Source organism: Sporomusa aerivorans (assembly GCF_041428895.1).
GTDB classification, from domain to species: domain Bacteria; phylum Bacillota; class Negativicutes; order Sporomusales; family Sporomusaceae; genus Sporomusa; species Sporomusa aerivorans.
This window is the reverse complement of sequence record NZ_CP156926.1, coordinates 5,450,240-5,507,910: the sequence shown is the minus strand read 5'-3', so window position 1 is coordinate 5,507,910 and position 57,671 is coordinate 5,450,240. Positions and strand designations below refer to the sequence as shown.

Below are 57,671 nucleotides of genomic sequence, written 5' to 3'. Positions count from 1 at the left end.
CAGCTGCCGGGAAAGCGGAAGATTTGGCCTATGTTATTTACACCTCGGGGTCGACGGGAGTTCCCAAGGGGGTTATGATCGACCACCGGGGGGCCGTCAACACCATCCAGGATATAAACAGGCGTTTTGCCGTGGGGCCGGAAGATAGGGTACTGGCGTTGTCCAATTTGAATTTCGATCTGTCTGTTTACGATATTTTCGGTATGCTGGCAGCCGGGGCAACCATCATCATGCCTGAGCCTGATAAAGCCAAAGATCCGGCCCATTGGCTGGAATTGATGCAGCAAGAGCGGGTCACGGTGTGGAACACAGTCCCGGCATTGATGCAGATGCTTTTGGAATACGCCGCCGGCAGGGGGGAAGCAATGCCGCAATCCTTGCGGCTGGTGTTGCTCAGCGGTGACTGGATACCTTTGGATTTGCCGGACAAAATTAAGTCTCATTTTCACGGTGTTCAGGTAGTCGGCCTGGGAGGGGCTACCGAGGCGTCGATTTGGTCTAACCTGTATCCCATCAGTGCAGTTGACCATGGCTGGAAAAGTATTCCCTATGGCCGGCCGATGGTCAATCAGCGCTATTATGTGCTTAACGAACTAATGGTGGATTGTCCTGTCTGGGTGCCGGGCCAGCTTTATATCGGCGGTATTGGTCTGGCCAGGGGCTACTGGCAGGATGCGGCCAGGACCGGCGAAAAGTTTATCCGTCATCCCCGTACCGGAGAACGTCTCTATTGCACTGGCGATTTAGGACGTTATTTGCCTGACGGCAATATAGAATTCCTGGGGCGGGAAGACTCCCAGGTAAAAATCAGGGGCCATCGCATTGAACTGGGCGAAATCGAAGCAGCACTGAAGCGGCATGACGGGATAAGAGATGCGTTAGTTGCCGTAACCGGTGAGGCGCGCGGGGAGAAGCACCTGGTCGGCTATGTGGTGCTTGACCGGGAAAAGGAAACAGAACTGCTCTCGACCGAACACGCAGATGCCGTCGGCAGTGCATCGCGCTGGCTGACAATCCGGACAGCGGGCCAACTGCAGGCGGCGCAGGTTCCGGCTGTCGCCGATATTGAGGCGACTGCGATTTTCCTGGATTATGCAGATCGTCTAAGCTGCGCTTTTATGGGCAATACATTAGCTGACCTGGGGATTTTTGCGGACGACGCCGAAGCCTATGCCATTGATGAACTGATGAGCCGGTTTAAGCTGCAGTCCCGTTATCAGTCGCTGCTGCTGCACTGGCTGAATGTACTTGTCGAGGAGGATGTGCTGCTAAGGAACGAAGCAGGTATTTACCGGCGCCGGCGTTCCCTTAAGACAAAATGGCCTGATCCCGCTCCTCAGGATGCTTTACCTGCGTTTGTCAATGCAGCGAAAGCGTCACAGGAACTTTGCCGCTTTTTTAAAGCAGGCAGTTCTGCCTGCCTGGAACTGCTGCAAGGCGCCCTTGATTCACGGGAACTTCTGCTCAGGGAAGATTCTTTTCCGGCACCTGCAATCTTAAGTCAGTTTAACTTTGCCCGGGAGTATTATCGCGGCCTGGCCCGCGAGGTATTCAGCACCCTTGTGGATTCTTATCCGCCGGATAAAGAAGTGCGGGTGCTGGAAATCGGCACGCGGGCGGGAAGTCTGACCGCCGACCTTCTGTCGCTTTTGCCTGCAGGGCGCGGCAAGTACCTTTATACCGACGAGTCCTCGTTCTTTACAGACCGGGTACGGCAGAAACTGGGAGCAGAGGCTCCCCTGGCATACGGTCTGCTCGATATGAATAAAACACCATTCCGGCAAGGCTACGAACGGCATTCTTTTGAGGTGATTGTTGCGGACAATACGCTGCACCGCAGCAGGAATCTGGAAGCGACAATGGCTTTCTTGCAGGAAATGCTGGTACCCGGCGGCTTGCTGCTCTTCGTCGAAGCAACCCGTAACCGGCGTTTGCTGCTGACTACCGTTGGTTTTTTCGAGGATGGCTTCAGCCACCTGGAAGATGAGCGGAAAACCGACCGGCTGCCCTTACTTACAGTGGAAAAATGGCGCAAGGCTTTAGTTAAGACAGGCTTCGCCAAGGTTATGGCTTTGCCGGAAAGCGGGCCTGGCGAAGCGGTATTCGGCCAGCACTTGCTGGTAGCGCAGGCGCCGCTTACGGTCAGGGTATTCCAGCCTGACAATCTGTCGGCGGCCCTGCGGCGGAAGCTGCCTGACTATATGGTGCCGGCAACCTATGTACTGCTGGATGAGCTGCCTCTTTCCGCCAATGGAAAAGTAGACCGGAAAGCGCTTGCCGGGCTCGGCGGGGAAAACGTGATCTTGCCGAAGAGGACACACGTTGCGCCGGCCACTGAGACGCAAATCAAACTAGCAAATGTCTGGAAAACAGTGCTTGGTTGTCAAGAGGTGGGAATTCACGACGGCTTCTTTGAATTGGGCGGAGATTCTTTGCGGGCCATACAGTGCATCAATATGCTGAAAGAGCGGTATCAGGTGGAATTATCCCTGCAGAATCTTTTCGAGACGCCCAGCATTGAACTGCTTGCGCCGGTAGTGGAGGCGCAAGCCTCGCAGGCGGAAGAAGAACTGGCGGAACTATATGAGGAGGGGCTGATATAGCTTTATGAATTCGGCTGAAAGAACCATCGGCATACTGGGAGCCACAGGCTATGTAGGCAGAGAAGCGGCCAGAACGCTTCTCGCCCTCCCTGGCCACAACATTATGCTGGGCGGACGTGAACCGGAGAAACTCCGTCAATTTTTTCCGGAGATAGAGTCAAAAGGCGAGTGTTTGCCGGTAGATATTTATAATGGGGAGTTGCTGGCCGACTTTTGCAGCAAATGCGATATTCTCGTAAATTGTGCGGGACCTGCCAAACAAATTAAAGACAGGGTTGCGTCGGCAGCCATCGACCAGTGTGTTCATTATGTCGATGTTTCCGGCGATGAATCGCTCTATAGGCAATTGCTGACAAGAAAGCCGGAAATAGAAGCGAAAAAACTGCGGATGATTGTCTCGGCAGGGGTATACCCCGGTTTGTCTGAGCTAGTCCCTGCCTATGTTGCAGAAACCTATTTTGATGAAATGGATTTGCTGGAAGTATTTTTTGCCGGCCAAGGCGGTTTCTCTCTGAATGCGGCCTACGACATTGTCTCTAGTATCGAAGAAGATACCGGCTTAGGAATGCACTTCTGCTTAAAGGGGGAAGCCCGCAAAATTGCGGGGGCATTCCATAGCAGCTATACACTGCCCGGTCCTGCCGGTAAAGTTGACACCTATCCGATTTTGCACCGGGAATTTAAGCAAATGGCAGAACGCTATAAAATCACAGCGGCTTACTTTTACAACACATACCCCAACAGGTCGGTACTGAACCAATTTATGATGATTAAGGCACTGGAGCAATATAAAACCGAAGAACAGAAACGAGCGTCGGCGAAGCTTTTAACCGAACAATACGCTGGCAATAAAGAGGCAGCGAACGATTTTACCATGCTTCACCTGCTGGCCGGTGGCTACAAAAACGGTAAATATTTGCGATTGGCTGCAAACCTCCTCACTAACCACGACTGGAATACCTTATCCGGTACTGTTGCAGCCAATGTTGCCAGAGTCCTTGCCGGGGACAACCGGGAAAGGCCCGGATGTTTCTTTGCGGCCGAAGGCATACGCGTTACTGAATTGATGAAGGTACTAGCCGAGCAGAATATTGGTCTTACCTATACATTTTTCCAGAAGTGACGGAAGAGGGTGAAATATGACCGGAAAAACTAGGCTGCGGACCGTGGTATGCGGTTCACGCTTTGGACAGTTCTACATGGAAGCCTTGCAAGCCCTGCCGGGACAGTTTGAGCTGGCAGGGTTGCTGGCAAACGGCAGTGAGCGCTCGGAAAAATGCGCAGAGCGCTACGGGGTAAAGCTATACACAACGCTCGACCAGCTTCCCGGGGACATCGACCTTGCCTGTGTGGTAGTGCGGTCGGGAGTTATGGGCGGCGACGGTACCGAGTTATCGCTAAAACTGTTGAACCGCGGAATTCATGTGATTGAGGAACAGCCGGTCCATCACCGGGATTTGGCCGCTTGTCTGCGAGCGGCCCGGCAAAACGACGTATTTTTCCGGACCGGGAACTTATATGTACATTTGCCTGCCGTACGACGGTTTATCGCCTGCGCCCGGGTTATGCTGGCACGGCAAAATGCGCTTTACCTTGATGCAGCCTGCGCAACACAGGTTTCTTTCCCGCTGATGCATATTCTGCTAGAGGCCTTGCCAGCCATTCGTCCCTGGAAGATCGGCCATGTAATTAAGGAGGAGGGGCCGTTTCAAGTCTTGTCCGGCAGGCTGGGGAATATCCCCATCACCCTGAGAGCCCACAATGAAGTCGACCCGGCGGATGCGGACAACCACCTGCATTTGCTGCACCGTATAACGATTGGTGTGGAGGGCGGCAGCTTATCCTTGACCGCTACGCATGGCCCTGTAATCTGGCAGCCCCGATTGCACATTCCGGACCAAAATGACATTCCCGGCGGACTTGCCACTGCGACGCCCGGATCGTTACTGGAAAACAGTGCACACATACTGGGGCCGGCAGTTAGCGCCAGCTATAAGGAAATTCTTATGCAGCAGTGGCCGGAAGCCATCGGGCGGGATCTGGCCGCAATGAGAGCAATGATTGAAAAAAAAGCGGCCAATGATACAAGAGCGCAACAGGAACTTTTATGTTCCCGCCAGTGGCAGGATTTGACCAATGCGCTGGGCTATCCGGTCTTGCGGCCAAACCGCAGCCATCAGCCATTGCCGGTCAATATTCTGCAGGCGGCTGCAAATAGTGTAGATGATCGTGCGGAGTATTCCAGCCCGGTATTGCCGCCAAAGCCGGAAAGTGACGTTTTTGCCTGCACGGAGTATGCCGAAGAGGAGCTTCAGGGCCTTGACGCCGGGCAAGTGAAGACATGTGTTAACCGGCTGGATGAGGCCGCTTTGTATTCCATGCTGTTTGCCTTGCAGCTGCAGGGAACGCTGACAGTAGCGGGACGCGAATACAGCGTGGCTGAAATTATAGCTGCCTTAGAGGCGGCGCCGCGTCATGAACACTTGATAGTACGCTGGCTGCAGACACTTGCAGAACGCGGGTATCTTAAAAAAAGCGGGAGCGGTTTTCTCGGCCCTGATTTGATAACAGAGGCCCGGGTACAGCAATACTGGGAGCTGGTAAAAGAAGCCTGGAACGGCAAGCTGGGTTCCCGGAAAATCATCGACTACCTTATAACCAACGCCGAACAGCTCCCGCAACTAATCAGCGACAAACAGCAGGCGGCCCTGCTCTTGTTTCCCGAAGGCCGTATGGATGTCGCCAATGCCCTCTACCGTGACACTGTAATGGCGCGGTATCTGAACAAGTCGGTGGGAGAAGCGGTCATTCGCATTGCCGCCGGGAAGCAGACTTCAGCAAATTCGCCGGCGGAAACCTGCCTGCGCATCCTGGAAATCGGCGCAGGTACCGGGGCAACTACCGAGGCGGTGGTGCACAGGTTAAAAGACACTATTTCCCAACGACTTAACCCGGAGTACTTGTTTACGGACATCTCCCATTTTTTTCTGGCGGAAGCCCGGGGACGTTTCCGGGAGTGCCCCTGGATGCGCTTTCAGGTTGTTGATATTGACAAAAAACTTGGCGGGCAGGGTGTAAAACCCGAAAGTATAGATATTGTGATTGCAGCAGGCATGCTTAACAATGCCCGGGACACGGATAAAGTAATACAAGATCTTATCGAGAGTCTCGTCCCGGGGGGCTGGCTGTTAATAACGGAGCCTACGCGGGAATTTACCGAAATGCTGATTTCACAGGCTTTTATGATGACCCGCCCTGAGGACGACAGGAAAAACACGCAAACCACCTTTCTGTCTGTGCAACAGTGGCGGGAGGTATTTAGACGGGCCGGCGCGGAGGCGGTTGCGGCGCTGCCTGCTGAAAGTCACCCGCTTGCTCCTCTTGGACAGAAACTATTTGTAGTGCGGAAGGGAGTGTAAATTATGTCACAAAATACTAAAGCCAATTCTGCCGAATTGCTGGCGCGCCTGCGCGGCGAGGGAATGTCCTTATGGGCCGAGCAGGGGCAACTGCGGTACCGGGCGCCTAAAGGAAGGATTAAAGACAGTGATTTACAATTCCTAAAGCAACATAAAACGCTGATTCTGGAGTTATTGCAGACGGAAGCCAAACCGGCGCCGGTTGCGTTAGCCCCGGAGTCCCGCTTTGCGCCTTTTCCGCTCACGGCTATCCAGTCCGCTTATGTGCTGGGGCGTCAGAATTTATTCGGTTATGGCGGCGTAGCCTGTCACATTTACCTGGAACTAAACTATCCGGAACTTGATCCTCAGCGGACAGAGCAAGTCTGGAACCGGCTCATATTGCGCCATGATATGCTCAGAGCCATAATCGAGCCAAACGGATACCAGCGCGTTCTGCAGAGCGTACCGCCGCTGCAAGTGACTTACACCGACACCCGCGGCTGGAAAGACCAGGAGGCGGATGCGAAGCTCGCCGAAATCCGGGAGGGAATGGGGCATTGCCTATATCAGATTGACCACTGGCCTTTATACGATATTGGCGTGACCCAGACGCGTGACCACGCTATTTTGCATTTCTCCATGGATTTTCTTATTGCCGACTGGGCGAGTATCTGGCTGTTGTTAACGGAATTTGAAGCACTGTATGAAGACCCGGAACGGCAATTGCCTGGACTTACTTTAAGTTTTCGCGACTATCTGCTCGCTGAAAACAGATTGCGGGAGACTGCGGCTTTTTTCCGGGATAAAGAGTATTGGCTCCGCCGGGTTGAAACCTTACCGCCGGCGCCGGAGCTGCCGCTGGCCAGACAACCGGGAAACGAGGCCGCGCCCCGTTTCCGGCGTCATTGCCTGCAAATGGACAATCAGGCCTGGGAGGGGCTCAAGCAACGCGCGCAAAAGCTGGGTTTGACCCCGACAACCGCAGTGATGACTGCTTATGCCGCTGTTATTGAGAGATGGAGCCGAAACAAAAACTTTTGCCTGAATCTGACGTTGCTGAACCGTCTGCCGCTGCATGCCCAGGTCAACAATATTGTCGGTGATTTCACAGCCGTCAATTTGCTGGCGGTAGACTGGCGCGCGGGAAACTCATTCAGTGAGCATGCCAGGATATTGCAAAAACAGCTGTTTAGCGATTTGGACCATCGCTTATTTTCCGGGGTGGAGGTTCTGCGGGAAGTAGCGCGCAGGCGGGGGCGGGATGCGGCCTTGATGCCGGTGGTGTTTACCAGTGCCATCGGCCTTGTCGAACCTGCTCAAGACAAGCAGCGTACAGGCAAAGTCAACGGACACGGAATCAGCCAGACGCCCCAGGTCGTGATCGATTGTCAGGCTATGGACAGCGCAACCGGTCTGCAGGTCAACTGGGATGTGCGCGAAGGCGTTTTCCCTGCCGGGCTGATTGACGATATGTTTGCCGCCTTTGCAGAGTTGCTGCGTTCGTTAGCCAGGACGGAGGAGGGCTGGGACGCCAGTGAAGCCATACCCTTGCCTGTCCGGCAGTTAACAGAACGACAGCAAATTAACGCTACGCAGGCACCCTTGCCGGAGCAGCAATTGCACCGGCAGGTACTGGCGCAGGCGGCGGCGACCCCGGATTCTCCCGCCGTCTTTGACAGCGAAGGGCAGGTTACGTACCGGGAACTGGTTCAACGGGCCGCAGCCGTGGCTGCACAATTAAAAGAGCTAGGTTGTGCAACCCAGGAACGGGTAGCCATCGTTATGGATAAAGGCGTGCATCAGGTTGCCGCCGTACTGGGGATTTTGTCAGCAGGAGCCGTCTATGTCCCGATTGACGGGAAACAGCCGGAATTGCGGCGCCTGGCAATGCTGGAGCAGGCCGGCGTCCGCCTGGCTTTAACTTGCTCGGCAACGCCGGTGCAGCTGCCGGACAAAATAAAAACTATTGCAGTGGATAACTTGCAGCCCTATCAGGGGAATATTCTTATAGCCGAGGGCAACCCGGACCTGCCCGCCTATGTCATTTATACCTCGGGTTCCACCGGCCGGCCGAAGGGAGTCGTTATCAGCCACCGGGCAGCCGCTAATACCATTGTGGATATGAATCGCCGTTTTGGCATCAACCGGGGCGACAGAGTACTGGGGCTTGCCCAACTAAGTTTTGACCTGTCTGTCTATGACATTTTCGGTCCCTTATCTGTGGGCGGCGCGGTAGTTTACCCCAGTACCGCAAGAATGACCGACCCGTCGCACTGGGCGGATTTGATAAACCGGTATGAAGTGACGGTATGGAATTCCGTACCGGCATTGATGCAAATGCTGGCCGCATATTTGCACTCTGAGCAAAAAATCAGCTTACCCACGTTGCGGCTGGCTTTGCTTTCCGGTGACTGGATTCCGCTGACCCTGCCCGACAGGCTTGTCAAACGCGTGCCCGCTGTAGAGGTAATTAGTCTGGGCGGCGCTACCGAAGCCGCCATCTGGTCTATTTACCACAGGTACAGAGGCCTTGAAGCCGATTGGTGCAGCATTCCCTACGGCCGGCCGCTGGCCAACCAGGGATTCCGCGTTTTGGATACACAACTCAGGGATTGCCCTGAGTGGGTTACCGGTGAGCTATATATTACCGGACACGGGTTAGCCAAAGGGTACCTGGGGGATGAAGAAACCACGCGCAAGCGGTTCTTTTCGCACCCCGCGGATGGCCAGCGGCTGTATCGGACAGGCGACCTTGGCCGCTATATGCCCGGTGGTGAAATTGAGTTTCTTGGCCGCGAGGATAATCAGGTAAAAATCAAGGGACACCGGATCGAACTGGAAGAAATTGAAGCGACGCTGTTAAAACACCCCGCCATTGCCGCCGCCGGGGTGGTGGTAGAGGGGACGGGCGATGAGAAGGCATTATTCGGCGTCGTGGCGGCAGCCCGGAAAAAAGAGCCGAATACAGCCGGGGAAAGGGCCGGGTTCGCCAGACTGGCTGCCGGGATTAGTAAACAGGCCGATGCCGAAGCGGCTAGGCTCAGCAAAGAGGAAATCGACCGGGCGGCGGCGACCCTCGATATAGCTGTGCTGCACTCAATGCTGCAGGCGCTGCTTACGCTGGGGCTGTTTGCCAATGATAAGCAGCATTCCCAGGAAGACATCCTGAAAAATGAAGGTATAGAACCTAAGTTTCGCTGGCTGGTTCGACGCTGGCTGGCAATGCTGACCGAAGCCGGCTTGCTGCTCGAATATCCGTCCCGGCATTATAGCTGCCCGCAAAAGCCGGCTGCGGCGCTGGTAAACGAGTATTGGAGGGCGGCCGAGGCGGCCTGGGCAGGAAAAATCAGTTCAACAGGGTTTACGGACTATGTGCGCAGCAATGCGGCAAAGCTGCCGGAACTGCTGAGCGGCAAGCAGGACCCGGTTTCCCTGCTCTTTCCCGAGGGGCGGGTCGACCATGTACGGTCCTTGTATTTCGATCATGTCATGGCCAATTATCTCAATCATTGTATTTGTGCACTCTTACAACGCATTGCCGGCAATCATGCAGGTAAAACGTTACGGATTTTAGAGATTGGCGCCGGTACGGGGGCCACCACGGAAAAAGTGCTGGCATCCCTCGCTGGCTTTAATGTGGATTATCTATTTACCGATGTTGCGGCATTTTTTATTCCCGGGGCAAAAGCCCGTTTTGGACAATACCCGGGAATGCGCTTTGGAATATTGGATGTGGACGGGGATTACCGCAAGCAGGGGCTGTCGCCTAATAGCTTTGATATTGTGCTGGCGGCCGGTGTACTGGAAAACGCACGTGACATACCGACAAGTCTGGACAGGTTAACAGAGTTAATTTGCCCTGGCGGCTGGCTGGTTTTTACCGAACCGACAACGGAGCATGCCTGGATACTGGCTTCGCAGGCCTTTATGATGACGGAACCTGGCGATGATTTGCGCACAGAATTTTCTTATCTGGACAGAAGCGGCTGGCTGCAACTCCTGAAAAAATATGGAGATGGACCGGTTATCGCGTTGCCCGAAGATGAACATAGATTATCCTCGCTTGGCGTGCAGCTGTTTGCCAAGCGTTTTAAAGAAGACAGGCTGGCGGTAAGTGAAAAGGAACTGGCAGAGTTTCTCGCACTGCGCCTGCCGCCGCATATGCTTCCCGCCTGCCTGCAGATTGCCGACGCACTGCCGCTGACCGGCAATGGCAAGCTGGACCGGCGCGAACTGGCAAAGTGGCGGCCCAGACCTGTCATGGAAAATTCTGCCATACAGACGCCTGAGAAAAGTGCCGACATACTGGAAGCGCAGCTGGCCCGGCTATGGGCTGGAGCATTGGGCATCCCCGGTATTGGCAGAGAGCAGAGCTTTTATGACTATGGGGCGGATTCACTAATTATGGCGCAAGTGGCCGGCAAGCTGCGTGACCGATGCGCTGAGGGACTGTCTCAGCGAGAAATTCCTTATGATGCCTTACTCCGGCAAATGCTCAACCAGCCAACTGTCGCTGAACTGGCGGACTTTATACGTTCTTATAGTCAGGAGGCGGGATCTGCCCAGGCTGCTCTTTTATCCGAGGAGCAAATCAGGTCAGGCAATGCCGTAGTTACTACTTACGGCGGGGGTGAGACCGAACCGCTTAGAGTTGTCTTCCATGCCGGCCTGGGGACAATGAATAGTTTTCATTTACTGCTGGAGCATTTTAAAGCGCAGAATATAGGACCCGTCATTGGCATTGCCGTAGCGGATGCCGAGAAATATTGCGCAGTTGAGCCAGCTGGACTTGTGGAGCAGCTGGCCGAGGAATACACCGGGTGCCTTATGGCGAGTGGTCATAAAAAAGTGCAGCTCATTGGCTACAGCCTGGGGGGCTTCGTTGCTGTTGAAGTGGCAAGGCGTCTGGTTGAGAAAGGCATTGAGCTGGCCGATCTGGTTTTGATTGACAGTCACCCGGTGCTTTTTGACATTGCTGATGAGCTGGTGCTGGAGTTATTGTTTATTCCCAATCTGCACATTACGCTGGCGCAGGCGGGCTTTGGCGGTGTAGACACCGGCGATGTGGTGCGGGGCTTACTGCAAATCTTCGAAACTAACAACAAAAGTATACCTCAGGGATCTACCTGCACAATCGGCGGCGATGAGGGCCTGGATAAGGTAGGCGAGCTGTTTAAAAGACTTGCGGCTTTCAGCAGGCGGGAACGCTTTACGGCTTATGCCGCTGCCGCTTCACAAGCCACCGGGGAGCCAGTACCGATCGAGATGGCGGAGGGACTGTATAAAGTCTATCGCCAAAGCTTTAAGGCCGCCCGGTTTGTACCGCCGCCCTATATGGGCAATATCCGTTTCCTGTTGGCGCTTGAGCCATTTAGCATTTTACCTGATACCAATGAAATGACGCTGGAGTTTTGGCGGGAAGCCTGCCTGGGCGAATTATCCGTGACGGAGATTAAAGGAAATCATTTAAGTTGTCTTGAAGAAGAACCTAATGCCGGCAACCTTGCCAAGCTGATAGCTGTGCCGCTTGGTGAGAATTGAACCACTCATAGCAAAGCTTATCATCTGTATAGAATAAGCCACGAACTACGATTGATTCGTATTTCGTGGCTTTCCTTTTGAAAAAGAAGTTGTTGTTTTAGCACATATTTGGTTCAATCGCTTTGAACAAAAACTAAGGCTGAGATGAAAAAATAATCCGTTATGTTAGCGTTAACGCATAAGTCTGTTCGACATGCTCTACGCCCCAAGTATGATTTTTTCGCTCTTTGGTTTTTATGAAACCAACTTTTTGATACATATGAATAGCCGTTTGCTGATCATCCGTAGTCTCCAGAAACAGGTGGCAGTAGCCTTTTTCCCTGCTGTAGCGGAGTACTTCGCTAAGCAGCTGGTTACCAAGGCCCAATCCCCGAAACCCGGGGTGCAGAATAAACCAGCGCAATTGAGCCCGTGTTGCTGTGTGACCGACAATGGCTATAGCGCCAATCATCTTACCGTTTGCTTCCGCAAACCAGAGTCTGTCCTTGTCCTGGCTGTAGTTTGCCAAAAACTCATAAAAGGTTTTACAGACATAGCCTTCAAATACATGGTTATAGCCGCATTCTGCGGCATATATCGAGCCGTGCAACTGTATCAGGCAGCCTATGTCGCCCGGTTTCAACTCACTGCGGATGGTAATCATTTCTTTGGCGGAGACAGGATTCTCTGCCAGCGCGTTTTCAATCAGCTCCATACCCAGCACAAGTTTTTCCTGCCGGTCTTCCTGTAGTTCAAGAAGCATTTTTTTAACTTGCTGATTTGACTGTTCTTCCAGTGCTGCAAGGGTAGCCTGGCCTTTAACTGTAAGATGGAGATAATACAATCGCCCATCCTCCGCAGATTGAGTCCGGTAAGCCAGGCCTTGTTTTTCAAAGCGCTTAATAATTCGGCTTAGATAGCCGGAATCAATGCTTATTTTTTCAATTAGTTTTTTAGAAGTGCAGTCATCCATATGTTCAAGCTCATAGAGAACACGGGCTTCCGATAGCGAGAATTCGCTGTCCAGCAGATGCTGGTCCAAAAGCCCAAGAATATTAGTATAAAAACGGTTAAATTTGCGAATAGCGTGGAGTAAAGCTGTTTGAGCCGTATCCATACAGGTACCTCCTCGAACTGTACTTTTAATATAGTATAAAAACAATATCTGACTAAGTCAAGTAAATTTATTGACTTAGTCAGATATTGTTTTGAACAGTAACTCTCTTGCTAATTCTCAAGCTATAACGATACCGCTAGTAAAATGCGGAGTCCCGGCCGGAAGTGGAAAATTGAACGCTGCCAGTTTATAATATATATGTAAATACTGGGAAAAACATAAGATGAGAAAAGGTGATCCAATGCAGGAATACGATAGTAAAGATGCGCTGCTGGCTGCTATCCAAACAGCGTATGAGCGTTTTGATAAAGAGTTTGACGATGTCCCGGAAGAAAAATTAAATTTACGTATTAAAGAAGTGGACAGGACACCGCAAGAAATGATTGCTTATCAGCTTGGCTGGTTAACTCTTATAATGGGCTGGGAGGACGATGAATTGAACGGCAAGACTGTGGTTACGCCGGCGCCCGGCTGCAAATGGAACCAGCTTGGGCTGCTTTACCAGCGCTTTTACGAGGAATACGGCGGATATTCGCTAAGCCAGTTAAGGTTGTTGTTCAAGCAGCGTACCGAAGCGTGGTGTGCTTGGATTTCCGGGTTAAGTGATGAAGAACTTTTTACGCCGAACGTGCGCCAGTGGACGGTAACCAGCGCCCACTGGCCGATGTGGAAGTGGCTGCATATAAATTCGGTTGCGCCGTTTAAAAATTTCAGAACTAAGCTTAGAAAGTGGAAAAAGCATGCTGGCAACGCAGGGTAATGCAATCTGCCGCCTAAAATGCTTGTGATATAATATAATGAACAATTCGCGCTAAGGGGTATCGGCATGAACTATTGGTACAGTTATTGGCAAAAATACTGGAAGCAGTTTTTGGTCGCAGCTTTGTTCGTGACGCTGGAAGCAGTGTGTGATTTGCTGCAACCGACCATTATGGCCAGTATTATTGATATTGGGGTAGCCGGCCGGGATATGGACTATGTACTGCAGATGGGTGGGATCATGTTGCTGGTAACAGCCGGAGGAGCCTTGGCGGCAACTGCCCGCAATATTATTTCCAGCACGGTCTCCCAGCAGGTCGGCACCGAGCTGAGAGGCCAGGTATATGGAAAAATACAGACGCTGCCTCTGGCGGCGGTGGACAAATTTGACAGGGCATCACTGGTAACCAGGCTTACCAATGATGTGACCCAGATTCAGTCGCTTGTAAACGGCATGATGCGGATTTCGCTCAAGGCGCCGATTCTTTGCATTGGCGGCCTGATTATGGCTGTCAGTTTAAACCCGCGGCTGAGCAGTGTGCTGGCCGTTGTTGTACCGGTAGTAGGGCTGCTGATTTTTATCAACATGCGGATAGGCTATCCTATGTTTCTGGCCGTTCAGGAAGCGCTTGACAAGTTAAACCAGGCGGTGAGGGAGATGGTTGCCGGCATCCGGGTTGTGAGGGCGTTTAACCGCTTTACTTATGAACAAACAAAGTTTCAGGCCGTCAATGTCGGCTTTCAGGAAAGGTCTGTTAAGGCATTGCGAAGGATGGCTGTTTTCGGACCAAGCATCGCCCTGACTATGAACCTGGGAATTGTCGCCGTCCTGTGGCTGGGCAATTATGGGGTCCAAAGCGGTCAGATGCAGGTTGGCCACATTATTGCCTTCATCAATTATATGACGCAGATTTTATTTGCCCTGGTCGTTATTTCCCTGGTATTCAATGTGTTTATCCGGGCCAGGGTTTCGGCCGGCCGCATTAGCGAAGTGCTGGCGGTGCAGGGGATGGCGGAGGACGTAGCCGAAGACGGGCAGGAATCTGTCTTTGGCCAGGGCAGAATTGATTTTGAAAAGGTTTATTTTGCTTACGAGGGGACAAAACCGGTTCTTGAAAACATTTCCTTGACCTGTCTTCCCGGTGAGACCGTCGGTATTATCGGCCCGACAGGTTCGGGGAAGAGCAGTCTGGTCCAGCTGATTCCCCGGCTGTATGAGCCGACTGCCGGAACAATTAAACTGGACGGACGGGATATCCGCTTGCTAAGCCCCCGGCTGCTCAGAGAAAAGATGGCGTTTGTTCCCCAGAGGGCCCTCTTGTTTTCCGGCAGTATCCTGGACAATATTCGCTGGGGCAAGGCGGGGGCCACCCCGGCGGAAATAGAAGCCGCGGCCCGCATAGCCCAGGCTCATGATTTCATTATGGGGTTTCCGGAAGGTTATGAAACCCGGATCGGACAAGGGGGCGTAAATTTGTCCGGCGGGCAGAAACAACGTTTGGCTATTGCCAGGGCGCTGGTGCGCAAACCGGATATTCTGATTTTAGACGACGCTACCAGCGCAGTAGACTCTGCCACCGAGGCTCATATCTGGCAAGCCTTGGAGAACTATACGGCAAAGTTGACCTGCTTTATCATAGCCCAGCGGATATCCTCTGTGATGACTGCAGATAAAATTGTCGTACTCGATGACGGCAAACTTGCTGGTACCGGCAGCCATAGGGAATTGCTGGCTAATTGTGCTGTATACCGGGAGATTTGCCACTCCCAGTTCGGCAAGGAGGAATGCTAATGGCAGAGCAAAACCGGCGGGACAATCCCCGGCCTGGTTCCTACCGGGGATTGTTACGCACCGGCAAAGGCTTAAACCGGCGTAACCAGGAAACTGACGTCAAGCCGCAGAACTTTTGGCAAACGCTTGGCCGTCTAGGGGCTTATCTCCGCGAGGAGAAAAGACAGCTGGCCGTAATATTCGTCCTGGTATTGCTGGAAGGGGCCTTAGCGCTGGCGGGGCCATATCTTGTCGGTGTGGCCGTTGACAGGGTGGCTGATTACGGGCAAGGGGATTATTCCGGGCAACTGGCAGAACTGCTCCTTGGGCTACTGGCGGTTTACCTTGGTTCGGCTGTGTTCGCAGCCGGGCAGGGCTGGCTGATTGTGGGGGTGTCCCAGCGGCTGGTGACTGTACTGCGCCGGGAACTGTTTATCAAGCTGCAGAAAATTCCGCTGGTACGCCTTGACACCCAGGGCCATGGCGAAGTTATGAGCCGTTTTACCAACGATATCGATATTGTCAGCATGACTGTTTCCCATTCTTCCAGCCAACTGATGGGCGGGTCTATCGCTATTGCCGGTTCACTGGTCATGATGCTGGGGCTTAGCCCGCTCTTGACCCTGGCAGCCCTGGTCACCGTACCGCTCTTATTTCTGTTGACCAGGGGGATTGCCCGGCAGACCGGACCGCTGTTTAAGGAACAGCAGGAGCAGTTGGGCCGGCTAAATGCTCATGCCGAGGAGACCATCACCGGGATCGAAGTGATTAAAGCCTATAATCATGAGGCGAAAGCCATTGACGAATTTAACAGGATCAATCAGCGGCTATGCCAGGTCGGGCTTAAGGCGCAGATTTGGTCGGGATTCCTAATGCCGATTATGAATGTCATCAACAATGTGGGGTTTGCCGCTATTGCCATTGTAGGGGGCGTCCTGGCCGTCCGGCAGGGAATTACCGTGGGGGTTATCGCCAGCTTTTTAGGGTACTCCCGCCAGTTTATCCGGCCGCTTAATGATTTGGGGAATACCTTTAATATGCTGCAGTCCGGGGTTGCCGGCGCAGAACGGGTACTGGAACTTTTGGACAGCGGCGAAGAGCCGCCGGACCGGCCGCAGGCAGTGGCGCTCAAAAGACCCCGGGGGCAGGTGATTTTTGACAAGGTATCCTTCGGCTACCGGCCAGACGTTCCCGTTTTGCACAATATCAGTTTTACCGCTGAGGCCGGCAGCAGTATTGCGCTCATTGGACCGACCGGCGCCGGCAAGACGACTATTGTCAACCTGTTGACCCGCTTTTATGACGCGACCGGCGGGGCGATCTACCTGGATGGCCGCGATATCCGCGATTATACCCGGGACAGTGTCCGCAGTTGTTTTGGTATTGTTTTGCAGGATACGTACCTATTTTCAGGGACCATACGGGATAATATCCGTTACGGACGGCCGGAGGCATCGGATGAGGAAGTGGCGGCGGCAGCCGTCAAGGCTAATGCGGCAGGATTTATTGAGCGGCTGCCTCAGGGATATGAAACGGAATTAATGGAAAACGGCAGTAATCTGAGCCAGGGACAGCGGCAGTTATTAGCCATTGCCAGGGTTATTATCGCCGAACCCTCTATTCTGGTTCTGGATGAAGCAACCAGCAGTATTGATACCCGGACCGAGGGGCATATTCAGGCCGCCTTGCGGGCTATTATGCAGGGACGGACCACATTTATTATCGCCCACCGGCTAAATACCATCCGGGATGTAGATATGGTGCTGGAAATTCAAAATGGCAGGATCGTAAAGTAGACTTAACTTCAGGTGAGGAGTTAATCCCATCTGAAGGTTAGTCGTCAGATAAAGCAAAAACTACGGTAACAAGCCTAAATTTAAAAAGCGGATTATAGCCCGGACCAGGCCTCTTGCAACCGGCGGATTGCCGGTTCAATATCCTCGGCCGCTATGGCTCCGAAGCCAAGGAGAACGCTGGCGATCTGCTGAGCTTCGGACGCTACCCACAAATTGTCGGTGTGGATATATACGCCTGCCTGAGCGGCCTTTGCCGCCAGGACATTGGGAGAGGCCATCCCTTTTAGCTGCAGCAGGACGTGCAGTCCCGCGTTCATACCGGAAACAGTAACTTTGTCGCCAAAGCTTTCCTGCAGGGCGCGGAGCAGGATATCGCGTTTTTTCTTGTAATGGCGGAGCATTTTTCTAAGATGACTCTCAAAGAGACCTTCCTGTAAGAAGCTTGCCAATGGTTTTTGGATAATAAAGGGCACCGGGCAGACAAGAGATGTGGCTTCCTGCTGCAGGCGCAGCGCTAAACTTGCCGGCAGTACCATATACGCCACTCGCAGGGAAGGGGAGAGTATTTTTGAAAAACTGCCCAGATAGATTACTTTGTCGGGAGCCAGCCCCTGCAGCGACGGCGCCGGCTTCACATCATACCGCAGGTGGCAGCTATAATCATCTTCGATAATAAAAGCATCCTGTTCATAAGCCCATTCTATGAGTCGCAGTCGTCTGGTTATTGACATAATGCGACCTGTGGGAAACTGATGGGAGGGTGTTACATAAACCGCTTTGGCAGGCGATGCCTGTAACGCTTTTACATTCAGTCCATGGTGATTTAACGGAATGAGCTGTACCTGAAAACCATTCTGTTGAAATGCCGAATAAGCGACGGCAAAGCCGGGGTCTTCCATGGCAATAGTTGTTGTCATAGGTCTGAGAAGCTGGCAGGCAAGCAGCAGACAGTGCATGGTTCCGGAGGTAATCACGATCTGATCGTCAGAGCATTTAACATCGCGATAGTCGCGCAGATATTTTATTAATTCCTGGCGTAGTTCGGGCTCGCCCATGAAGGAACTGTAGCTTAGCAACTGTTCCTTGTCCTGGCGCAGGCATTGGTTTGTTAACCTCTGCCAATGGGAGAACGGAAAGGTGCGCGGGCTCAGTTTGCCATACCGGAAATCATATTTTATTCTGTTGAATTGGGGATTGACTGGCAGCGCAGGCGGCTCTGCCTCCATAGGCTTTGGCAAAATTATGTTATGAAGGGTTTCCACATAATAACCGCTGCGGGTTTTCCCAACAATATAACCTTCGGATAAAAGCTGCTGGTAGGCTGTGTCCACGGTGTTGCGGCTGATTTGAAGCTCGTTGGAGAGCCGGCGGCTGGAAGGCAGTTTAGTCTGGGCGCTAAGGTCGCCGTTTAAAATTTTGGCGCGTAATTGTTGGTAAAGCTGCTGGTAGAGAGGCGTTTTACACTTGGCATCCAGTAAGTACATAATGGGCCTCCTTGCGGGCGGTAACCCGAAAAGCCTGCGTGATGGTGCACACAGGCTTTTCGGGTTACCGCCCTCTATTGATTTTACCAGACATCATGACCGCGCCGTGATTCCGGTGCAGCCAGTTTTATCAGCTTGGTGGCGAGATACCCGCCTAGGCCGATAACGCTCTCAATATGTAAGTAGTGCTCAATAGACGGATCAAAGAGAATAGTGGCATTTGCCGAGACTTCTTCGTCGCCCTCCCAGATAACGGCGCAGAGCGGAATCTGCGGGAAGGCCTGAAATACGGCCGAGGCATCGCCGAAACCGGCCTGCTGTCCGCCGATGCGTTTAGCGCATTCTAAGAGCAGTGACGATTGATGGCCGAAAGCTTTTATCAGACCGCAGATCGATTCTTTGTGGAAAGCCGGGTAAAAAAGCATACCACCGTTGGGTATTTCTTTCAGACTGACCCACTTATGGACAGGTTCCGCCCTGGTTTCAAAAAAGGTGAGGTAGTGGAGGATCAGTATCAAAGCGCCAATTCCGGGAACGGTGCCGTTTGCAGCGTGGCAGATGCTTTGGGTGTTGCAGTCGACAATGTAGTTTTCATTAAAAAACGGGACGATAAATTGCTGTTTGTCGCTTAGGTAGGTTACCTTCATGGCGCTGGCCACTTCAGTCGGATCCTTGAGTCTGAGATCCTCCCAGCCTTTGTTATAGGCAATACGATAATTCGTTTCCAGATAAATCCCTCCTTAGTAGTCGTCAAAGTGTTGGCTATGTGCTATTTGGATCAGTTAGCAGATTTACGTTCTTATTTTTTATTAAACAGCGCTATTTGGCAGTTTGAAAGGGCCAGTTTTGCTAAAGTCGATGAGGCCAGTTGGCGGATTGAAGCAGAATAATAGCGCTAATGTCTAATTGGAATATAAACCATCTGCCAATATTATGCAAGGGTTGGATAAAAGGAAAGTCCACGTCAAGGAGAGAATTATCTGGTCAGTTTGCTTAACGATTATTTTTTTATTGCCGGGTGCAATAAAATACAGGTAATTTCGTCTTAAGAGTATAGGCCGCAATAGCAGCGGAGCGGGGAGCACAGAGATGTTATGCATGACCGGGAGAAAGACCTGATCGAAACTGTTTTTGATGAACAGGACAATTTTATACGTTATGTTCGGCGGAAGATAACGGATATATCGGATATGGACGCCGAGGATATCGTGGCGGATGTTGTTTTCAACCTGTATAACAAAGTCAGTATTGAACATCAGGTGGAAAGTATTCTTGCATACGCATACCGCTCGATTCGTAACAAAATTACCGACTATCTCCGGCAGTCCAAGACCAGCATTCCGCTCGACAAAATCGATTCGGCTTCCGGCCTGATACTGGCGGAAGTTATTCCCGATCCCCAGGCTAATATTGAAATCGAGCTGCAAAATGAAGAAGTGAGGCAACAATTGTATGCGGCTCTCATGGAGCTGGATGCCAAACAGCGGGCCGTCTGGGTTGCCACTGAAATGGAAGGCTACACTTTTAAAGAGTTGGCGGAAAAATGGGGTGAACCAATCGGTACGCTGTTGTCCAGAAAGAGCCGGGCGACAAAAGCCTTAAAGGCGAAATTAAAAGCTGCGATCTGTGAGGGGGTTGAAGATGAAATTCCACAGTAATATGTGTGTAGCAAGAGGTAAACTAATTGTTATTCATGTTTTTGCAGGTATCTTGATGGCACTGTTCTTCGGTCTGATTTTTGGTTATCTTGTGCTTTTGCTTTGGAATAACCTGCTGCCGGATATCTTTGGCTGGAAGGAGATTACCTACTGGCAGGGCGTGGGCTTAGTTATTATGTTCCGGCTGCTATTCGGCTCCCATAGCTGTTATACGCACGAACCGAAATGGAGAAGCAATACGGTTCAGGAGGACGGCTATTCCTTTCCAGACCAAGCCAAACAGGACGAATATTATCAGGCTTGGTGGGAGCAGGAAGGCCAGGCGGCTTTTCGCAGGTATGCAGAGAAACAAGGCGGTAAAACAGAGTAATTACATAGTTAAGACATTATAATAGGAGGGCTAAACATGATTGACGACAAAATTATCGAGGCATTTCATCTGATGTGGGGCAATTTTCCTGAGCCGGTTATGCTGGTGCACAAAACCCGCGAAATCCTGGCGGTAAACGAGGCCTGCCGCCTCGTTGGCGGCACGGCCGGGATAAAGTGTTCTTCCATAGGTTCACCGGAGCGGCACAAACGCTGTCTTGCCAACCAGGCGCTGGCATCGCAGCAAGCCAGTTACTCGAAAGGAGAGTCAAACGGGAAAACCGTAATCGGTTACTGGATTCCGGTTACCGGCCAGCCGGACATTTATGTTCACTTGGGTGTGGGAACCACAATTGATTATGATCAATATAAAGTTTAGCCGGCAAGCTGGTCTTTTAGAAATTTCCAGCCTGTAAGGCGGCTTGCCAGCGAAAAATACCCGGGCTTTACTGAGATAGTAAAGCCCGGGTATTTGGTATTAACCTATCTTGATCAAAACCTACCATTCGGTCCGGATGCTTAGATCGGCCTTTCGCTGAGCCTCGCCTACTTTAAACAGGCGATAGAGAATATACAAAGCGGCATACCAGACCGGAGCTACATATAAAGCGACCAGGTTATCATGGTCGTAGCCCATGCCCAGTGTTACGGCAACCATAAATGCCCCGACAATATAATTGGCGTACGGATAGAACGGCATCGGATACTTAAGCTTGGCAATCTGATCAGGGGTAAGGCTTTTTCGCCATTTGAACTGAATGTACATAATCAGCGACCAGGTCCACATACAACCGGTTGTCGTGATGGCCGACATGTAATAAAATACATTATCCGGTGACACATAATTTAAATATACGCCAATCAGGCAAACCGCGCCGGAGAACAAAATACCATTTGCGGGGACCCTGCTGGCGGAAAGTTTGCCTAAGAAGGCCGGCGCCTCATTTCTCAGGGCCAGGCCATACAGCATCCGACCGCAGACATAGATGCAGCTATTCAGGCAGGACGCCGCCGAAGACAGAATGACCAGGTTTATGATCGAGGCGGCATAGGGAATACCGGCCTTCTCAAAGATCATGACGAAAGGGCTGACACCTTTGGGCAGCGTGTCATAGGGGAAGATGGCCAGGATAGCTACCATGGAACCGACATAGAAGATTAATACCCGCCAGAACACCTTATCGATCGCGGATTTGAGGGAACGTTCCGGATCGGCGGCTTCACCGGCGGTAATCCCGATTAGTTCCACGCCGGAATAGGCGAAGACGACCATAACAAAGGCCATAGCCACCCCCGTCCAGCCAAATGGCATAAAGCCGCCGTGCGACCACAGATTGGCAAAGCCGATAGCCACGCCGCCGTTGCCGAAGCCAAAGAGAATCATTGCAAACCCTACTACCAGCATGGCGATAATGGTTACAACCTTGATCAAAGCAAACCAGAATTCAAATTCACCATAGTACTTAACGGCAATTAGATTAACAATCATGATAATACCCAGGCAAAGAAGGGCGGGGACCCACTGCTCAAGATCGGCCGCCCAATATTTCATATACATACTGACTGCCGAAATTTCGCACATTGCCAGTACAACCCATTGATACCAATAGTTCCAGCCAGTGATAAAAGAAACCAGCGGACCGCAGAACACCCGGGCGTAACCGGCAAAGGATGAGGCAACCGGATTTTCCACAGCTACCTCGCCCAGGGCCCGCAAAACGAAGTACATGACAACACCGCCAAGGGCATAAGCCAGGGTAAGCGCCGGTCCGGCCAGCTTGCTTGCCTGGGCAGAGCCCATAAACAGGGCAACGCCAATGACGCCGCCGATAGCAATTAGCTGTATATGCCTGTCTTTGAGATCCTTTTTGAGATTTTCTTTTTCCAGGCTGAGCATTTTCTCATTCATTTGATTTCGCCTCCTCTTGTGTTTATATAAAAAGACGCTCATCAACAATCAGCCCGATTGTTGACAAGCGTCTTTGCTTGCAATAAAAGCTCTTATGAAAAAATTATCTGGATTCGGCAGCCGCGCGCAGAATACTTTGTTCCAGCACCGTTAGTCCCCGGTCCAACTGCTCGTCGGTAACTACCAGGGGGATCAGCAGACGAATTACATTACTGAAAATCCCGGCGCTAATCAGCATGACTCCTTGCTCCAGACAATACTTCACAATCCTGGCGGTCATTTCTTTGGCCGGCTCTTTGGTCTGGCGGTCTTTAACCAGTTCGATGCCAATCATGGCGCCAATGCCGCGCACATCGCCGATAGTCGGACATTTTTCCTGCAGGGCTTTCAATCTGGTCAACGTAGTGTCGCCGATTCTTGCAGCCTGGCGGCAAAGCTGTTGTTCCTCGATCAGCTTGATGGTCTCCAGACCAGCCACACAGGCCAGCGGATTGCCGCCGTAGGTGCCGCCGATGTTACCGGCGTCTGGGGCGTCCATGTACTCGGCTTTGCCTGTCACCGCGCTTAAAGGGACACCGGCCGCGATGGACTTGGCCGTGGTCATGATGTCCGGTTCAACCCCCCAGTTCTCGACCGCAAACATTTTGCCTGTCCGGCCAAAACCGGTTTGTACCTCATCGGCAATAAGCAGTATTCCTTTTTTCTCACAGATGGCTTTAAGGCCTGGCAGGAATTCACGCGGCGGCACTATGAAACCGCCTTCGCCCTGAATAGGTTCAATAATCATGGCGGCAATGTGTTCGGCATCAATTTCGGCGGTGAAAAACCGCTCAAAGTTTTCCAGACAGTGCAGGCCGCAGGCCGGATAGACAGAGCAATAATGACAGCGGTAACAGTAAGCCGAGGGGACTTTGTAGATCTCCGGCGCCAGCGGTCCGAACCCATATTTGTAAGGCTTAACCTTACTGGTAAGGCTCATGGTCATAAAGGTACGTCCGTGGAACGCCGCTTCGAAGGCGATGATGCCTGTTCGTTTGGTTGCATGACGCGCAATTTTTACTGCATTTTCCACCGCTTCGGCGCCGCTGTTGGCAAACATGGTTTTTTTCGGTGCAGAGCCGGGCATCAGGGAATTGAGCTTTTCCGCCAGCGCCACATAAGGTTCGTACATGGCAATGGCAAAGAAGGAATGAAGCAATTGGTCGGCCTGCTGTTTGATGGCTTTTACGACCGGTTCCGGGCAATGTCCAACATTTAAGACCCCTACGCCCGCATAGAAGTCCAGAAATTCCCGGCCGTCCACATCTGTTATTACAGCGCCGCTGGCTTTTTCTACAAAAACCCCGGTCGAGTTGGCAATTCCGCGGGGAACTGCACTGTTTTTCCGTTCAATCAGTGCATGCGCTTTTTTGGGTGAAGTATTCATCGTGTGCCCTCCCTAACATAATAATCAAAAAGCGCTGGTTATATATCCTAAAAGATATACATTCAGCGCCGTTGCTAAATGAATTATTCAACTGTAACTATAGTCAAATAGTACCAGATACAGGGAAGAGCGTCTATGTGAGCCTATCACAAACTATCCTGCCAGCCTTTGTGCATGGTTTATATGCCACTGTCCAATTGATGACCGACGATAACCCCCAGTTGCAAGGTTAGCCGGTCGTAGGGGTCTGTCAGATTTCTTCCGGAGATTTCCTCAATTTTCTTTAGCCGGTAATCCAAGGTATTGCGATGCACAAACAGCCGTTTTGCTGTTTTGACGGCGTTGCAGTTTTCTTCAAAATAAACAAACAGGGTGCTTACCAGTTCCATATGATGCCTGGTGTCATATTCCTGGAGCGGTTCAATGACCTCCCGATAATACGCAGCCAGCTTTTCAGGCTCCATTTCAAATAATAATTTATAAATACCCAGTTGTTCATAGACACAAACCGGTTTGGCGGCAGGCTGCTGTGCGGCAAAGCGCAGTGCCTTGGCAGCCTGCGCATAGCTCTGCCGGGCGCCCGGCAAACTTTCAAACCGGTCGCCCAGACCGGCCGATACGGTCAGACCCGGCAGCTTATCAGCCAGTTTTGCCAGTATTCCGGTTACGATTTCAACATTTTTAAGCGTGCCTGCAGTTTTATCCTCATGCGGCATGAGTACGATAACATCGTCAACCCGCAGCATAGCCAGAGTTTTTTTACCATGCACTGCGAGGACATCACGGACGATTTGTTCAAAACGTATTTTCAGGGCCACCAGATATTTTTCATCTTTGGCTTTTGGTTGCCGGGCGAATTCAAGTAAGCGGGAGGGGCTTATAATAGCAATCTGATGGGGTTGACTCAAATCATAGTCATAATAAGCCGCCCGCTGACCAATGACTTCGGGGTCTGGTGCGGGGTGGAACAGTAACTGCTCCAAAAAATCGGTTATGGACCGTTCCTCAGTCTGTTTTAAAATAATATGACGGCAGATATCGCCGGTGACTTCAACCAGTTTTACCTCCCAGGGGAGTTCAAAAACAGGGAAACCGGCCTGATCGGCCAGCGTTATAACCTCGGCGGGCACTTCCTTGATATACGGTCCTACATTGACAATAATGCCGGCCAGTTTCTTCCTGATAATGCCGCGCACAATTTCTTTCAGCTTATTAATATCGCCATTCAAGCCGATGCCGGTTATAATTAAGAGTTCGCCGCCCTGAACCCAGGGGAGGACGTCAGGCAAATCGATAAAGTGCACCCAGCGCACGCGGCGGTCCAGCCCCGTGCTTCCGGCTACAAGGGTAAGCTTCTTTAAAGAAGGCAATGTGCATATTTCCCGGCAACTGATCATAACTGGCACCTCCCGTGCGCTGTGCGTGCTTAGTCTTTAAAATTTGAATACAATCAGCTTTTCTTCCGTCATTTCTTTTACCGCATACTGGGGGCCTTCTTTGCCGATCCCGCTTTCCTTGATGCCGCCATAGGGCATATTATCCGTCCGGAAAGTAGCCCCGTCATTGATGATGACGCCGCCTGTTTCAATTCTGACGGCGCATAATCTGGCGATGTCCAACGATTGGGTAAATACGCCGGCCTGCAAGCCGTACACTGAGTTATTTACCTGGTCAATAGCCTCCTCAATGGTGTCGTAGGGGATAATGGAGAAAATCGGTGCGAATGCTTCCAGGCAGACTACGTTCATATCAGGGCGGACATCGGTCAGGATGGTAGGCTCAAACCAGGAGTCACGCCGTTTTCCCCCGGTCAGCACCCTGGCTCCCTGGGCAACAGCCGCCTGAATCCACTCTTCGGTTCTGGCCGCTTCTTCCATGCTAATCATGGGGCCCATATCAGTAGCCGGATCCAATGGATCACCGATAACCAGTTTTTGCGCATAAGCCACCGCCCGGTCGCAAAATTCCTGATATACACGGCGGTGGACATATACCCGCTGGCAGGAGATACATACCTGGCCGGCATTGGCGAAGGCATATTTAGCGCATAGTTCGGCCGTTGCCGGTATATCGGCGTCGTGATGAACAATATTGGCTGAATTAGAACCTAATTCCAACGCTACCCGGCGAAAGCCTGCATTGTTAAGTAAGGTTTTGCCGACTGACGGACTGCCGGTAAAGCTATAGAAACCAATCCGCTCGTCGGCGGTCAGCAGCTTGCCTACCTGGGACCCTGAGCCTGTAACGAGATTAAGGTAGCCGTCAGGCAAGCCGGCTTCAGCAAAAATCTCACATAAGAGAATGCCTGACAGAGGGGTTACTGTTGCCGGTTTGTATACAACCGCATTACCTGCCGCTATGGCTGGACCAATTTTGTGACAGGATAGATTGAGCGGGAAATTAAACGGAGTAATAGCGCAGACAATTCCTACAGGCAGCCGCATGGTAAAGGCCCAGCGATTCTCGCAGCCAGGCGCGCCGGCCAGCGGCACCATTTCGCCGGTCAGACGTTTGGCTTCCTCGGCGGAAAGAATAAGCGTCTGCTCTGCCCGGGCCACTTCAGCCATAGCTTCTTTAATGGGTTTACCCACTTCCTGCGAAAGAATTTCCGCCATTTTCTTTTGATTTTGTTTAAGCAGCTGACTGGCCTTCAGCAGAACTTCATACCGCTTATAAGGCTCCATTTTAATTGTCTTAAAAGCTTTCTCGGCGGCATTTACCGCTTGTGTTACCTCAGCTTCACCAGCTACCGATATACGGGCAATTTCCTTGCCTGTGGCCTTGCCGGTCACACTGAGCTTTTTCTCGGTAACAAGCCACTTGCCATCAATAAATAAACCATATTCCTGCATGCTAAATTCCTCCCTGTCCGGATTTATTGAGAATGTATCCAATGACTTAGCTTCAGATGGGGTTAAAACCCCGCCTGAAGCTAAGTCGACTTTATCATAGACAATGAAGACTGAAACATAATGTGTTTTGGGCACATTATGTTTCAGTCTTCATTGACTCGGTATTCCTAACAGGAATATCTATGACTTTTTCAGAATAACAAACTTTTTCCAGTCAGTCAACGAAAGACCGTTGTGATATCTTCATAATTCGACGATGTTTATCTATGCATATTTCACAAATAAAATAAAAGGACAGCGGATTGCTGTGATAGAGCAGACGATGTTTTAGCTTGATTTTCCCTTGGGAATTTTATACTATAATACTATTGGACGGCAGCCTGGTTGTTCTATACTTTTTATTTAAATGAGGTGATTGTTTTGAAAAAAATTATTTGTAGTTTTCTGTGCCTGTTTGTGCTTTTTAGTTTTGGCGTGTGCGCCGCCTCGCCGGTGGACAGCAATGCTACCGCGGCGGTTGCCTTGTATATTGATACATCAGGACATTATGTACCGGGAATGGATATTTTGAATAAAGCGCTTAATGAAGTCATTCGCTTCAAGGTCAATGCGTTATTGTTAGGGAGTGAAGTTCAATCCGGCAATGAAGTGCTGCGGGACCTCAGCCGGTGCAACATCAGCTCAGGCAGCGACGCTACCGCCGAAGCGCTGGCGGCTTATGGCAGCATGCGCCACGTTAATAATATTATCCTGCTATCGGTTCGCCCCCTGGATGTGGCCATTGACTTAAAACTATACTCTGCTGTAAATAATTCATTTATTGTTGATAAAACCATTACCCGCCCTGACGGCACGGAAGCGCTGTCCACAGTGGAGGCTTTGTCCAATATGGTCGGGGACGAAGTGGACCAGGCGCTGCAATTAGTAAAGAAAACAGTAGCCACTTTGGAAGCGGCGCAAAGCTAGGCTACACCCCGGAACAGCGAAGATTTTAAGGGCCATGACGCAGAAATGCCGCGTCATGGCCTTTTATTGTTTACTGATCATCCTTAGATGATATAATAAGAAAAAATGCAATCGTATAACATAAACAGCGGAGGTAATACCATGACGGCGAAACTTTCTTTGCAGGCCGCGCTGGCTGATCCGGCGCAATTGTCGGTAACCTGGGAACTGGTGCCCGGGCGGGGCGCACGGGAGAAGGCGCAGGAACATCTGGTGAGAATGGCTGAACTGGCTGCTAAGGATGCCAGAATTAATGCTGTGACTATTACTGATAATCCGGGAGGAAAATCGGCGATTACGGCCTACGCCATGGCTGTCGAGGCCAAACGGCTGGGGATTGATCCGCTTGTCCATTTTACTACCAAGGACAAAAACCGGAATGCCCTGGAAAGCGAACTGTACGCCCTGGACAGAGCCGGGATTGAAAATTTGCTGGTAATGACCGGCGATTATCCGGTTAAGGGATATGCGGGGAATGCTAAGCCGGTGTTTGATTTTGACGCGGTGCATGCCCTAAGGCTGATTGTAAAAATGAATGACAGTGCCTATACCAAGCTGGCGCCCACACATTTTTTTGCCGGCGGCGTTGTTTCCCCGTTTAAATCAACCGAAGGCGAAACCATGGCCCAGTATTATAAACTCCACAAGAAAATCGTCAATGGCGCCCGATTTATCATTACGCAACTCGGTTATGACGCCAGGAAGTTTGATGAACTGAAAAAATATGTCGCAATAAGCAATCTGACGGTGCCGCTCATCGGCAATATCTTCATTCTGTCACTGCCGGTGGCCAGGCTGATGAACAAGAATCTGATTCCCGGCTGTGTGGTGACCGACTCCCTGGTAGCCCGGCTGGAGGAAGAGGCTGCTCACAGCAATAAAAGGGAATTGCAGCTTGAGCGGGCGGCCAAGCAGTATGCCGTGCTTAAAGGCTTGCAGTATGAAGGTGTTAATATCGGCGGTCACGGCCTCGATTACAATGATGTGCAATATATTATGGAAAAAGGCGAAGAATTAAGCGCTAACTGGCAGGATATCGCAGCGGCCGAATTTAATTATCCCCAGGCCGGCGGTTTTTATTTCTTTGAACAAGATGCGGCGACCGGGCTGAATACCTGTCAGCCTGTCGACAGGAGACAGACTGGCCGGGGAAGTTCCTCGCTGAAGCAATCAATGATGGACATGGTGCATGAAGCGGCGTTTGATCAAAAGGCGCCACTGTATCCTGTTAACAAGGCCGTCGCCCGCTACATCGATAAATCCTGGTTGAAAAAACCGTTCACCCTGGCTGAGTACACCACTAAAACCATCACGAATGAATGCCGCTTCTGCGGCGATTGCGCCATGCACGAACTTGGTTTCATCTGCCCTATGTCACAGTGCCCCAAGCAGCAACGCAACGGCGCCTGCGGCGGCAGCCGCGACGGGTGGTGTGAAGTCTATCCCGGCAAGCAGAAGTGTATTTATGTACAAATGTATGAGAACTTTAAAAGACATGGCAAGGAAGAACGAATGAAGGAGAAATACATGCCGCCCTGCAACTGGGACCTGCACCGGACCTCCTCCTGGCTCAACTATTTCAATGACCGGGATTATAACAATAACAAGGATTAAAAGGCAAGGCAAAAGGCTTGCGTTACTTTGCTTCAGCCATAGACCGGAGATCTTCGCAGACATGATACAACTCGGAGACCATATTTGTAATTGACTGAACGGCGGTACTTTGGCCAGCGGTTATGGCCGCTGTCTGCTGCGTGTTTTTGATGACGGCTTCCATCGAAGCCGTCAACTGCTGCAGCATGGCTTTGATATCTTTGGCAGACTGATTGCTCTGATCTGACAGTTTGCGTACTTCTTCCGCGACAACACTGAAGCCGCGCCCGTGTTCGCCTGCCCTGGCGGATTCTATAGCCGCATTTAAGCCTAACAGATTGGTCTGGCTGGCGATTTGCTGAATAGTTGTTATAATTTTACCGGTATTATTGACATCTGTGGATGCCTTACCGGATAGATCGGCGACTTTTTGCATGGTAGCCGCGAACTCTTGCTGCGCACTTTCTAACTTGTGCACAGTATCCGCAATTGTGCTTATCGAATCACTGGCCCGGATTACTTGGCCGCGCAGATTGTTCTTATTCTCTTTATCCGCCAATTCCATGCGGACTAAGCCGGCGGCGATTTTTACCACCGGCCGCACGATTTCCGGATTGCCTGTTATACCAAATGTCCCGATGCGCTCGCCCCGAAAATCAATAGGCAAGTTTACGCCTGCTTTTACACTACCATCCGGTTTCTGTTGCTCCTCTTCCAGAGAGATGATGATTTCGTCAAGATTTTCCCTGAGAATTCTTTGTGAGCCACTGTGGGTTAACCCAATTCTCGATGCGGCCTTAGCGGCAATAATCTCTCCTTTATTATTACATACAATGGAAGAGTAACCTGCCTCAGCAAAGATAAAGTTAATAATACGGTTAGCGATATCAGCATCCAACGAACAACACCTCCACAAAATTAAACAACTTTTTATGACGAGTCTTATAGGTCTTGGTTTGCAACTGTAAACAGACCCGGAGCATTGGTTACAAGCGGTTGAATAATTATTTGACAAACAAGGGACATACACCTGTAAGATTCTATAGTCCTCAACAAGAATTTTTCTTGGATGATGTTGTTGGAATGGCGTATTTTTCACAATACAAAGCGCAAGCGTTTTATCCGGCGGCTAACCTTCATATGGGGCTAAAACCCCATGAAGGTTAGCCTGCTTTATTCTCGCAAGGTGCAAGGATGTTAAAACTGGCCCGTACTTTTTATAGTTCGGGCCAGTTTGCTTGCTGCGGGCATTCGTTCATATTTAATTCATTATAAGTTGAGATATTCTTCCAGACAAACGCCAAGTTCATAAATATGTTTGGCGTACTCCAAGCCGACATAACGAAAATGCCATGGTTCATAGTCAATATTTGTTATAGCTTCCTTGCCGTCATCATAGCGGAGAATGAAACCATATTTCCAGGAGTTTTTGCGCAGCCAGAGGCCTTGCGCAGTGTTGGCAAAATCATAATTCAGCACATAATCGCGGTCCAGGAAGCTCTTTAAGGTAAAATCAACAGCCAAACCGGTCTGATGCTCACTGGCGCCGGGCGGGGCCACCAGCTTTTCCGCCATAGCTTCGGCCTTTTCCTTGTACTCTGACCGCAGGCTGGCGATTTTGTTGGCATGTACGGCGACCTGGGTTTGATAAGAACGATAGCCGCTGTAAACAACAAGCCCCTGTATGCCTTCGCGTTCGGCGCCGTCCAGCATAGCCTGCAAAGCGACAGCCGCCGGCTGGCGCAAATATACGCCATGGATGGCGCGTAAGTCGGCAGGTTCCTGGCCGGCGCCCATACGGACAGATTTATTGACCAGAATTAATTCCGGCAGGTTTTTATCAATAACCGGCTTCGTCAGGAGGGGGGCCTGGCCAGGAACTGCTGCTTCCGGGGAGGCTTCTATTGCTTGGCTGGCAGCCGGAACTCCCTGACCGGGAGACTGATAGAGTATATAACAGGCTAACGGCAAAATAATGCCTGTGAAGGTAATGAGCAGAAATATAAAACGTCGCTGAAATAGAGTCATAACCATGACCTCAATCATTCTAGGAGTTTGTTTCAAAGAGTCTTCACTATATACTATAGCAAACTTTGCGGCGATAATGTTATTTTTCTTACAGATTTTAGACTTTTCACAGCAGGAAAAAGCTTCCGGCCAAATAGCGCGGAAGCTCGGCGCAAGTTGTGCTTTATTTATCCGACGACTAACCGGCTCCAATACCCCCGCTTCCACAAGTGGGAGTTATACCCCTACGGGCACAGGCGAGCGGCTAAGTCCCTGGATAAGGGTAACTAACCTTCAGATGGGGTTAAAACCCCACCTGAAGGTTAGTCTACTTTATAATGAATCTTTGAAGAATAAAATTATTTAAAGAAGTTGTAAAGCGGAAGGTTTTTGACTATATTTAGCGAATAATTTCTATAAAATGACAAAATTCTGCAAATAACAAAGGCGGGTGTGGATAACCATGAGTATGCGGCCAGTCCAAGCGGATATTTTAGCTCTTCCCGGCAATTACCAGCAATTTTACCAGGAAGTAGTGCGCTTTATTCCCCAAAACCGTATTTTCGCCGATCCAATACGAACACTGGCCTATGGCGTTGACGCCAGCCTTTACCGTATTAATCCCAAATTGGTTGTGAAGATCCGGACACCGGAGGAAGTCGCGGAAATTTTCAAAATCGCCGACAGACTCAAAACACCGGTTACCATTCGGGCCGCCGGCACAAGTCTGTCCGGCCAGGCGCTCACTGATTCGGTACTCCTGATCATGGGCGGAGGCTGGAGTCAGTATCATATTGACGATCAGGGTGGGACCATCATGCTGGAACCGGGGATTTTGGGGGCTGAAGCCAATTATTATCTAAAACCGTATGCCCGGAAGATAGGCCCGGACCCAGCCTCCATCAATTATGCCATGATCGGCGGTATTGCCGCCAACAATGCCAGTGGCATGTGCTGCGGTACAGCCGATAACAGCTATAAAACGATAGCCGCCATGAAAATCATCTTTGCTGACGGGGCATTCTTAGACACGGCCGAACCTGAGTCATGCCGGGTATTTATTGACCAGCACCCGGACTTGATAGCCGGCATAGCGGCCATCCGCGACGAAATTAACGCTGATGTAGAGCTCCGGGACAGTATTATCCATAAATTTAAAATTAAAAATACCACCGGTTATGGTATCAATGCTTTTGTCGATTATCATAACCCCATAGATATTATCAGCCACCTGATGATTGGTTCTGAAGGAACTTTAGGATTTATTGCCGGCGTGACGTATAGGACAGTCGTGGAACATGCCCATAAAGCATCGGCGCTCATGATCTTTCCTGATATTAAGCAGGCCTGTCTGGCGGTAATGCGACTCGAGCGTCCTTTGGTTGCCGCCGCCGAATTACTGGACCGTACTTCACTCAAATCGGTTGAGGATAATGCCGGCATGCCTGCCTATCTGAAAGAACTGGATGAGCAGGCGACGGCGCTGCTGGTGGAAATCAGAGCCCTTGACCGGGCCACGCTGGAAGAAAGCATAAAAAGCACTGTCGACCGTTTGGCTGACATACCTGTTGTGTTGCCCATTACCTTTACCGATATCAAGGCTGAATATGAACAATTGTGGAAAATCCGCTCCGGCATTTTTCCTGCAGTCGGCGGCATTCGCCGCCAGGGAACTTCAGTTATCATTGAGGACATTGCTTTTCCCAAAGAAGTGCTGGCCGATGCTGTTCTAGCCCTGCGGGAATGCATGAACCGGCATGGTTATGAAGATGGCATAATATACGGTCATGCCCTGGATGGGAATGTTCATTTTGTCTTTACCCAGACGTTTGATGGCCCGGACGATGTCATACGCTACCAAAACTTCATTAACGAAGTATGCAGTATGGCAGTGGAGCGCTTCGACGCTTCCCTTAAAGCCGAGCATGGCACAGGCCGCAATATGGCTCCCTTTGTCGAATTGGAGTGGGGACAAAAAGCTTACAGATATATGAAAGAAATTAAGCGGATATTTGATCCGGGCAATTTGCTTAACCCGGATGTTGTGATTACGGATAATCCCAGTGTATATCTGGAAAATTTGAAGTTGATGCCGCCGGTTAATGAGATTGTCGACAAGTGTATGGAGTGCGGTTTCTGTGAAATTAACTGTCCGTCCCTGCAACTGACAAGCAGCCCGCGGCAGCGTATTGCCACACAGCGGGAAATTGTCCGCCTGCGGGCTGCCGGTACTGATCCTGACCGGCAGCACCGGCTGGAGCGGGATTATGTCTATTTCGGTGAAGAAACCTGCGCAACCGACGGATTATGCCAAACAACCTGCCCGCTGGCCATTAATACAGGGACTTTTACTAAGCATTTGCGCTTTACACAGACCACGGCCAGAGGACGCAACATTGCCAAATTTGTCGCCGGGCATTTCCAAGGTGTGACCTCTCTGGCCAAGCTTGGGCTGGCCGGTGCGCATCTGGCGCATACCGTTTTAGGTACATGCACCTTTGAAAAAGTAACAAGAACAGCCAGGTCCGTTAGTGGCGGCAGAATTCCCAAATGGAGTAAATGGCTGCCCAAGGCCAGTGCCAGCCTTGGCTTTTTGCCGGCTTCCCGGGATTCTGACCGCAAAGTTGTCTATTTTCCCAGCTGCGTTAGCCGGACTATGGGACCGGCAAGGGAAGATAAGGATCAGCGTTCGCTGCACCAGGTTATGCTGTCGCTCTTAAACAAGGCAGGCTATACTGTTATTTATCCCCCGAAAATGGAGGAAATGTGTTGTGGTATGCCACTCGAAAGCAAAGGCTATTTCGCCGCGGCTGACGAAATGAGCGCCGCCCTGGAAAAAGTGTTGCTGGCCTGCAGCAATAACGGCCAATATCCTGTACTGTGCGATACCAGTCCTTGCGTGTACCGGATGAGGCGGGTAATGGATAAAAAGCTGACAATCCTCGATACTGTCGAGTTTATTCATGACCATTTGTTGGACGAATTAGATATTAGAAAGTCGCCGGAAACAGTAGCCGTCCATGTAACCTGCAGCGCCACAAAAATGGGTCTTACCGAAAAGTTCCGGTCCATTGCAGAAACTTGCGCAGCCAAGGTGATTATGCCCGAGAAGGTAAAGTGCTGCGGCTTTGCCGGCGACAAGGGATTTGAGATTCCTGAGCTTAATGAATCAGCGTTGGAACACCTGAAAGAAGCGTTGCCTGCCGACTGTGGTTGCGGTTATTCCAACAGCCGTACCTGCGAAATCGGTCTGGCGGATAAAAGCGGTATCAGTTATCAGTCCATTGCGTATCTGGTTGACAGGTGTTCTTTGGGAGGAAAGAATAGCTAACAGATATTACAGAAAGGATTCTTATCATAAAAAGCACGAAACTCCTGCTAATTTTTGTTCAATTTGGCAGGAGTTTTGCATTTTTGTGCTAAAGTAATATATATAGTGTAAAGCTAATAACTACTACCTGGAATTCATGTTTCAAATTTGAGAAATTAAAATAAAAGGCGGTTAATTACTAATGAAAAAACCATTATTTATCGGTTCTGCAGTGGCGATTGTGACTCCCTTTACCGAAAATGGCGTAGATTATGAGACCTTGGCTAAACTAATTGAGTTTCAAATTAAAGGCGGCTCAGACGCCATTGTAGTCTGTGGCACCACCGGCGAAGCTTCCACCATGCCTGATGATGAGCATATCGCCGTTATCAAATTTGCGGTGGAAACCGTCAATAAGCGTGTTCCCGTCATTGCCGGCGCCGGCAGCAATGATACCCGGCACGCTATAGAATTAACGAAAGCGTCGGAAGCGGTCGGCGCAGACGGGATACTGTCGGTTACTCCCTATTACAATAAAGCTACCCAAAAAGGATTATATGAACATTTCAAGGCCATTGCCAATAGTGTCAGCATCCCAATTATTTTATACAATGTGCCCAGCCGGACCAATCTGAATCTGAATCCCGAAACGGTAAAGGCCTTGGCGGAACTGGACAATATCATCGCGGTTAAGGAATGTAATCTTGGACAGGTAGGCGATATTGTCAACTTGTGCGGTGAAGACTTTGCCGTGTACTCCGGTGAAGATGCTAACATTCTGCCGGTATTGTCTTTGGGCGGGAAAGGTGTTATTTCCACAATGGCCAACGTTATCCCGCAAGATACGCATGCCATGGTTGAAAAGTTCTTCCAGGGGGATATCAAAGGGGCTACCAGACTGCAGCTAAAAGCGCTCAATCTCATCAAGGCTTTATTCAGTGAAGTGAATCCTATTCCTGTAAAAGCCGCTGTGAATTTGCTGGGTTTTGAGGCCGGACAATGTCGGATGCCGTTAACTGAACTAAGTGACAGCAATCTGGAATATCTCCGCGCCGAGATGAAAGCGTATGGCTTGATTTAAAAAAAAGATGCATCGGAACCCCCATTTGCTGTTGGCTGACGGTGAATGGGGGTTTTTGCCGGAATACAGGCTATTATGGCGATTAATTTGAAAATTCGACAAGTGAAATTGATCACTTGACAGGATGTACTATCATACATTACAATTAAGAAAAAAATACTGATTATATACTTTATATATAGTTGAGTCGTCGCAGACTTTCTCGCAAGCAATAATTTGTGAGAAGGTCTTTTTTTTTGGGTTATTTTGACTAAACCTGCCAGGTAATCGCCGAAAACTAAGTTATTTGTACAGGAAGGGAGTATTATTATGTCTGGACTTCTTGAATGTTTGTTGCAAGCGCTGTTGCCGATCGCTCGCATAACCGGCGGATATGCCACGATTACAGATAGGGAAGGTGTCCGGATCAGGACCGTGGATTCCGCAGGGCGGGAAGTCCAAACCCTGAAAGGCAAAATATATAATTTAGCCAGGGAAGCCGGCCAGAGCGGAAAAATGAGTGTTGGTCCTTCGCAAATTACCGAGGGAGCCGAAGCCTGGTGTTTGCCGCTAGGGGATTATGTACTGGCAGCAAGTAATTTTGAGCGGCTAAAATGCGAGGAAGAACTGGCGGAATCGCTTAAACAGGCCTTGCCCTTTATTGCCCGGGTCGCGGGCGGCGAAGCCGTGCTTTTTAACGAGGAAGGCCGGCGCATCGCCAGTGTCGGCGTAGATGGCCGCAACAATACTAACTATATTGGCAAAGTCAGTATCGCCGCTCAGCAAGCCATCCAGAGCCAGCGCCCGGTAATCGGTGAATCCATTTCCGGGATGGGAGCGGTGGCGGTCCGGATTCCCATAACCCGCAAGTTTGGCTTTGGTTTTAATAATGAACAGGGTGTGCTGCGCCAGCGCAAATTGCTGGAAGAGGTCAAAAAGTTTCAATATGCCCGGTATAATTTTACCGATATTATCGGCGCAAGTGAAGCTATAGAAAAGATGAAAAGCAGGGCAGCGTTTGTTGCCAACGGCATATCCTCCATTATCATCTCCGGTGAAACCGGTACCGGCAAAGAGCTGTTTGCCCAATCCATCCACAATGCCAGCGAACGGCGAAGCAAACCGTTTATTGCCATTAATTGCGGGGCTTTGCCGGAATCGCTTATTGAAAGCTGTTTTTTCGGTTACGAAGAAGGCGCTTTTACCGGCGCAAAAAAGAAAGGCAGCCCGGGAGCTTTTGAGCAGGCCAATGGCGGGACCATCTTTCTTGATGAAATCAGTGAAATGGATTTCAATCTGCAAAGCAAACTGTTACGCGTCTTGCAGGAAAGAGAGGTAACCCGGATTGGCGGGGGCGAGCCGCTGAGGGTTGACGTACGGGTCATTGCCTCAACAAACCGGGATTTAGTGGAAATGATACATAACGGAACTTTCCGGAATGACCTGTATTATCGCCTGAATGTCGTAGAACTTAAGATTCCGGCTTTGCGGGAACGGTTGGAGGATATTCCGGCGCTGGTCAAGGTATTTATTAATGAATTCAATAATCTGCTGGGAAAATACGTTACCGGGATTTCTGATCGGGCCATATACCAGCTATGCCGGTATCAGTGGCCGGGCAATATCCGGGAACTTAAGAATTGCATTGAATATATCATGAATATTGTTAGTATCAACGAAAACACAATTGAACTGAGTCACTTGCCCCAGTACATTCACAGCGCATTATCACAGAGTAGGGAAGAGAAATATTTTGGTACATTAGCGGAAGCCGTTGCGGTTGCTGAAAGAGAGTCAATTATTGGAACTCTTAAGCATACCGGCGGCGCCAAAAGAGAAGCAGCCAAACTTCTGGGAGTCAGCACTACGACTTTGTGGCGCAAAATTGTCGAATTAGGGATTGAGACAAACATAAGCATCCGCTGAAGCGGTAGCCGTAATTGCGATTCTGGAAGATACATTACAAGAATGAAATATGTCATTGTTGGCCATTTTCACTGATTGTGGCCCAAAACGCCGGATGCATTTCAAGTTTGAAATGCATCTTTGTGTATCAAAAGGAAAAGGCGATTTTGCCCGCAAGAGAAAAAACGGCTGAACGCCCCGGTAAATAACGATTTGTCGAAATGAATGACAGTTGTTTACGCGGTTTCACCATGTTGGCATGATAATTGCGATTACTATTTAGCAAGTGAAATCAGGGGGTGGAACCATTCATGGAATTTACCTATTATAATCCGAAAAGTATGCAGGCTCTGGTCGACACTCTACAGGCTTTGCAAAATTATGTTATTTTGGCCGGCGGAACCGATTTGCTGGTAAAGATGAAAGAAAAGCTACTGCGGCCTATGCCGCAGGCAGTTGTTGATATAAATGGAATCGAGGCATTGCGGGAGATCAGGGAAGAAGGCAATTCTATCATGATTGGCGCTCTTGTCAGCCATAACGAACTCACAAAGTCGGCGCTTATCAATAAGAAAGCTGTTGTTTTGGCAGAAGCGGCAGAACTGGTCGGCTCGCCGCAAATTCGCAACAGGGGAACGGTTGGCGGCAATATCTGCAATGCCTCGCCGGCGGCCGATACCGTACCGGCTTTACTGGCGCTTGGCGCCAGAGTTAAGGTCAGTTATCAGGACGGCTTTCTGGAAATGCCGCTGGCCGAAGTATTCAAAGGCCCGGGTAGAACCTGTTTGGCGCCAGGACAATTTATCAGCTGTATAAAGGTGAATTCCCTGCAAGCCGATGAGGGGGCAGCCTTCTTAAAATTCGGCAAGCGTAAAGCCCTGGCCATTGCGATGATTAATTGCGCAGTATGGCTGAAACTGGACGGTGACGTCATTAGCGACGTGCGCATTGCCTTTGGTTCGGTAGCGCCTACGCCTATTCGACTGTATGAACTGGAAAAGTGGCTGCAGGGAAAACCGGCCACCAGTGCAGTGTTTGCGGAGGCAGGTCTGGAGGCTGCGCAACTGATTAAGCCCATTGATGATATTCGCTGTAAGGCGAGTTACCGTACCCGCCTGGCACGGGTTATTGTTTACCGAAGTTTAGTGGCGGCGGCCGAGCGAGCGCAAATGAGGTGTTCTTGTGAGTAAGACGTTAATAACATTTACCTTAAATGAGCAACCGACCAAAATCGAGGTAGAACCCAACCTGCTGCTGGTGGATATGCTGCGGGACCGTTTAGGGCTTACCGGCACGAAAATCGGTTGCGGGGAAGGCGATTGCGGGGCTTGTACCGTGCTGCTGGACGGAAAAACAGTAAACTCCTGTTTGATTCTGGCCGTTCAGGCTGACGGACATAACGTACTTACGGTGGAAGGCTTAGGCACTTATGACAAGCTTCACCCACTGCAGGAAGCGTTCATTGCCGAGGGGGCGGTGCAGTGCGGTTTTTGTACTCCTGGCATGCTGCTTAGCGCCAAATCGCTGCTAGATGAAAATCCCCAGCCCACACGGCAAGAGATAGCCAAACACATTTCTGGAAATTTATGCCGGTGTACCGGTTATGCAAAAATAATCAACGCCATAGAAAAAGTAGCCCACGGTCAGTAGGCTGGGAGGTGAGTGAATTGAGCCAGTATCGGGTTGTAGGTCATTCTGTGAAAAAGGTGGATGCAGTAAACAAAGTATTGGGGAAAGCTCAATTTGCTGCTGATATTCATTTCGACGGAATGTTGTATGTCAAAGTACTTCGCAGTAATGTGCCGCATGGCATATTAAAAGCGATAGATGTGGCGGAGGCTGAGGCATTGCCGGGTGTGGCGGCGGTTTTAACAGGCAGGGATGTACCGGGACCTAACAGTTCGGGCATGATTGTTAAAGATGAGCCGGTGGTAGTAAAAATCAATGAAAAAATCCGCAAAATCGGGGATCCGCTGGCCTTAATTGCCGCCGAGAGCGAAGTTTTGGCGGAAAAGGCGCTGGCGCTTATCAAAGTCGAGATCGAAGAGCTGCCGCCGGTTTTTGATCCGGTAGCTGCCATGGCTGAGGGCGCTCCCCGCCTGTATGCCGACGGCAATATTCTGTCTGTCCGCAAAATCCGCAGGGGTGATGCGGCAGCTGCTTTTGAAAAGTGTGCCGTGGTGGTCGAACACGAATACCGGACACAAATGGTCGAGCATGGCTATATTGAGCCTGAAGCAGGAGTTGCCAAACTGGACGGTGATGTGCTGACAATCTGGGTATCCACCCAGAATCCGCATTTTGACGCCCGCGAGGTGGCCCGCAATCTTAAGCTTGGCTTAGACAAGGTACGGGTCATTCAGGCTGTAACCGGCGGCGGCTTTGGCGGGAAACTGGATATCTCAGTGCAGATTCACCTGGGGCTTATTGCCGTAAAAACCCGCCGGCCGGTAAAGTTTGTCTACAGCCGGACCGAGTCCATTATCAATTCGGCTAAGCGCCATCCCTGCATAATCAAAATGAAGACAGGAGCCGATGCAGCCGGTAAACTGCTGGCGATGGAATGCTCCATCATCGGTGATACCGGAGCATATGCATCCTATGGGCCGGGAACGCTTACCCGGACAGCCGTACATGCAACCGGTCCGTATGAAATTCCTAATGTTATGATCGATGCCTATACGGTATACACCAATAACCCTACAGCCGGTGCGATGCGAGGTTTTGGCGTACCCCAGGTAGCCTTTGCCCATGAGTCGCAGATGGATATGCTGGCTGAGAAACTGGGGATATCACCGCTGGCGATACGTCTTAAGAATGCGTTTCGACCCGGTTCGGTTACGGCAACAGGAGCCACGCTGGAGCAGAGTGTCGGCATTGTGCCGACTCTGGAAAAAACGGCCGATGCCGCCGGAAAAGTAGTCGGCAGGCAAGCGGCAGAAAAGAGCACTAAGAAATACGGCGCCGGAATCGGCTCCATGTGGTATGGCATTGGCAACACCGGGCTGCCTAACCCGTCCGGGGCCTACGTAAACCTGCTGGATGACGGTACCGCCCTCGTACTGACCGGCTGCGCCGATATTGGTCAAGGTTCGGATACCGTTATGACCCAGATTGTTGCCGAGGAATTCGGCATTGATTTAGCAGATGTGCGTGTTGTTTCGGCCGATACCGGCATTACTCCTGACGGCGGGGCCTCTTCGGCCAGCCGGCAGACCTATATTTCCGGCAACGCCGTCAGGCTGGCGGCGCAGGAAGCAAAAAAAGTGATTATTGAAATGGCCGCGAGCATGCTGGGAGTGACTCCCGGTGAAGTGATAGTAGGATATAAAGAACTTTGTGTCCGGACGAACTCTCAGCAGTCGCAGTTTTTGACCGATTGCCAGAGCGAGTGCCGAATAGACCTGGGATTGCCGGCTCAGGGCAAAGGGCAGTCGGTATCGCTGGCAGATTGTATTGCCCAGTGCCGGGCTAAAGGCAAGCTTACTTTAGGGCATGGCTGGTTCAACCCGGATACTACCGGCCTAAATCCCGATACCGGACAAGGCCGCCCTTATGCCACTTACGCCTTTGCCACACAGATTGCCGAAGTGGCCGTAGATACCGAATCAGGTGAGATTGAAGTCATCAGGATCGTGGCCGCCCATGATGTCGGACAGGCTATCAACCCGGTTAATATTGAAGGACAGATTGAAGGCGGCTGTACCATGGGGCTTGGCTACGCGCTAACAGAAGAAATACAGGTAAACGAGGGCCGGATTCTGACCAAGAACCTGGCCACCTACCTGATGCCTACAGCGCTGGACGTTCCGGAGATACACCCCTATATAGTGGAAGAACTGGAACAAACAGGCCCGTTCGGAGCCAAGGGAGTGGGCGAGCCTACCCTGATCCCGACGGCGGCGGCAATTACCAATGCGGTTTACAATGCCATTGGCGTGCGTTTTACCGAATTGCCGATAACGCCGGAAAAAGTACTGGAACGACTGCACGCTATCGAAAATTGCAGCTAACGATTATTTCCACCAACAGGCGTGCCGGAACCAACCAATGATTGATGAAAAATAGAATTCAGCCTTTCATGTAAAGGTGTGGGGAGCCGGTTTGATTCCGGCCGCCGCAGCTATAGCCAACGACGTCTAAGCTGTGATCGGTGTAAACATACATTCATTGTCAAACCCTGGGGGTTAGCGATGATGACCGAGAGAAAGCTGACAACGGTGCAGCGAGACGGAGGCGATGCAGATAAGGATTAGTTGTAGATCTGAAGACTAAGACTATTCGAATTCTAAAAAAAATTGATCAGAGGTTTTATTATGAACAACAATGATGTTTCGGTAAGCGTGGCCGCCAGGCTTGACAGGCTGCCACTCTCTAAGTTTCATTACAAGCTGCTGACCATTAACGGTTGTGCCTGGGCTTTTGACGCTTTTGACGTTGGCTTGGTAACTTTTATTGCCACCGCCCTCATTCAGGCCTGGCATTTGAGTTCGGCCCAAGTGGGAATTTTACTGAGTTCAGGCTTGTTTGGCATGATGGTAGGGGCCTTCTTGTCCGGTCCGGCTGCCGACCGTTTTGGCCGTAAAGCTGTTTTTCAATGGACAATGCTGATTTTTTCCCTGGCTTCGCTGGCTTGCGCCTTTGCCTGGGACTTCACCTCGCTTATTTGTTTTCGCTTTCTGGTTGGTGTGGGGCTGGGCGGCGAGACCCCGGTTGTTACGGCGCTCATGGGCGAATTTATCCCGGCCCGGGACAGGGGAAAGGTTCAGGGGTTGATCAATACCTTCTGGGCTGTTGGCTGGCTGAGCGCCGCCGCTCTTTCCTATTTTATTATTCCCGGTATCCAGGAAGGCTGGCGCTGGGCTTTCGTAGCCGGTGCATTACCGGCGCTGTATATTTGGGTTATCCGCCGGAACCTGCCCGAATCTCCCCGCTGGCTGGCTCTGCAGGGACGGGATCAGGAAGCAGCAACTATCGTTGATACCATCGAGGCTGAAGTAGCAAAAACCAATACTATTCCCCCGGTCACCGCAGAAATTATGACGACTGTATCAGTAGATAAAAAAGCTTCTCTCGGCACCTTGTTCTCACCAGCCTACTGGCGAACCACAGTCATGCTATGGGCCTTGTGGTTTCTGGGAATGTTCGGCTATTACGGACTGTTTGCCTGGCTGCCGTCCCTGCTGGTGAAAGCCGGACACAGCATGGTTAAATCCTTCCTCTATGTGGTTATTATGCAGCTGGCGTATATCCCCAACCAAATCTTATGTGCCTACGGTATGGATAAATACGGCAGAAAACGCCTGCTGACAGCCAACCTGCTCCTGGCCGGCGTTGCCACAGTATTATTTGGCTGGGCTTTAGGTTATGGGGCCCTGGAAATCAGTCAGGTTGTCCTGTTAGGGGTTTTAACATCCTTTTTCGTATCAGGTATCTGGGGAATCACCTACACATATACGCCGGAGCTATACCCTACCGGCATTCGGGTTACCGGGACCAGTATGGCGGCCACCTGCTCGCGCATGGGCTCAATGCTGGCTCCGCTCGTCATCGGTTATGCGCTTAATTTTGTCGGCGTTTCCGGAGCTATTGCCATTGTGGCCGGCGCTTTTGTCCTGGCCGGCATTATTGTGGCGGCTCTGGGACAGGAAACCCGCGGGCGCAGTCTGCAATAACATAAATACGATCTGTCACCATTGGCGTTAAGGAATTAAGGCTGACACTGCCCGGTTCCGGCGCCGCAGCTATAGCCAAAGATGTCTAAGCTGTGACTGGTGTAGATATAGATTCCTGGCGTTATCTTTAAGAAGATGCGCAATGGGTATTTTAGGATGAGCAGCAACGGAGCCGCTGAATGGAGGCGATGCCAAAGGGGATTAGCAGGTGTAATCTTTACTAAGAAATGAGGAGTGGTTACATGTCTACTATTACAGAACGGTTGGGAAATTTGCCGCTTGGCAAGTTTCACTGGCGGTTATTGTTGATTATGTGTTTGGGTTGGGCCTTTGATGCCATGGATACCGGTATCATTTCGTTTGTTTTGCCTAAGCTTATCGCCGCCTGGAAATTAAGTCCCGCGCAAGTCGGCTTCATCGGCAGCGTCGGTCTGGTGGGGATGGCGATTGGCGCCATGTTAGGCGGAACTATTGCCGACTATATTGGTCGTAAGAAGGTCTTTGCCGCCACGCTGGTTCTTTACAGTTTGGGCACAGGCGCTTGCGGTTTGTCCTGGAACTATGAATCGCTGATCTTTTTTCGCTTCCTGGTAGGTTTTGGCCTGGGCGGGCAATTGCCTGTGGCTATTACGCTCATGAGCGAATATTCGCCTACCAATTACCGGGGGCGGATGATTGTGCTGTTAGAGAGCGCCTGGGCTTTCGGCTGGCTGGCAGCGTCGATTATTTCGTATTTACTCATTCCTAAGTACGGCTGGGAAGTGGCTTTCTATATTGGTGCTATACCGGCTTTGTATGTATTCTATCTGTGGCGGACGGTGCCGGAATCGGCCATGTTCCTGATGAAAAAAGGAAAAATGGAGGAGGCGCATGCGCTGGTATCCGATATTGAACGGCAGCTGGGTGTAACACCCGGACAAAAGCCGTCACTGGCTGAATCGCAAAGCGCAGCCAGCGCGCCGGCCTTCAGTGTTCTGCAGTTATTTAACGCAAAATATCTGAAGCGGACAGCTTGTCTGTGGATCCTGTGGTTCTGCATCGTATTCTCCTATTACGGCATTTTCCTCTGGCTGCCGACCTTGCTGGTTAAGGCCGGACATGACATGGTTAAGTCCTTTGAGTTCGTATTGTGGATGACAGTAGCCCAAATTCCCGGCTATTTTGCCGCCGCTGCCCTGGTTGATAAAATCGGCCGGAAGGCAACCATGTCCAGTTTCCTCTTAGGTTGCGCTTTTACTGCCTACATGTTTGGCAATGCCACTTCAGTCAGTGAAATTTATTTGTGGGGCTGCTTAATGTCCTTTTTCAATCTGGGTGCCTGGGGTATCTTATATACCTATACGCCGGAGTTGTATCCTACAGAAGCCCGTTCGACCGGTGTGGGCTGGGCAGCCGGTTTTGGCCGGATTGGCGGTATAGCAGCGCCGATGGTGGTTGCCGGCATGCTTACGGGTCCTGACAAAATTCCCCTGGTGTTTATGATGTTTACCGCTGTGTTAGTGATTGCCGCTCTGGATATGCTCATCCTGGGCGATGAAACCAAACAAAAAGTTTTGAATTAAGAATGTACAGGTAATGGAGAAGAGAACAGGCGGAGAAGGAACCCTTCTCTGCCCGCTCTCGACAAACTTAGGGGGTGGCTGAGAATGGCGAATGCAGTAATAACAAATATTGGTACTCTAGTTTCGGGAAATATCCACGAACCGCTTTTACAGGCTGACACCATAATTATTAAAGACGGTAAAATTGAAGCTGTGGGCGACAAAAAATTGATTGACGCTCTTAAGGCACATTCCGATGCATACAAACTCATTGATGCCGGCGGGATGACGGTAGTGCCGGGTTTGATTGATTCCCATGTGCACCCGGTTATCGGCGACTACACTCCCCGGCAGAAAATGGCTGATTTTATAGATAGTTCTCTCCACGGCGCCGTGACCACCATGATTTCGGCCGGCGAATGCCATACACCGGGCCGGCCGACCGATCCGGCAGGTGTAAAAGCCCTGGCTGTTTTAGCGCAGCGCTCTTTTCAGAAACAGCGTCCCGGCGGGGTCAAGGTCCACGGCGGGGCGGTTATTTTGGAACAAGGCCTGACCGAGGCGGATTTTGCCGAGTTAGCTGCCAATGGTGTATGGCTGGTGGGGGAAGTTGGCCTGGGATCGGTTAAAAAACCGGCAGAGGCCGCGCCCATGGTCCGGTGGGCTAAAGCACACGGGATGAAAGTAATGATGCATACCGGCGGCACCTCCATTCCCGGCAGTTCGACAGTAACGGCCGCCGATGTCTTGGAAGTCAAGCCGGATGTGGTTTCCCATATTAATGGCGGGCCTACAGCCATTTCGCCGGCCGAAGTTGACAAATTGATCAATGACAGTGAGTTAGCTCTGGAAATTGTCCAATGCGGCAATCCCAAAATAGCCGACCAGGTGGTACGCAAACTGGCAGGTAAGGGAAAACTGAACCGGATTATCTTAGGCAACGACGCGCCTTCCGGCACAGGTGTTATACCGCTCGGCATCCTTAGAACCATTACCCAGATCGCCAGCATGTCAAATATTCCGGCGGAAGCGGCCATTGCCATGGCTACCGGTAATACCGCCGCCGTGTATGGCCTTTCTACCGGTGTTATTGCTCCCGGTAAAGATGCCGATCTGGCTATTATCGATACACCGATGGGTTCTATCGGCAAAAATGCGCTGGAAGCTATTCAGGCCGGTGATCTTCCCGGTGTGGCTCTGGTCCTGATTGACGGGGAGATTAAAGTCAATAAGAGCCGCAATACACCGCCGGCGGCAGGCAAGGTAACCGTGGGGCAGGTGTAAGGGGGAAAATACGTGATTGTAATTGAGGAAAGTCTCTGTAAAGGCTGTGGACTGTGTATAAAAAACTGTCCTGCCGGAGCGGTAGCTTTAACAGATAAAATAGCCCGTTTGCGTTCTAACTGTAGCAGTTGCGGCGTTTGTTTGCGCGTGTGTCCCTGTGGCGCTATTTCCCGGAACGGAACTATCCCGGAAAAAGCTGTCGTTTGCCGGGCTTGTCCGGTCGAGTGCGCTATTCAGCCCGGTTTTGAAGGCGCTTGCCGCCGGTATACCAATATCAATGGCACTCTGGTGCGCAATCGCGAGTTGGTGCTTGCCAATGACCGCGCCGGTTATGCGTATCCGGAAGTACCTGACCGGCCGCTGATTACGGCCGTAGGGGCAGGGACTGAATACCCTTGCTGCAAGCCGGCGCCGCACATTGTTGCCGATACTGTCCAGGATATTGAGGTTGTTACCGTAGTTACCGAGGCGCCGCTTAGCTATAGCGGCATAAAAGTCAAAATAGACGCCAATATGCACATTGGGGCCGAGGGTGCGCGGGTACTTAGGGACGGAGCGGTAATCGGCATGGTGGATACCGAGGAGTATGGCGCCAAGATGCTCTCAATCGGCGGGGCCAACATCCTAAGCGGCAAACATGGCTTTGTTGCCGCCAGGACCATTGTCGGCCTGGCTAACGGTGAACGGATGACCTTGCAGGTGGAGAAAGGCAGCAGACTGGAGATCGCTGTTGGCGAACAACCGGTCATTGACGGCGTGATTCAGGAAAAAATGCGGGTTGGCTGCGGCAGCGCCACCATCGGCATGTTTGCTGCGCAATTAAGTAAAGTTGTTGATGAAGCCATCATCCTCGACCACCATGTCATTGGCCTGTTGACCGAACACCGGGCTGGCGAAGAAGTCGGAATGACTTACAGCGGCGTAGTGCCGAACGGCCGGAAAAGTACGCGCGGCCGCTATTTCGGCGAGCAGGGGCACGGCTGGGGCGGCACTGCCATCACCAGTTCGGCGGAGGCTGTTAGAGAGATCGATATGAACCTGGCCAAGGCGGGGATGCGGATCCTCGTCACTGAAACAACCGGACAGCAGGCCGGCTTATTGGAAGTACAGGCCGACGGCGCTGTCAAAGAAATACCCCTGGCGGCTGAAATTCAGGCCGTGGTTGATCTGATTGCCGACAACTGTGAAGATGCCCGCGTTTCTGCGGTGTATGTGGGCGGAACCGGCGGCAGCGCCCGGGCCGGGGTAACCACATACCCGGTCAAACTTTCTCAGGCTGTACATCAAGGAGAGGTAAAACTGACGATCGGCGGTGCGCCAACCTTTATTTTGCCGGGTGGAGGCATTAATTTCATGGTTGATGTGGAAAAGGTAGTGCCCAAGGCGTTCACCTGGGTGGCCACGCCGGCCACTGTGGCGCCGGTTGAATACACCATGACGCGGACAACATTCGAAAAAATCGGCGGCCATACGGCAGCTATCAAACCGGTAGCGGCTGTAAAGAAGGATGCATAAACCATGATAACCATTACGGCGCCGGGAACGGTCAAGCTGGACTATGGCCCTATGCAAATGATCATTGCCGCGCAAGGCGAAAGCGGGCCCTTATCCGAGGCCGCCAGACAGGCCGCTCTGTATGCCATGACTATCCTGGCCGAGCTGGCGGAATACCGGCAGATAGCGGCGAAACCCCAGCAGGAGATTGCCGGCAGCGCCAATTTGCCGGCTGCCCTTAAGCGCATGATCGCGGCAGTGCAAACAAGCGGTGATACTACCCTGACGCCAATGGCGGCAGTTGCCGGCACCATTGCCGATCTAACCGCCGATTGGCTGGCGGCGCACGGCGCTGTTAAGGCCATTGTCAATAATGGCGGTGATATCGCCGTCCGGTTGACAGGTACGCAGACAACCCGGGTGGGTATCGCTCCGGCCATTGGTCATAAACCCACTCATATGCTGGCGCTCGATGCCGGTCAGGGGATCGGCGGTATTACTACCAGCGGTTTGGGCGGGCGCAGCTTCACCAAAGGAGTTGCCAGCGCCGCCGTGGTAGCAGGCGCTACCGCGGCCTTGGCAGATGCCTGTGCCACCAGTCTGGCCAATGCCACCTATGTAGAGCATCCGGCCGTTAAGGTAGCCTGGGCGGAAGAGCTTGATCCCAATACCGATATTCGCGGTCACAAAATTGTACGGGAAGTTGGCCTGCTGCCGCCGGCTGCGGTTGAACAGGCTTTGCGGCAGGGGTACAGTAAGGCCGACGATCTCATCAGGCAGGGTTTGATTGCCGGCGCCGCTATCTTTGTCCAGCAGCAGCTGGTCATGTTGCCGGCCGGATTTGTCACTGAAATAAAGTAGGCTGAGCTTGTATGGATTTTCATTGCGCTCATATAGAGATAAATCATTGGGAGGGGAACCACTATGGATTTGACAATTCGCAAAATAGTTACTGTTGTGGAAGAAGTTCGTATGGACGGTAAGAAGGCCGTTGACAAGCCTTTTAAAAAATGCGCCGCCGTTGCTGTTATCAAAAATCCGTTTGCCGGCGAATATCAGGAAGATTTGACGCTTTTGACCGATGCAGGCGAATATTTAGGCGGCCTCTTGGCGCAAAAGGCAGTTGACGCCATGGGAATTGCGCCCGCACAGGCCGAGAGCTACGGCAAGGGCGCTATTATCGGCCTGGCCGGTGAATTGGAGCATGGCGCAGCCATTCTTCATCCCAAGCTGGGAAAACCCATGCGGGAAGCCGTTAACGGCGGCAAGGCCATTATTCCGTCGGCCAAGAAACTGGGGGGGGCGGGGACGCCGTTGGATGTTCCCCTGCACTATAAAGATGCCGCCTTTGTCAGAACCCATTATGACGCTATGGAAGTCAGGCTGCATGACGCGCCGGCCGCCGATGAAATTGTGGTGGCGGTTGTCGTAACCTCGGGCGGGCGGCCGCATCCCCGGATCGGCGGTTTGCAAGTTCAGGAAGTGAAGGGTGAGGACGGTTTGCGCTAACAGGCGCATACTGCAGGGGTGAAAGCATGAATGTTGGTTTTATTGGCATCGGTGCCATGGGTAAGCCTATGGCCCAAAACTTGTTGAAGTCATCAGAGCTAAAGTTACATGTGTATGACGTTAATAATGCCGCCATGGACGAACTGGCGGCACAGGGGGCGGCTCCGTGTGCTTCACCCCGGGAATTGGCAGCTGCTTCAACCGTGATTATTCTGATGCTGCCCAATGCGGCCATTGTGGAAAGCACTCTAACCGGTGAGCAAGGGGTGCTGGCCGGCGGCAAGGCCGGCCAGATTATCATTGATATGAGCAGCGTGTCTGCTGCCAGTACCTGGAAGATGGCAGCGCTGGCTCAGGCCAAAGGGATGGCGTATGTTGATGCGCCGGTTAGCGGCGGGGTGACCGGCGCTACGGCCGGAACACTGACCATCATGGTGGGTGGTGAAACGACGGCCGTGCAGGCTGTCCAGCCGGTCTTGCAAAAAATCGGTAAAAAAATCTACCATGTCGGTGGCAGCGGCGCCGGGGATTCGATAAAGGTTGTCAATAATCTGTTGCTGGGAATCAATATGGCGGCGGTGGCCGAGGCGCTGGTGCTTGGTGTTAAATCAGGTCTTGACCCTAAGGTTATGCTGGAAATTATTAAGGAAAGTTCCGGCCGCAGCTATGCATTAGAGGCCAAAACAGCCAATTTTATCTTAAAAAACAGCTTTACTGCCGGCTTTGCCATTGACCTAGAATATAAGGATCTGGACCTGGCCATGGAAACGGCAAAAAGTCTGGATATGCCGCTCCCTGTAGGGGCTATGGCCCAGCAGGTGTTTGCCATGGCTAAAGCCAAAGGCTTGGGAAAAGAGGATATTTCGGCTGTTATCAAGGTCTGGGAAGAATTAGCGGGAGTTCAAGTTCGGGAGTAAAGGACGGGGGTCCATATGGAGAAAATAAATCAAATCATTGCGGCCAAGGGGTTAACAGCCGGTGAGATGACAATTGGCGACTGTATTGAGGTAGCCAGAGAGGCTCAGGCGCGGGTCAGTGATGTTGTTGTTGCCGAGGCTATGACCACAAGCAACATGACCCGGTCGGAAGTATATTCGGCGGTATTGGCCAGCTTCTCTCACAACTTATATGCTGTGGAAATCGGCTCGACAACAGGTTCCAGCTTTTTGATGGGAACTGCCGGCCGGGAGGTGGCCCAGGCGGGCGCCCCCCAACTGGTGGCCGATGAATTCCTGAACAAAGTGCTGGCCTATACGCTGGGGGCCCAGGTGGGCAATCATTCAGTAGGACTGCAACCTTGCGCCGGTACCGGCGACTCCTGCACCTATGCGGGTTTTGTGCGTGCTATGCTGGAGGAACTGGACGACAAGGAGACAGTGGCCCGGGTTGCTGCCATAATGCTTAAGATCGGTACGATCTTCCGGGTAGGCAAGACTTCGACCGGCTGTAACATGGAGGGCTTTGGCGCCGGGGCGGCTGCTTCCGCCGCAGCATTTGTGGAACTGGCCGGCGGCAAACCGGCCGATATGGCGAAAGCCATTGTGCTGGCCATATCACCGACCATTGCCAATCCGTGTACGCCCCGGGTTATGGTGGCCGGACTGTGCGCCACCCATATCGGCGGCGGCGTTATGATTGGCAAGCTGGCGGCAAGTCTGGCTATGCATACTTCGATTCCGGTAGCCGTACCTGTTGATGTTATGATTGCCATGGCGGCCGCCGTGCATCCGGTATCTGCCAAGCAGGTTGTACCGGTCGTTATTCAATATATGGAACCCTTTTTCAAGACAAATGCGGCGGTGGAAGCCTATATTGGCCAGGACGTGCATGAGGAAGAAACACGGCGGATTGACGAAACGGTTACGCAGGCTTTGGCTGAGGCCAGGCAACTGGCGAAAAAGGCCAACCCCATTGTCAAGCCTTTTGGGGAAGCCGTTGTCGGCGGCAGCAGCCAGGCAGTGGGGTCACCGACCAATACCGCGCGCATTGCCCATTTCCTGGCCCAGGGTAAAATCAGCAAAGTAACAATAGAGTTATATCCGGAACTGTTCGCCCGCAGGGGAATTAATGTTCCCGGCATACTCATGGCGGCTGTTTACGGAGCAGGCACCGACAATAGCCAGCTATACCGGGAAGTAATGAACAAGGTAGCCGCAGAGGGGATCGAAGTGGAGATTCTGCAGGTTAATGAACCCCAACTACAGAAAATCACGGTCACGGCATCAGAGAAGACCGGCATGGTGGCGGCGCTTAACCGGGGCGGCGGCCGGCTGGCGCTGGTGAAGGCTTCCGATAACCAGGAGGCTTACCGGGTGGCGAAAAAACTGGGAATTGAGATTGTTGAATAGGAGGACGTCATGAATTTTATTGAAAAGTATCTGGCTGAAGCCGCCGGACTAACCTGTGTGGCTGCCGGACAGGATATCCGCTGTCATGTTGACCTGGTAGCGGCGCATGACGTTACCGGACCGATGGCCATTCAGCAATTTGAGCAGATTGGGATTGATCATGTTTTCGATCCCCAAAAAGTGGTCATGGTTATTGATCATATTTTTCCGGCCGCCACCGTTCAGGCCAAGACCATGCATTGGATTATTAAAGACTTCGCCCGCCAGTACGGCATTACTCTGTATGATAAAGGACAAGGCGTCATCCATCAGGTACTGGCCGAAAACCACCGGCTGGCGCCGGGTAAAATTCTGGTAGGAGCTGATTCCCATACCTGTACGGCCGGCGGTTACGGCGTTATCGCCATTCCGGTTGGCTCCACCGAATTAGCCGCCGCTATGGCGACAGGCACCATCGACCTGGAAGTGCCGGAGGTCATCGAAGTATATATGACCGGAACACCCGGGCCTTATGTCAGCGGCAAGGACATTGTGCTGACGCTGATTAAACAGTTTGGGGTAGACGGGTTGACAGACAAAGCCGTTGTTTTTACCGGGCCAGGCGTTCTCGCCATTGGTCAGGATGACAGACTGACAATCTGCAATATGGGGATTGAAATGGGGGCGATGATTGCCTGCTTTGGCGATGAGACGGCCGCCGGCGACGTAGCGCGAACAGTACCGCTGGCGCTGGAATCCGTGGCCGTTGTGGCCGCCTGTCCCCACTCGCCGGCTAATGTCCGTCCAGTTGCCGATCTGGCTGACGTGGCGGTGACGCAAGTTGTTATCGGCAGCTGCACCAACGGCCGGCTGAGCGATATGGAGCAGGCTGTGCAGGTGCTGAAACATCACCGGGTGCATCCGGATGTTACCATGCTGATTGTGCCGGCTTCCAAAAAGGTGCTGGCCGCTATGGAAGAGGCCGGCTGGTGCAAGATTTTGCGGGATGCGGGTGCGGTTATTACCAATCCGGGGTGCGGTCCCTGCTTTGGGGCGCATCAGGGGCTGGGCACCGAACGGGATGTCATCCTGTCAACAACCAACCGTAATTTTCCCGGGCGGATGGGCCATCGCAACGCCCAGGTATATCTGGCTTCGGCAGCCACCGCGGCGGCCACTGCCGTCAGCGGCCGGATTACCGAGCCGGATTCATTAGCACAGGAAGGCGGCGCGAGCTATGAATAAGATAACAGGTCAGGTATGGATTTTTGAGGACAATATCGATACCGACCAGATTTTGCCTGGTTATGCTATGGCCGAAGATTTTGCGGGGCTCGGTAAATATGCCATGGCCGGCAGTAAACAGCCGGATTTCGCTGCCAGAGTTAATAAGGGCGATATTATTGTCGCCGGCAAAAATTTCGGCTGCGGCTCAAGCCGGGAACAGGCGCCGGTAGCGCTTAAGGCAGCGGGAGTGAGTCTCATTATTGCCGAATCCTTTGCCCGGATTTTCCGCCGGAATGCCATTAATATCGGTTTGCCGGTGCTGGCAGCGGAACTTAAGAACATGGCCGAGACCGGCGACAGCCTGGAGGCCGACCTGGAGGCTGGCCGTATTACCGTAAACGATAAGGAAACTGCCGTCCAGCCCTTATCGGCCAATGTACTGGCCACCATTCAAGCCGGGGGCCTGATTAACCGGGTCCGGCAGGAGTTAGTGCCGAGACAACCCTAACCTACAGTATTAAATTGTCTCGGTATTAGGCATAAACAGCGACTAACGAGGTCGTGGGAGGAATAGACAGTGGTACAAGAAAAAACAAAACAGATTATTATAGAAGACTATGACAGTGTTCGCGCCTACCAGGAGACATTCGGCGTACAAATGCCAACAGTGGATAAGGACGGCTCGATTGGCGGCTTGCCGGCGCCTTATCCCCGGGTTGTGAATGGCGTGGAGCGCAGTGGTTACCGGATTTACGAACTGGGCCGGCAGGCGGCCGCTACCGGTATACCTGTTCAAAATCCCATCCTGGGCCGCAATACAGCCGAAGAAACCTACGCAGAGTCGCTGGAAATGTACAATATGGCTGAGAAGCTGGGGATTACCCTGTTTCACTTTGTGCACTCGGAGGCCACCCGGCATATTGATCCCTTAAAAGGCCGGGATTTGATTGAACAATCCCGCGGCAAAGGCGGCATTACGCCGGCCGGTGAACGCGCTCTGGTGGAACTGGGCGGCGGTTTGGTCCACCCCATGCGGATCAACGCTACTGGCGACACGCCGCACCTGTCTATTCTTAACGCGTTGATCGCCGGTTTTGACGGTACCGATATCGGTCCGGTCATCCATGTTCACTTTGGCGGCCGGGGTATTCATGACTACAAGACTAAGGTGGTCAACGGCGTTAAAGCACTGGAGATATGCGCGGAAAATAACATGTTTGTCCAGATTGAATCTCATAAACATCTTAATAATATTGGCGGTACCGACGGGATGGCGCTGGCCATGTGCCTTTTAGCTGAAGGACTGGGCGTGCTGGCCGGTTTGCCGGCTGAGCTTAGCGCGGTGCAGATGAATGTGGCCGGTCTCAATCTGCTGGCCGATCTGGCCGTTATGAAAGCCTTTAAAGAAACCATGTGGAGCAAGAGCCTGATTGTTGTGCCGGAAACCTTCCAGAATCCACCGGGCGACCTAATTGCCGAGTCGGCGCATTTCGCCCGCATGGCCATTAGCGCCAAACTGGGCGGGGCCAACTTCTACCGGCCGAAAGCAGCCGAGTCGGTGGGCATTCCGACCGGAGCCTCCATGGCCAAGGCTATCTGGGCAACGCAGAATGTGTTTGAAAACACGGTTGCGGTTGATATTCGCGACCCTTATATAGAAGAGCGCAAGCAGGAAATTCTAAATGAAGCCATGGCTGTTTTGGAGAGTGTCCTGGAATTAAAACGCACACTCTCCCCGTCAGAAATCAATGACGCTTTCTGGCGGCAATATTCCAAAGACGAGATGATTGAGAAAATCGTCCGGGCCGGCAAAGCCGGCATCATGGATTGCCCCCGCGCCGGCGGCTGGGATCTGAAACGCCATGTAAAAACTCATCGCGACAAAGACGGCATTAAACGCTATATCCCGGGTTTCACGCCATTGGGAGTGGATGAGCGGCGCGTTGTCCTCACGGCCGAGCCGGTTGTGGTACCGGCAGAGAAAAAACCAACCCGCAAACAGAAAATGGTACTGGCTACCGTCGGCGCCGATGCACATGTCATGGGCATAAATATGATCCGTGAAGAATTTGAAAAAGCCGGCTACGAAGTAATTTACATGCGCGGTATGAACTTGCCGGAAACCGTGGCCGAAGTCGCGGCAGAGGCTAAGGCCGACATTGTCGGAGTCGCCAATTTACTGGGCTTAGGGCGGGAACTGTTCCCGCGGGTTCAGGATCGCTTAACGCAACTGGGACTTAGGGAAAAGGTGATTTTAATCGCCGGCGGCCGTATCAGCGAAAAAGAGGAAGAGCACAGTTTCTTTGCAGAAAAGATGGCTAAAGAAGGCACAGGCTTCTTAGGTGTGGACGGATTCTTCGGACCAGGCACCGATCCGGCGGAGTGTGTAAAATGGACCGAAGCCGAGTGTGAGAGGAGAGGTATATAATGCACGAAATGCAACGGATTCCCTGCGTAATTATGCGCGGCGGCACAAGTAAAGCCATGTTTTTGAAAGCTAATCATCTGCCGGCAGAAAAGGCTCTACGGGATAAAATGATTCTGGAGATTTTCGGCAGTCCTGATGTCCGGCAGATTGACGGCTTGGGCGGCGCCGACCCGCTGACCAGTAAACTGGCCATTATCGGCCCTTCCACCCATCCTGCGGCTGATATCGATTACACTTTTGGCCAGGTCAGCATCACGGCGCCGTACATCGACTACAGCGGCAACTGCGGCAATATATCCTCGGCCGTCGGGCCGTTCGCCATTGATGAAGGTTTTGTGGCCGCCCAGTCGCCTGCTACAACGGTACGCATTCATAATACCAATACCGGCAGGATACTGGTGGCGGAGGTGCCTGTCGAAAATGGCCGGGCCAAAGTAAAAGGCGACTGCAAGATTGACGGCGTACCTGGAACCGGCGCCAGGATTATGCTGGACTTCTCGGGTACGGCCGGTTCAGCCACCGATAAACTGCTGCCGACAGGCAAGTCGGTGGATACTATAACAACAAGCAAAGGTCCGCTCGATATTTCCATTGTCGATGTATCCAACCCCTGCGTATTTATCAGAGCCAAGGACATCGGCATGACCGGACGGGAAACGCCGCAGGAAGTCAACGGCAATCCGGCTCTCCTGGCCCTGCTCGAAGAAGTCCGGGCTAAAGCCACCGTTATGATCGGCATGGCGCCGGACAGCGAGACGGCTACGCAGAAAAGCCCGGCTTTCCCCATGATAGCTTTTGTGGCGCCGGCTGCCGACTATGTTGATTTTACCTCCGGCCAAACCATCGGCAAGGATCAGGTAGACTTTTTATCCAGGATGATGTTTATGCAGGTGCTGCATAAGACCTACCCGGGCACAGGCACGGCCTGCACCGGGGCGGCGGCTAAAATTCCGGGCACTCTTGTCCACGAAGCCATTCCCCATATTGACAGCATCAGCACAATCAGGATTGGCCATCCGGCCGGTATTATCGAGATTGAAGCCGCAGTGGAAAACGGCGAGGTGACGCGCGCTGCTTTTTCCCGTACCGCCCGCCGGATTATGGAAGGCTATGTGTATGTAACCAACGCGTAGTCAAGGAAAGCCAACAAAGATTTTCTTTTGGCAGGCTGTTAGCATCGCTTCGCCGCTGACGCTTAACCTCCGCTCCTGCTAACAGCCTGCAGGTAAATTTTTATTGACTACTATAAGCAAAACGGGAGTGAAAGGTGTGCAAGCAAATCTGCTGGTTTTTGATGTAGGCAGCACCTATACCAAACTGACGGCGTTCCAACTGGAGCAGGGAAATCTTGCGTTTGCAGGCCGGTCCCAGGCGCCGACGACCATTCACGATATTGAAACAGGCATTTTGGCGGCCAGACAGATTTTAGAGCAAGACGGCATGGCGGTGACCGGCAATGCCAAGGTCTTCTCCACCAGCAGCGCTGCCGGCGGCCTGCGCATGGTGGCTCTGGGCTATATGCCCCGGGTAACTGCCAAAGCTGCCAAGGAAGTGGCCATGAGCGCCGGCGCCAGGGTTTTGGAAATTGTGAGCCACGAGGACCCGCCGGAATACCGGTTGCAGGTTTTGCAGGAAATAAAACCTGATATCGTTCTTTTAGCCGGCGGCACCGACGGCGGCGACCGGGAGTCTATGCTGGAGAATGCCGGCATTATTGTCCGGGCTAAAATCAAAGCCGTGATTATCATTGCCGGCAATAAAGAGGCCCAAAGCCAGGTGGCGGCGATTTTTAGCAAGCATGATGTTCCTTATATCCGTGTTCCCAATGTAATGCCGACAATCCATGAATTAAAAGTCAGGCCGGCTAGGGAAGCCATCCATGAGCAGTTTATTAAACAGATTACGCTGGCCAAAGGCCTGAATAAACTGCTGGATATCGTCTCCAATAAAAAAGTAATGCCCACCCCGGGCGCTGTGCTGCTGGGAGCCGAACTCCTGGCGAAAGGTACTTTTCAGGAAGACGGCGTAGGCGATGTTCTGATTATCGATATCGGCGGCGCTACTACCGATATCCACTCGGTGTTGCCTGATCTCGAAAAGTTAAGTATTGAAGAAAAAGGGCTCATCGTAAACAACGAAAAACAACCCTCTTACCGTACCGTCGAAGGCAACCTGGGCCTGCGCGTCAGCGCAACCGGTATTGTCGAAACGCTGGGGCCGCTCGGCGTACTGGCCAAAATCGGTTATAACAGCGAAGAATTGGCAGAGCAGCTTGTTGCCTATAGCGAGTTTTTGGAAAAAAATCCTGAGCATATTGCCCAGTCGCCGCTGGAGAAGAAGTTCGACCTGGCGCTGGCCAGCAGCGCCATCGAAGTGGCCTTGAAACGGCATGCCGGCTATATTGCGCAGGATTTCAACCCGGTTATGGGTATTGCACCGGGAACGCCGGTGGGCCGGGATTTGCGCAGGGTCAGCTATGTTATTGCCGTAGGCGGAATTTTTACGCATGGAACCCGGGAAGATAAACAGTTTATCCTGGCCGAGGCTTTCAAAAATCCGGGTATTTCCTTACTGCCGCTTGAGCCGCAGTTCATAATCGATGAGCAATATTTATTGTATGCTTTGGGGGCCTTGGGGTCCC

40 protein-coding genes (2 of these 40 running past the window's edge) are annotated in these 57,671 nt (G+C 51.7%); 31 read left to right on the top strand and 9 right to left on the bottom strand.

The window, feature by feature from the left end; genetic code table 11:
- The 4 genes in view from SATMO3_RS26275 to SATMO3_RS26260 are tightly spaced (at most 16 nt apart) and all read left to right on the top strand, a layout consistent with a single transcriptional unit that may run on beyond the window.
- A protein-coding gene (locus SATMO3_RS26275; RefSeq protein WP_371373278.1) for an amino acid adenylation domain-containing protein crosses the window boundary here: on the top strand, positions 1-2,603 show its end. Its footprint begins 6,478 nt before the window's first position; the window shows 2,603 of its 9,081 coding nt (coding positions 6,479-9,081); its start codon lies beyond the left edge, outside the window; its stop codon occupies positions 2,601-2,603.
- A gap of 4 nt (positions 2,604-2,607) precedes the next feature.
- Positions 2,608-3,726 carry a saccharopine dehydrogenase NADP-binding domain-containing protein gene (locus tag SATMO3_RS26270; protein ID WP_371373275.1) on the top strand — a complete coding sequence of 373 codons (1,119 nt, stop codon included), beginning with the start codon at positions 2,608-2,610 and terminating at the stop codon, positions 3,724-3,726.
- A gap of 16 nt (positions 3,727-3,742) precedes the next feature.
- Entirely contained in the window at positions 3,743-6,022 is a 2,280-nt protein-coding gene (locus SATMO3_RS26265) for a Gfo/Idh/MocA family oxidoreductase (RefSeq protein ID WP_371373272.1), read from the top strand.
- Positions 6,023-6,025: 3 nt separating this feature from the next.
- On the top strand, positions 6,026-11,545 hold the full coding sequence (locus SATMO3_RS26260) for an amino acid adenylation domain-containing protein (protein WP_371373270.1): 5,520 nt from the start codon (positions 6,026-6,028) through the stop codon (positions 11,543-11,545).
- 160 nt (positions 11,546-11,705) lie between these two features.
- Here SATMO3_RS26260 and SATMO3_RS26255 read toward each other — a convergent pair whose 3' ends face one another.
- Positions 11,706-12,641, bottom strand: coding sequence for a GNAT family N-acetyltransferase (locus SATMO3_RS26255; RefSeq protein WP_371373267.1), 936 nt, complete (start codon positions 12,639-12,641; stop codon positions 11,706-11,708).
- A gap of 223 nt (positions 12,642-12,864) precedes the next feature.
- On the opposite strand from SATMO3_RS26255, the gene SATMO3_RS26250 reads away from it, so the two are divergent.
- The 3 genes from SATMO3_RS26250 (at position 12,865) to SATMO3_RS26240 (ending at position 16,967) form a co-directional block, all read left to right on the top strand.
- Complete coding sequence (locus tag SATMO3_RS26250) at positions 12,865-13,401, top strand: ClbS/DfsB family four-helix bundle protein (RefSeq protein WP_371373265.1); 537 nt, start codon at positions 12,865-12,867, stop codon at positions 13,399-13,401.
- Between the two features lie 66 nt (positions 13,402-13,467).
- Positions 13,468-15,192, top strand: a complete 1,725-nt coding sequence (locus tag SATMO3_RS26245; protein ID WP_371373262.1) for an ABC transporter ATP-binding protein — start codon at positions 13,468-13,470, stop codon at positions 15,190-15,192.
- Entirely contained in the window at positions 15,192-16,967 is a 1,776-nt protein-coding gene (locus SATMO3_RS26240) for an ABC transporter ATP-binding protein (protein WP_371373259.1), read from the top strand. The genes SATMO3_RS26245 and SATMO3_RS26240 overlap by 1 nt, the downstream gene beginning before the upstream one ends.
- Positions 16,968-17,059: 92 nt before the next feature.
- Here the strand turns inward: SATMO3_RS26240 and SATMO3_RS26235 are convergent, their stop codons facing one another.
- Positions 17,060-18,451, bottom strand: a complete 1,392-nt coding sequence (locus tag SATMO3_RS26235) for a PLP-dependent aminotransferase family protein (protein ID WP_371373256.1) — start codon at positions 18,449-18,451, stop codon at positions 17,060-17,062.
- A gap of 83 nt (positions 18,452-18,534) precedes the next feature.
- Positions 18,535-19,161 (bottom strand): DUF3786 domain-containing protein, encoded by a 627-nt coding sequence (locus SATMO3_RS26230; protein ID WP_371381801.1) that lies wholly within the window; start codon positions 19,159-19,161, stop codon positions 18,535-18,537.
- A 384-nt stretch (positions 19,162-19,545) separates the two neighbouring features.
- On the opposite strand from SATMO3_RS26230, the gene SATMO3_RS26225 reads away from it, so the two are divergent.
- Genes SATMO3_RS26225 through SATMO3_RS26215 form a run of 3 tightly spaced genes read left to right on the top strand, consistent with a single transcriptional unit; the run spans position 19,546 to position 20,857 of the window.
- Complete coding sequence (locus SATMO3_RS26225; RefSeq protein ID WP_371373253.1) at positions 19,546-20,109, top strand: RNA polymerase sigma factor; 564 nt, start codon at positions 19,546-19,548, stop codon at positions 20,107-20,109.
- Complete coding sequence (locus SATMO3_RS26220) at positions 20,093-20,479, top strand: hypothetical protein (RefSeq protein WP_371373250.1); 387 nt, start codon at positions 20,093-20,095, stop codon at positions 20,477-20,479. The genes SATMO3_RS26225 and SATMO3_RS26220 overlap by 17 nt, the downstream gene beginning before the upstream one ends.
- A gap of 36 nt (positions 20,480-20,515) precedes the next feature.
- A complete protein-coding gene (locus SATMO3_RS26215) occupies positions 20,516-20,857 on the top strand; it encodes a hypothetical protein (RefSeq protein WP_371373248.1) in 342 nt (113 codons plus the stop codon).
- Positions 20,858-20,977: 120 nt separating this feature from the next.
- Here SATMO3_RS26215 and SATMO3_RS26210 read toward each other — a convergent pair whose 3' ends face one another.
- The 4 genes from SATMO3_RS26210 to SATMO3_RS26195 all read right to left on the bottom strand — a co-directional run bounded on the left by SATMO3_RS26210 (position 20,978) and on the right by SATMO3_RS26195 (position 26,665).
- Positions 20,978-22,387: an amino acid permease gene (locus SATMO3_RS26210; protein ID WP_371373246.1), complete on the bottom strand. Its 1,410-nt coding sequence runs from the start codon at positions 22,385-22,387 to the stop codon at positions 20,978-20,980.
- Between the two features lie 103 nt (positions 22,388-22,490).
- Positions 22,491-23,813: a 4-aminobutyrate--2-oxoglutarate transaminase gene (gene gabT / locus SATMO3_RS26205; protein WP_371373244.1), complete on the bottom strand. Its 1,323-nt coding sequence runs from the start codon at positions 23,811-23,813 to the stop codon at positions 22,491-22,493.
- Positions 23,814-23,992: 179 nt separating this feature from the next.
- A complete protein-coding gene (locus SATMO3_RS26200; RefSeq protein WP_371373242.1) occupies positions 23,993-25,210 on the bottom strand; it encodes a PucR family transcriptional regulator in 1,218 nt (405 codons plus the stop codon).
- 36 nt (positions 25,211-25,246) lie between these two features.
- Positions 25,247-26,665, bottom strand: a complete 1,419-nt coding sequence (locus SATMO3_RS26195; RefSeq protein ID WP_371373240.1) for an aldehyde dehydrogenase family protein — start codon at positions 26,663-26,665, stop codon at positions 25,247-25,249.
- A 411-nt stretch (positions 26,666-27,076) separates the two neighbouring features.
- Between SATMO3_RS26195 and SATMO3_RS26190 the strand changes: the two genes are divergently transcribed.
- Together SATMO3_RS26190 and SATMO3_RS26185 are read left to right on the top strand one after the other, a co-directional pair.
- The gene (locus tag SATMO3_RS26190) at positions 27,077-27,631 is read left to right on the top strand and encodes a hypothetical protein (protein ID WP_371381800.1); all 555 of its coding nucleotides are present in this window, start codon (positions 27,077-27,079) and stop codon (positions 27,629-27,631) included.
- A 141-nt stretch (positions 27,632-27,772) separates the two neighbouring features.
- On the top strand, positions 27,773-29,284 hold the full coding sequence (locus SATMO3_RS26185; RefSeq protein WP_371373238.1) for a methylenetetrahydrofolate reductase C-terminal domain-containing protein: 1,512 nt from the start codon (positions 27,773-27,775) through the stop codon (positions 29,282-29,284).
- Between the two features lie 22 nt (positions 29,285-29,306).
- On the opposite strand, the gene SATMO3_RS26180 is transcribed toward SATMO3_RS26185, so the two are convergent.
- Together SATMO3_RS26180 and SATMO3_RS26175 are read right to left on the bottom strand one after the other, a co-directional pair.
- The gene (locus tag SATMO3_RS26180; RefSeq protein WP_371373236.1) at positions 29,307-30,161 is read right to left on the bottom strand and encodes a methyl-accepting chemotaxis protein; all 855 of its coding nucleotides are present in this window, start codon (positions 30,159-30,161) and stop codon (positions 29,307-29,309) included.
- A gap of 371 nt (positions 30,162-30,532) precedes the next feature.
- Positions 30,533-31,291, bottom strand: coding sequence for a D-alanyl-D-alanine carboxypeptidase family protein (locus SATMO3_RS26175; RefSeq protein WP_371373234.1), 759 nt, complete (start codon positions 31,289-31,291; stop codon positions 30,533-30,535).
- A gap of 442 nt (positions 31,292-31,733) precedes the next feature.
- On the opposite strand from SATMO3_RS26175, the gene SATMO3_RS26170 reads away from it, so the two are divergent.
- From SATMO3_RS26170 to SATMO3_RS26080, 19 genes are all read left to right on the top strand, one after another.
- The gene (locus SATMO3_RS26170) at positions 31,734-34,601 is read left to right on the top strand and encodes an FAD-binding and (Fe-S)-binding domain-containing protein (protein ID WP_371373232.1); all 2,868 of its coding nucleotides are present in this window, start codon (positions 31,734-31,736) and stop codon (positions 34,599-34,601) included.
- A gap of 181 nt (positions 34,602-34,782) precedes the next feature.
- Positions 34,783-35,661, top strand: coding sequence for a 4-hydroxy-tetrahydrodipicolinate synthase (gene dapA, locus SATMO3_RS26165; protein WP_371373230.1), 879 nt, complete (start codon positions 34,783-34,785; stop codon positions 35,659-35,661).
- 309 nt (positions 35,662-35,970) lie between these two features.
- A complete protein-coding gene (locus SATMO3_RS26160; RefSeq protein WP_371373228.1) occupies positions 35,971-37,566 on the top strand; it encodes a sigma-54 interaction domain-containing protein in 1,596 nt (531 codons plus the stop codon).
- 290 nt (positions 37,567-37,856) lie between these two features.
- Positions 37,857-38,735 carry a xanthine dehydrogenase family protein subunit M gene (locus SATMO3_RS26155; protein ID WP_371373226.1) on the top strand — a complete coding sequence of 293 codons (879 nt, stop codon included), beginning with the start codon at positions 37,857-37,859 and terminating at the stop codon, positions 38,733-38,735.
- On the top strand, positions 38,728-39,195 hold the full coding sequence (locus SATMO3_RS26150; RefSeq protein ID WP_371373224.1) for a (2Fe-2S)-binding protein: 468 nt from the start codon (positions 38,728-38,730) through the stop codon (positions 39,193-39,195). The genes SATMO3_RS26155 and SATMO3_RS26150 overlap by 8 nt, the downstream gene beginning before the upstream one ends.
- Before the next feature lie 17 nt (positions 39,196-39,212).
- The gene (locus SATMO3_RS26145) at positions 39,213-41,558 is read left to right on the top strand and encodes a xanthine dehydrogenase family protein molybdopterin-binding subunit (RefSeq protein ID WP_371373222.1); all 2,346 of its coding nucleotides are present in this window, start codon (positions 39,213-39,215) and stop codon (positions 41,556-41,558) included.
- Positions 41,559-41,861: 303 nt separating this feature from the next.
- Positions 41,862-43,220, top strand: a complete 1,359-nt coding sequence (locus SATMO3_RS26140) for an MFS transporter (RefSeq protein WP_371373220.1) — start codon at positions 41,862-41,864, stop codon at positions 43,218-43,220.
- Positions 43,221-43,462: 242 nt separating this feature from the next.
- Complete coding sequence (locus SATMO3_RS26135) at positions 43,463-44,782, top strand: MFS transporter (protein ID WP_371373218.1); 1,320 nt, start codon at positions 43,463-43,465, stop codon at positions 44,780-44,782.
- Between the two features lie 84 nt (positions 44,783-44,866).
- The gene (locus SATMO3_RS26130; protein WP_371373216.1) at positions 44,867-46,045 is read left to right on the top strand and encodes an amidohydrolase family protein; all 1,179 of its coding nucleotides are present in this window, start codon (positions 44,867-44,869) and stop codon (positions 46,043-46,045) included.
- 12 nt (positions 46,046-46,057) lie between these two features.
- Positions 46,058-47,560, top strand: coding sequence for a 4Fe-4S binding protein (locus tag SATMO3_RS26125; RefSeq protein ID WP_371373214.1), 1,503 nt, complete (start codon positions 46,058-46,060; stop codon positions 47,558-47,560).
- A gap of 3 nt (positions 47,561-47,563) precedes the next feature.
- A complete protein-coding gene (locus tag SATMO3_RS26120; protein ID WP_371373212.1) occupies positions 47,564-48,400 on the top strand; it encodes a hypothetical protein in 837 nt (278 codons plus the stop codon).
- Positions 48,401-48,463: 63 nt separating this feature from the next.
- On the top strand, positions 48,464-49,048 hold the full coding sequence (locus tag SATMO3_RS26115) for an amino acid synthesis family protein (protein ID WP_371373210.1): 585 nt from the start codon (positions 48,464-48,466) through the stop codon (positions 49,046-49,048).
- 26 nt (positions 49,049-49,074) lie between these two features.
- Complete coding sequence (locus SATMO3_RS26110; protein WP_371373208.1) at positions 49,075-49,965, top strand: NAD(P)-dependent oxidoreductase; 891 nt, start codon at positions 49,075-49,077, stop codon at positions 49,963-49,965.
- A gap of 15 nt (positions 49,966-49,980) precedes the next feature.
- A complete protein-coding gene (locus SATMO3_RS26105; protein ID WP_371373206.1) occupies positions 49,981-51,396 on the top strand; it encodes a hypothetical protein in 1,416 nt (471 codons plus the stop codon).
- A 9-nt stretch (positions 51,397-51,405) separates the two neighbouring features.
- Positions 51,406-52,620 carry an aconitase/3-isopropylmalate dehydratase large subunit family protein gene (locus tag SATMO3_RS26100; protein ID WP_371373204.1) on the top strand — a complete coding sequence of 405 codons (1,215 nt, stop codon included), beginning with the start codon at positions 51,406-51,408 and terminating at the stop codon, positions 52,618-52,620.
- Positions 52,613-53,110 carry a 3-isopropylmalate dehydratase gene (locus SATMO3_RS26095; protein WP_371373202.1) on the top strand — a complete coding sequence of 166 codons (498 nt, stop codon included), beginning with the start codon at positions 52,613-52,615 and terminating at the stop codon, positions 53,108-53,110. The genes SATMO3_RS26100 and SATMO3_RS26095 overlap by 8 nt, the downstream gene beginning before the upstream one ends.
- 69 nt (positions 53,111-53,179) lie before the next feature.
- Positions 53,180-55,030: a cobalamin-dependent protein gene (locus SATMO3_RS26090; RefSeq protein WP_371373200.1), complete on the top strand. Its 1,851-nt coding sequence runs from the start codon at positions 53,180-53,182 to the stop codon at positions 55,028-55,030.
- The gene (locus tag SATMO3_RS26085) at positions 55,030-56,163 is read left to right on the top strand and encodes a 2-methylaconitate cis-trans isomerase PrpF family protein (RefSeq protein WP_371373198.1); all 1,134 of its coding nucleotides are present in this window, start codon (positions 55,030-55,032) and stop codon (positions 56,161-56,163) included. The genes SATMO3_RS26090 and SATMO3_RS26085 overlap by 1 nt, the downstream gene beginning before the upstream one ends.
- Before the next feature lie 136 nt (positions 56,164-56,299).
- A protein-coding gene (locus tag SATMO3_RS26080; protein ID WP_371373196.1) for a glutamate mutase L crosses the window boundary here: on the top strand, positions 56,300-57,671 show its 5' portion. It continues 65 nt past the right edge of the window; the window shows 1,372 of its 1,437 coding nt (coding positions 1-1,372); it begins with the start codon at positions 56,300-56,302; its stop codon lies off the right edge, out of view.

Excerpts from the sequence above, each read along its gene's own strand:
- SATMO3_RS26195 (WP_371373240.1), bottom strand. The coding sequence starts at position 26,665 with ATGCAGGAATATGGTTTATTTATTGATGGCAAGTGGCTTGTTACCGAG.
- SATMO3_RS26240 (WP_371373259.1), top strand. The coding sequence starts at position 15,192 with ATGGCAGAGCAAAACCGGCGGGACAATCCCCGGCCTGGTTCCTACCGG.
- SATMO3_RS26265 (WP_371373272.1), top strand. The coding sequence starts at position 3,743 with ATGACCGGAAAAACTAGGCTGCGGACCGTGGTATGCGGTTCACGCTTT.
- SATMO3_RS26135 (WP_371373218.1), top strand. The coding sequence starts at position 43,463 with ATGTCTACTATTACAGAACGGTTGGGAAATTTGCCGCTTGGCAAGTTT.
- SATMO3_RS26155 (WP_371373226.1), top strand. The coding sequence starts at position 37,857 with ATGGAATTTACCTATTATAATCCGAAAAGTATGCAGGCTCTGGTCGAC.
- SATMO3_RS26170 (WP_371373232.1), top strand. The coding sequence starts at position 31,734 with ATGAGTATGCGGCCAGTCCAAGCGGATATTTTAGCTCTTCCCGGCAAT.
- SATMO3_RS26210 (WP_371373246.1), bottom strand. The coding sequence starts at position 22,387 with ATGAATGAGAAAATGCTCAGCCTGGAAAAAGAAAATCTCAAAAAGGAT.
- SATMO3_RS26140 (WP_371373220.1), top strand. The coding sequence starts at position 41,862 with ATGAACAACAATGATGTTTCGGTAAGCGTGGCCGCCAGGCTTGACAGG.
- SATMO3_RS26100 (WP_371373204.1), top strand. The coding sequence starts at position 51,406 with ATGAATTTTATTGAAAAGTATCTGGCTGAAGCCGCCGGACTAACCTGT.
- SATMO3_RS26085 (WP_371373198.1), top strand. The coding sequence starts at position 55,030 with ATGCACGAAATGCAACGGATTCCCTGCGTAATTATGCGCGGCGGCACA.
- gabT (WP_371373244.1), bottom strand. The coding sequence starts at position 23,813 with ATGAATACTTCACCCAAAAAAGCGCATGCACTGATTGAACGGAAAAAC.
- SATMO3_RS26245 (WP_371373262.1), top strand. The coding sequence starts at position 13,468 with ATGAACTATTGGTACAGTTATTGGCAAAAATACTGGAAGCAGTTTTTG.
- SATMO3_RS26270 (WP_371373275.1), top strand. The coding sequence starts at position 2,608 with ATGAATTCGGCTGAAAGAACCATCGGCATACTGGGAGCCACAGGCTAT.
- SATMO3_RS26160 (WP_371373228.1), top strand. The coding sequence starts at position 35,971 with ATGTCTGGACTTCTTGAATGTTTGTTGCAAGCGCTGTTGCCGATCGCT.
- SATMO3_RS26175 (WP_371373234.1), bottom strand. The coding sequence starts at position 31,291 with ATGACTCTATTTCAGCGACGTTTTATATTTCTGCTCATTACCTTCACA.
- SATMO3_RS26185 (WP_371373238.1), top strand. The coding sequence starts at position 27,773 with ATGACGGCGAAACTTTCTTTGCAGGCCGCGCTGGCTGATCCGGCGCAA.
- SATMO3_RS26110 (WP_371373208.1), top strand. The coding sequence starts at position 49,075 with ATGAATGTTGGTTTTATTGGCATCGGTGCCATGGGTAAGCCTATGGCC.
- SATMO3_RS26200 (WP_371373242.1), bottom strand. The coding sequence starts at position 25,210 with ATGATCAGTTGCCGGGAAATATGCACATTGCCTTCTTTAAAGAAGCTT.
- SATMO3_RS26255 (WP_371373267.1), bottom strand. The coding sequence starts at position 12,641 with ATGGATACGGCTCAAACAGCTTTACTCCACGCTATTCGCAAATTTAAC.
- SATMO3_RS26105 (WP_371373206.1), top strand. The coding sequence starts at position 49,981 with ATGGAGAAAATAAATCAAATCATTGCGGCCAAGGGGTTAACAGCCGGT.
- dapA (WP_371373230.1), top strand. The coding sequence starts at position 34,783 with ATGAAAAAACCATTATTTATCGGTTCTGCAGTGGCGATTGTGACTCCC.
- SATMO3_RS26260 (WP_371373270.1), top strand. The coding sequence starts at position 6,026 with ATGTCACAAAATACTAAAGCCAATTCTGCCGAATTGCTGGCGCGCCTG.
- SATMO3_RS26235 (WP_371373256.1), bottom strand. The coding sequence starts at position 18,451 with ATGTACTTACTGGATGCCAAGTGTAAAACGCCTCTCTACCAGCAGCTT.
- SATMO3_RS26115 (WP_371373210.1), top strand. The coding sequence starts at position 48,464 with ATGGATTTGACAATTCGCAAAATAGTTACTGTTGTGGAAGAAGTTCGT.
- SATMO3_RS26120 (WP_371373212.1), top strand. The coding sequence starts at position 47,564 with ATGATAACCATTACGGCGCCGGGAACGGTCAAGCTGGACTATGGCCCT.
- SATMO3_RS26225 (WP_371373253.1), top strand. The coding sequence starts at position 19,546 with ATGCATGACCGGGAGAAAGACCTGATCGAAACTGTTTTTGATGAACAG.
- SATMO3_RS26095 (WP_371373202.1), top strand. The coding sequence starts at position 52,613 with ATGAATAAGATAACAGGTCAGGTATGGATTTTTGAGGACAATATCGAT.
- SATMO3_RS26250 (WP_371373265.1), top strand. The coding sequence starts at position 12,865 with ATGAGAAAAGGTGATCCAATGCAGGAATACGATAGTAAAGATGCGCTG.
- SATMO3_RS26215 (WP_371373248.1), top strand. The coding sequence starts at position 20,516 with ATGATTGACGACAAAATTATCGAGGCATTTCATCTGATGTGGGGCAAT.
- SATMO3_RS26220 (WP_371373250.1), top strand. The coding sequence starts at position 20,093 with ATGAAATTCCACAGTAATATGTGTGTAGCAAGAGGTAAACTAATTGTT.
- SATMO3_RS26130 (WP_371373216.1), top strand. The coding sequence starts at position 44,867 with ATGGCGAATGCAGTAATAACAAATATTGGTACTCTAGTTTCGGGAAAT.